This is a genomic window from Actinospineispora acaciae DSM 45401 (assembly GCF_000620785.1).
Classification (GTDB): Bacteria; Actinomycetota; Actinomycetes; order Mycobacteriales; family Pseudonocardiaceae; genus Pseudonocardia; species Pseudonocardia acaciae.
The window spans coordinates 336,341-392,949 of the sequence record NZ_JIAI01000004.1; the positions used below are offsets into that span (position 1 = coordinate 336,341).

Here is a 56,609-nt window from a genome sequence, read left to right on the forward strand (position 1 = left end):
CGTGGATGTCTCGACGAACTCCGCCCGCCGATGCCGGTCGGGCACCAGCCCCTGCGGCCGCATCCTCATGATCAGGATCAGCGCGATGCCGAACAGCAGCAGCCGGTAGTCGGAGAACTCCCGCAGCTTCTCGGGCAGCACGAACAGGATCGACGCGCCGAGCACCGCGCCCGGGATCGTGCCCATGCCGCCGAGGATCACCGCCGCCAGCAACGTCACCGACTCCAGGAACCGAAAGCTCTCGTAGGACACGGTCGCGGTCTTGTGCGCGAAGAACGCGCCGGCGAACCCCGCGAGCATGGCGCCCAGCAGGAAGGCCAGGATCTTGATCGGTCCGGTCCGGATGCCCATGGCCCTGGCGGCGTCCTCGTCCTCCCTGATCGCGATCCAGGCGCGCCCCAGCTTCGAGTTCTTCACATTGCCGAACACCAGCATCACCAGCGCGGTGATCATCACGATCAGCAGGTAGTACAGCACGCCGGGCGGCAGCTCCAGCCCGCCCAGGGTGACCGGTCCGTCGAACGACGTCCCCAGCACCTCGACCGGCGGGATGCCCGGGATCGCGTTGGAGCCGCCGGTCAGCCCGCCGATGTCGTTCTGCGCGCTGCGCACGAAGATCTCGCCGAACGCCAGCGTCACGATCGCCAGGTAGTCGCCGCGCACCCGCAGCGTCGGCGACCCGACGACCGCGCCGAACAGCCCGGCCACCACCGCCGCGACCACCATGACCACCGGGAACGGCACCGACAGCCCGACCTTCGAGGCCGCCGCGCCGGACAGGTTGGCCGCCACGAACGCGCCGATGCCCAGGAACGCGACGTAGCCGAGGTCGAGCAGCCCGGCCAGGCCGACCACGATGTTCAGCCCGATCGCGGTGACCGCGTAGACCCCGATGTTGGCCGCGACGGTCATCCAGTACTCGGTGCCCGCGCCGGTCAGCGGCAGCGCCAGCGCGCACACCAGCAGCACCGCCACGCTGAACACGTGGTGCCGCTCGGACACCGCCGCCACCCAGCTCAGCAGCCCGGACGCGTTCAACGCCCCCGCCGCGCCACCCACCGCCGCGAGGAACGACAGGAAGACCGCGCCGGAGTAGACGTTCGCCGCCCCGCCCTGGCCACCGCTGGTGAGCAGCGCCGAGACCAGCAGGAGCAGCAGCACGAACACCACCAGCAGCAGCCCGCACTCGGCCACCGGATGCAGCCGCCAGCCGTAACGAGGCGCACCCGCGCCCGCACCGCCGCCCAGGACCGACCCCGCGACCACCAGCGCACCGCCGGCCAACGTCACGAGAGCGCCGAACGCAACGTCACCGTCCGAGGCCGTGACCGCCCCGAACCCGCCGCCGAGCGCCACCAGGTACCCGAGGTTCACCCCGGTGACCGCGACGATGCCGACGCCCAGCGCGCGCAGCATCCGTCCGCGCCCCGGCACCGCCACCAGCGACAGCACGATCGCCGCCGCGCCCAGTGCCAGCAGGTGCAGCCGGAAACCCGTCACGCCGAACGGCTCGGTGAAGAACTCCAGCGTCGCCTTGGCCGGGTACGCACCGTCGTTGAGCACGAACGTCGCCCACGGCAGGTACGCGCCGACCAGCGTGAGCACGCCGCCGGCGACGCGCAGCGCGGAGGTGAGCGGCGCCGGCCCGTGCTCGCCCCCGGGGCTCCCCTGGGTCGAGGACGAGGCCGCATGGGCCGGCGCCGTTCTGTGGGTGGTGGTCATGCGCGGACCCGTTCCGTCTCGCCGAAGAAGCCCTCCGGCCGGAACACCAACACCACGATCAACACGACGAAGATCCAGACGTAGTCGTAGGCGGAACCGCCGGGCAGGTACTGCCCGCCGAGGGACTTGACCAGGCCGATCGCCAGGCCGCCGACCACGGCGCCCCGGATGTTGCCGATGCCGCCGAGCACCGCCGCGGTGAACGCGAAGATCCCGTTCTGGAACCCCATGTCGATGTTGATGTTGTTCAGGAACCCGCCGTAGAGCACCCCCGCGACCCCGGCCAGCGCCCCGCCCACCGCGAAGGTGAGCATGATGACCCGGTCCGGGCTGATGCCCATCAGCCGCGCCACGTCGGGGTCCTGGGCCGTCGCCCGCATCGCCCTGCCCATCCGGGACCGCTCGATGAACAGGTGCAACCCCACCGCGAGCACCAGCGACACCACGATGAGCAGCACGCCCGAGTACTTGACAGGCACGCCGCCGCCCACCGGGATGACCAGCGCCCCCGGCACGAAGATCTCCGGGAACGGGATCGCCGCCGTCGCACCCGGGTAGAACACCCGCACCATCTCCTGCAGGGCCACCGACACCCCCAGCGCCGTGATCAGGGGAGCCAGCCGGGGAGCGCCCCGCAGCGGGCGGTAGGCGAAGCGTTCCATGGCCAGCGCCACGGCCGCCGCGACCACCGCCCCCGCGACCAGCAACAGCGGCAGGGCGAGGTACCAGCGATGCTGCACGAAGGTGGGGAGCAGGTAGCTGAACATCGCCAGGCCGCCGTACGCACCGATCATGAAGATCTCGCCGTGCGCGAAGTTGATCAACTGGATGATGCCGTAGACCATCGTGTAGCCCAGCGCGATCAGGCCGACCAGCGACCCGAGCACCAGTCCGTTGACGATCTGCGACAGCAGGGTGGACAGCAAGAGGGGCAATCCTTACCGGGACGGGGTGTATGCCCCGGTCTGCAACGGCGCGAAGTCGTCGCCCTTGACCGAGTAGATGGTCAGCACCTTGTTCGTGGTGTCGCCGAACTGGTCGAACGCGACCTCGCCGCTGGCGCCCTTCATCCGGGTCTTCTGCACGCGCTCGACCAGCTTCTTGCGGCTGGAGGTCTCGAACTTCCCGGTGCCCACCACGTCGGCCAGGCCCTGGATGATCACGTTCGCCGCGTCGTAGGTCATCGCGCCGTAGGCGCTGGACGGCTCGGAGTACCGCGCCGCCTTGTACGCGTCGACAAAGCCCTTCGCGCTGGGCAGGCTCTCCGCCGGCGCGCCGACGCCGGTGGCCAGGTCGCCCTCACGCCCGCCGAGCGAGACGTACTTCTGGTCGGCGATGCCGTCCCCGCCCATCAGCGGAATGTTCAGGCCGTTGTCCGCGAGCTGCTTGGACAGCGGGCCGGCCGCCGGGTACTCGCCGCCGTAGTAGAGGGCGTCCGGCTTCTTCGGCCGGATCTTGGCGACCACGCTGGAGAAGTCGGTGTCCTTCTCGCCCACCTTCTCCTGGGCGACGATCTCCGCGCCGAGCCGCTTGGCCTCGGTCATGAACTGCTGGGTCAGCCCGACGCCGTAGGTCTTGCCGTCGTTGACCACCGCGATCTTCTTCTTGCCGGCCTTCTTCACCAGGTACTGGGCGCCGAACGGGCCCTGCACCAGGTCGTTGGTGTTCACCCGGAAGTACGTGGGGAACTGGCGCTTCGGCGCCGTCGCCGCCGCGTCACCCATGGTGAGCGAGGGACCGGTGTTGCCCGAGGAGATCTGCACGATGTCGCGCTGGGCCAGGATCGGCGCCGCCGACTGGGCGGTCGAGGAGTTGTAGGTGCCGATCACCGCCGCCACGTTCGGGTCGGACGCCAGCTTCGTCGCGGCCTGCGCGGCCACCTGCGGCGTCGACTGGTCGTCCTCGGGCTGGAAGGCCAGCCGGTAGCCGGGCACCGCGCAGGACTGGTTGGCCTCCTTGATCGCGAGGTCGGCCGAGTTCCGCATGCCGAGGCCGATCGCCGAGAGCCCGCCGGACATCGGCGCGATCAGCCCGACCACCACCGTGCCCTTGCTGGTGTCACACGACGACCCGCCCCCGCCACCCCCCTCCGAGCGGTTCGTGCCGCACGCCGAGAGCGCCACCGCCCCGGCGAGTACCAGCCCGGTCACCGCCACCGACCGTTTCCGACTCATCCCTGTTCCTCCCTGACCACCAGGTAATTTGCGATAGAGACCGCGCGAGGTCTGTGAATCCAGGCAGAAGCACAACCGTGGGCTCTGCTCGAAATATCGAATAATCACGTGCCCGAGGCGCCGTTGCATCGACGTTCAAGCGCTCAGCAAGCTCCCGCCTACCCCCAGACACACAAGACCTGTGCGCGCCGCGTAGTCCGGCTGCGCGACAGCCATCTCACCGATGGCGGGGCGTCTCCGGAAGGACCAGTCCGGCATAGGCCGATGCCGCCCGGGCATCGCGCCAGGTTCGCGCCGCTACCCGTGTTCCGCCGACACCACGGACGGCATTCGCCGCAGCCGCGCCAGCAACATCTCGATCTCGCCGGAGGTCAGCAGCGCGGTGCAGCCCACCCTGCTCTCGACCACGCCCTCGCGGACCTCGACCTCCAGGTCGCGGACGCGGTACACCCGCCCCCGCAGCAGGGTCACCACGCGCAGCACGCCGTCGAGGCCGCCGGTGACGTGCGCGACGACGGCGCGGTAGGTGGGAAACTCGGCGGCGTCGTTCACGCGCGCCTGGGCCGTACTGTTCATCACGGATCTCCTCGGTCGAACCAGCGAAGATCCGGGCCAGGCCCCGGAGGCGGACACGGCGCGAGCGGGCGCGCCGGCGACCTGGCTCAGCCGGCGCGCCGGGTAATGATGCCGCCGAAGGGGGCGATCACGGGCCGCACGGGGACGGACAGTAGCAAGAAACGCCGCCGATCGTGACGAACCGAGGACGAGCGCCCCAACCGATCGCCGCCAAGTCGTGTCGTCAGGCGTAACACGGAACGTTTCGCGCGCGGTTTCTAGCCTAAGTTGATCGTGTTCGGTACGTTCACAGAATCGGTAGCTCCACGGAGGTCAGCGAAATGCGCCCGTTCTGGTTCTCCCCCGCTCTGGTCGTCGCGGGCGGTGTGGCCGTCGCGTTGTTGGCCGGCGGCTCGGCGGCGGCCCCGCCGCTGGTTCCGTCGGCCGCGCCGCCGGTCGCCCTGGCGTCCGTGTCTGACGTATCGGTCCCGGCGTCCGGCGGTCACGGTCGTGCCCCGCAGCCGCCCGCGCCCGCCCCGGTCCCGAAGTCGACGCCGGTGGAGGGGCACGACCTCGGCGGCATCAACCTCAAGGGCTACTGCAACTACACCGGCTACGACGACGTCAAGCTGATCGCGAACAACCCGTACGGCTGGGTCTGCTTCAACAACGGCGACGACCACATGACCTCACTGACCGTGAACGACGCGTGCCAGTGGCAGGGCGAGTGGGGCGACGTCGGCGTCCCGCCGGCCAACGGCGACCCGAACCTGTGGCGGTGCTGGTCGGTGGGCTAGACCGCCCCCGGCACCCGGTCTTTCACAGCCGCCGCCGCCCAGCCCGTACCCCCGGGCAGGGCGGCGGCGGTTTGCTGTGCGTGATGATCTGTGACAGCGACCACTGCTATGACTACAAGTGTGACAAACACCCGTATTTTGTCTACGGGAGCGACACCGCCCGCCTTGTTGTGTAACTTGCGGTGGGTGAGTCAAGGGCGCGGGTTCTACTCGGAGATGCGTGCGGTCGTGCGCGAGCGGTTGCTGGACGTGACCGCCGAGTTGATCTGCGCCGAGGGCTGGGCGGCGGTCACCATGAGCCGGGTCGCCGACCAGGTCGGGGTCAGCCGCCAGCTGGTGTACAAGCAGCTCGGCGGCAAGGGCGCGCTCGGTGAGGCCGTCGTCTCCCGCGAGGTCGAACGGATCCTGGGCAGCGTGGTGGAGAAGCTGCGCGAGCACGGCGGCGACCCGCTGGCCGGGATCCCGGCGGCCGTCGAGTTCGTGCTGCGCACCGGCGCGGAGAACCCGCTGATCAAGGCGGTCCTGCTGGGCAGGCACGGCGGCGACGACGGCCTGCTGCCGTTGCTGACCACCCGCCCCGAGCCCGTCCTGGGGCCGGCCACCGAGGTCGTGCTGGCCGAGGTTCGGGTCCGCTACGCCGACCTGGCGGTGGACGACGACGTGCTCGCCCGCGTCGTCGAGATCGTGGTCCGGCTGACCCTGAGCCACCTGCTGCAACCCAGCGGCCCGGTCGAAGAGGCCCTCGCCCAGATCCGCATCGTCATCGAAGGCGCCCTCGCCCGCTACACGCGGGCGAACTGACCGGCGGCCGCAGCAACACCACGAGACACCACATCCAGGGACCGTGGCACACCGCGCGATGCGGCCTGCCCCGCCTCGGCCCGCGAGCACGAAGGAGTGCCGCCATGGCGGCGAGCGACCCGATGCCTGTCACCGGCAGTGAGCAGCCCGCCCTGACCGCCGACCCCGGCGCGGGCAAGCTCGCGGCCAGGGTGGCGCTGCGGATCGAGCGCGACATCGCACGCGCCGGGTGGCCGATCGGGCACGTGCTCGGCTCCGAGCCCGCGCTGCAGGAGCGCTACCAGGTCAGCCGGCAGGTGCTGCGGGAGGCGATCCGGCTGGTGGAGCACCATCGGGTGGCCGCGATGCGCCGGGGCCCGTTCGGTGGGCTGGTGGTGTGCGCGCCGGACGCCCGCGCGGCGACCAGCGCGATGCTGATGTACCTGGAGTTCGCGAACACCACGCTGGAGCACGTGCTCGCCGTCCGGCTGGCGGTCGAGCCGCTCGCCGCCGCGCTGGCCGCCGAGCACATCACCGAGCCGGGCATCGCCGAGCTGCGCGGCCTGCTCGCCGACGAGGCCGCCACCTGCCCGCACCCCCGGTCGCTGAACCGATTACACCTGGCGCTGGCCCGGCTGTGCGGCAACCCCGCGCTGGAGCTGTTCGTCCAGGTGCTGTGCGCGCTGACCGCGCGCTACGACCGAGGCCCGAACGCGGCCTCGGACCGGGCGCTGGCCGACGCCCACCAGGCCCACCGGTCGATCGTGGCCGCCGTGGTGGCCGGCGAGACCTCGCCCGCCCAGTTCCGCGCCACCGAGCACCTCACCGCGCTGCGCCGGCACCTGCGCGAACGGCGGCCGCCGCTGGAGGCCACCGGCGCGGCCGAGACGCCCAACGGCGTCGCCGGCGACGTCAAGCTCGCCGAGCTGGTCGCCCAACAGATCATCGCCGAGATCCGGACCAACGACTGGGGCCCTGGCACCGTGATCGGCTCGGAGGCCGCCCTGCTGGACCGGCTGAACATCGGCCGCTCGGTGCTGCGCGAGGCCGTGCGGCTGCTGGAGTACCACTCCATCGCCTACATGCGCCGGGGCCCGGGCGGTGGCCTGATCATCAACAGGCCCGACCCGACCGCGAGCGTGCAGGCCATCGCCCGCCACCTGCGCTACCGGGGCACCAGCCCGGGCCACCTGTGCGTGCTGCGCGGGGCGCTGGAGCTGGAGTCGGTGAACCACGTCTCCGCCCTCACCCACGACCCGCCGCTGGACGCCGAGCTGGCCGGCCTGGCGTGCGACGACTGGCACCTTCGGCTCGCGCAGCTGTCCGGCAACCCCGTGCTCTGGCTGTTCCTGCGCATCCTGATCACCCTGCGGTCGCTGCCGGCCGACCCGCCGCCGACCGACGCCGAGCACGACGGCATCACCACCGCCCTGCTCGGCGAGGACCGCGCGCTGGCCCGGTACCGGATGCGCCACCACCTGCGGCGGCTCGACCCCGTCATAGTCGGTCGGCCATCCGCTCCCCGACCATGATCGCCGCCAGGTTGGTGTTCGCTCTGGTCACGGACGGGAAGATGGACGCGTCGATCACCCGCAGGCCGTCCACGCCGAGCACCCGGCAGTCCGGGTCGACCACCGTGTCCGGGTCGTCCGGCGAGCCCATCCGGCAGGTGCTGGTGCCGTGCTGGGTGTCCACGGCGGTGGCGCGCAGGAGCCGGTCAAGCTCGTGCTCGGAGCCGTCCAGCGCGGCGCGCAGCGGCTGGTTGGCCCGCCACGGGTCGCCGTCGCCGATCGCGCGGACGGCGTCGGAGTCGACCAGCCCGGCGAGCAGCCGGACGCCGTCGCGCAGCCGCGAGAGGTCGCGCTCGTCGGAGAGCATGTTCTCCCTGATCACCGGCGGGGTGGCCGGGTCCAGGCCGGCGAGCTGGACCCGGCCCCGGGAGAACACCTGGTTCACCCACACGCCGATGCCGCCGGCCCCCGCGCTGACGTCCGCGGAGCTCATGGCCAGCACGTTCTGGTTCAGCGAGACCAGCATCATGTCGTGCGGCAGCTCACTGTCGTAGCGCACGCAGCAGTTGGTGTGCCGGTCGTCGGGTCCCGCCGAGTGCTCGGCGGTGAGCGGCACGCCGATCAGGATCATCGGGTGGTCCTGCATGCCGCGCCCGACCGGCAGGTCCAGCAGCGGCTCGACGCCGAGGCCGGCCAGCTCGTCGGCCGGTCCGATCCCGGAGCGGAGCAGGATCGCCGGCGAGGCGACGACGCCGGCGCTGAGCACGACCTGGTCGGCTCGGAGCACATCACCGCCGGCCAGCCGGACCCCGACCGCCCGGCCGCCCTCGACGACCACGGTGTCGACCACCGAGCCGCCCCGGATCTCCAGCGTGGCGAGCCCGCGCGCCGGCTCCAGGTAGGCGTCGTTGACGCTGACCCGCCGGCCGTCGCGGGAGTTGATCGGGTACGGCGAGACACCGCTCGCGCCGGGGGCGTTGACGTCCTCGGCCCATCCGAAGCCGTGCGCGAGCGCGGCCGCGCGCAGCGCCTCGTCGACGGCGCCCCAGGCCGGCACCGGCGCCCGGTACACCGGGGTGGGGCCGCTGTTGCCGTGGTAGTCACGGTCACCGAAGTCCTGGTCGGACTCCAGCGCGGCGAAGTACGGCAGCACGTCCGAAGGCCCCCAGCCGGTGCATCCGGCCTTGACCCAGTCCTCGAAGTCCTCCATCGGCGGGCGGATCGCGATCTGCCCGTTGACCGTCGAGCTGCCGCCGACGCCCCGCCCGCGCCAGTACAGGTACGGCGGCTGGTCCTCGGTCCGGGCGGCGTCCAGCCCCGGCCACAGGTAGTCACCGAGCGTCGGGCTGCTCAGGCCGTTCATCGGGTTGGGCGAGCGCCACACCTCGGGCAGCGCCGCCGAGCGGTAGTCGATCCCCGCCTCCAGCAGCAGCACCCGGCGGCCCTGGCCCGCGCACCGCGCCGCCAGCGCCGCGCCGGACGACCCCGCGCCCACGACGATGATCTCCCACGACCCAGCCATCCGCGCGTCCTCCCGGTCCTGGGCTCTCGACAGACGCCCAGTTCCGGACATTAGTTCCCCGAGCGGTAGCGCGCCGCGTACCGGGCGGCGGCGGCCGCCTTCTCCTCGGCGTGCAGCGCGTCCCGGGCGGCCTGCGCCGCGCCCGGCGGGAAGCCGGCCCGACGGACCCGGCGCTCCACGGAGCCGTCCAAGAACCAGAACGCGTACTGCAACCCCACCAGGATGCCCAGCAGCGTTGCGGACCCTCTGATCCACAGCGGCCCGGGCACGAACAGCAGGATCGGCACCGCGACCACGCTCACCTGCACCATGGCCCGGATGAAGTGCCGGAGCACCCAGGTGTCGCAGGACGCGTCGTGCAGCACCCAGTCCCGGTACCGCTCGGGCAGGCGGCCGCCCAGCGCATACCACAGCCAGCGCAGCGGACCCGGCCGTCGAGGCGTCACCCCTCCACGATAAGCCGCTAGGCCGGGGCCGAGCCGTATCCGCCGCCGCCCGGGGTGTGGATCTCCAGGACGTCGCCGGGTTGCAGGTCGACGGAGTCGCAGCCCGCCAGCTCCTCGGTGGTGCCGTTGGTGCGGTGGACGTAGTTGTGGCCCAGGGCGCCGGGGTCGCCGCCGGCCATGCCGTAGGGCGGGACGCGGCGGTGGCCGGTCAGGGTGCTGGCGGTCATCGGCTCCAGGAACCGGATGCGGCGGATCGCGCCGTCGCCGCCGTGCCAGCGGCCCGCGCCGCCGCTGCCGGGGCGGACGGCGAACTCGTCGAGCAGGACGGGGAAGCGCCACTCCAGGACCTCGGGGTCGGTGAGGCGGGAGTTCGTCATGTGGGTCTGGACGACCGACGCGCCGTCGAAGCCGTCGCCGGCCCCCGAGCCGGAGCCGACGGTCTCGTAGTACTGGTGCCGTTCGTTGCCGAAGGTCACGTTGTTCATCGTGCCGACGCCCTCGGCCTGCACGCCCAGCGCGGCGAACAGCGCGCCGGTGATCGCCTGGGAGGTCTCCACGTTGCCGGCGACCACGGCGGCGGGGTAGGTGGGCGCGAGCATCGAGCCGTCCGGGATGACGAGCGTGATCGGTCGCAGGCAGCCGTCGTTGAGCGGGATGTCGTCGGCGACCAGGGTCCGGAACACGTACAGCACCGCGGCGGTGGCCACCGAGGACGGCGCGTTGAAGTTGGTGTCCAGCTGCGCGGACGTGCCGGTGAAGTCGATCACGGCGGTGCGCGCGTCGCGGTCGACGGTGACCTTGACGGCGATCACCGCGCCGGAGTCCATCTCGTAGCGGTACTCGCCCTCGCGCAGGGTGCCGATCACCCGGCGGACGGCCTGCTCGGCGTTGTCCTGCACGTGGCGCATGTACGCCTGCACCATGTCCAGTCCGAAGTGGTCGATCATCTTGCCGACCTCGTCGACGCCCTTGTTGTTCGCCGCGACCTGGGCGCGCAGGTCGGCCAGGTTGGTGTCCGGGTTGCGCGAGGGGTAGCGGGCGCCGGCGAGCAGCTCCCTGGTCTCCTGTTCGCGGAACCTCCCGGCTGTGTTGTCGCCTCCGGCGCCGGCGGGCGCGGCAACCAGCGACCAGTTGTCGAACAGCACGCCCTCCTCGTGCACGTCGCGGCTGTGCGCGGGCATGGAGCCGGGGGTGATGCCGCCGACCTCGGCGTGGTGTCCTCGTGAGGCGACGTAGAACAGGATCTCGTCCCGTTCCCTGGCGAACACCGGGGTGATCACCGTGATGTCCGGCAGGTGGGTGCCGCCGTGGTACGGGTCGTTGACCGCGTAGACGTCGCCGCGCTTCATCCGCCCGGCGCGGCGGCGCAGCACCTCCTTGACCGAGGTGCCCATCGAGCCGAGGTGCACCGGGATGTGCGGGGCGTTCGCCACCAGGTTGCCGTCCGGGTCGAACAGCGCGCAGGAGAAGTCCAGCCGCTCGCGGATGTTCACCGACTGCGACGTCGCCTCCAGGCGGGTGCCCATCTGCTCGGCGATCGACATGAACAGGTTGTTGAAGATCTCCAGCAGCACCGGGTCGGCGCGGGTGGTGCTGTCGGCCTCGGCCGCGGCGGCCACGCGGTGCAACAGCAGGTGGCCGTCCGGGCTCATCTCGGCGCGCCAGCCGTCGTCCACCACGGTGGTGGCGTTGGCCTCGGTGATGATCGCCGGGCCGGTCGCGGTGTCGCCGGGGCGCATCCGTTCGCGCCGGTACAGCGGGGCGTCGCGCCAGGCGTCGCGGGTGTAGAGCTGGACGGTGTCGACCTGTGCCGCACCCGGTGCGGACTCGGCGAGGCCGGACAGCTCGGGTGGTTCGGTCACGCCGGTCGCTTCGACGGCGACCGCCTCGGCGATCAGCGGGCGGTCCATGAGGAAGGAGTACGTGGTGCGGAAGCTGGCCTCGAACTCGGCGCGCATCTCGTCCGGCTCGGCCAGGGTCACCGGGACGACGGTGTCGGTGCCGTCGTAGCGCAGCTGGACGCGGCGGGTCACCTGGATCCGCTCGGCGGCGACGCCCTCGTCGAGCAGCTCGGCGCGGCCGGCCTGTTCCAGGTCGTCGGCCAGGTGGCGCAGCCGGGGCATCAGGCCCGGTTCCAGCCGCTCCACCACCGACTGCTCGCGCATCACCGTGGTGTCGGCCAGGCCGATGCCGAGCGCGGAGAGCACCCCGGCCATCGGCGGCACCAGCACCGTGCGGATGCCCAGCGAGTCGGCCACCGCGCAGGCGTGCTGGCCGCCCGCGCCGCCGAACGTGGTGAGCACGTACCGGGTGACGTCGTGCCCCTTCTGCACGGAGATCTTCTTGACCGCGTTGGCCATGTTCGCCACCGCGATCCGCAGGTAGCCCTCGGCGACCTGTTCCGGGGTGCGGTCGTCGCCGGCCTGTTCGCGGATCTTCCCGGCCAGCTCGGCGAACCGCTCGCGGACGGTGTCGGCGTCCAGGGTCTGATCGCCGTCCGGCCCGAACACCGCCGGGAAGTGCGCAGGCTGCACCCGCCCGAGCATCACGTTGGCGTCGGTGAGCGCCAGCGGGCCGCCGCCCCGGTAGCAGGCCGGCCCCGGCACCGCGCCCGCCGAGTCCGGGCCGACCCGGTAGCGGGTCCCGTCGAAGTGCAGGATCGAGCCGCCGCCGGCGGCCACCGTGTGGATGTCCAGCATCGGCGCCCGCAGCCGCACCCCGGCGACCAGCGTGGTGAACACCCGCTCGTACTCGCCGGCGTAGTGCGACACGTCGGTGGACGTACCGCCCATGTCGAAGCCGATCACGTGGTCGAACCCGGCCAGCGCGGACATCCGCACCATCCCGACGATGCCGCCGGCCGGCCCGGACAGGATCGCGTCCTTGCCCCGGAAGTGCCCCGCCTCGGCCAGCCCGCCGTTGGACTGCATGAACATCAGCCGCACCCCGCGCATCTGGTCGGCCACCTGGTCGACGTAGCGGCGCAGCACCGGCGACAGGTAGGCGTCCACCACGGTCGTGTCGCCCCGGGGCACCAGCTTCATCAGCGGGCTGACCTCGCTGGACAGCGAGATCTGGGTGAACCCGACCTGCTCGGCGAGCTTGCCGATCTCCCGTTCGTGCGCCGGGTGCAGGTGGCTGTGCAGGCAGGCCACCGCGACCGAGCCGATGCCGTCCTCGCGGGCCGCGCGCAGCTCACCGGCCAGCGCGTCCAGGTCCGGCGCCCGGAGGACCTCACCGTCGGCGGTGATCCGCTCGTCGACCTCGATCACCCGGTGGTACAGCGTCTCGGGCAGCACGATGTGCCTGTCGAAGATGCGCGGCCGGTTCTGGTAGGCGATGCGCAGCGCGTCCCGGAACCCCTTCGTGATCACCAGCAGGGTCCGCTCGCCGGTGCGTTCCAGCAGCGCGTTGGTGGCCACGGTGGTGCCCATCCGCACCGCCTCGACCCGCTCGGCCGGCACCGGCTCGCCCTCGGGGATGTCCAGGAACGCCCGCACCCCCGCGACGGCGGCGTCGCGGTAGCGCCCGGGGTTGTCCGAGAGCAGCTTGTGCGTCAGCAGCCGGCCGTCCGGGCGCCGGGCCACGATGTCGGTGAACGTGCCACCCCGGTCCACCCAGAACTGCCACCTGTCGTCAGCCACCGCCAGCCCTCCTCGCCGTGCCCCCGGCGACATCATCGCTCACCACCGCCGGCTGCCGCTGCGTCCTCACCTGCTCGGCGCGGCGCCCCACCGGCTGACCAGCGGTGATAGGGCTGTCAGCGGAGTGGTGATCCGCTCGCGTCACGTACCTCGTCGTCGGTGAGCAGGCTGTATCTCCCGCGTAGCTCCACTAGTTGGCGCGACCGGCGATGCCGATAAAGTCGCCCAATTCACGAATGTCCGCCCTAGTCGACGGGCGTTCGCGTCTCTGCATCGCCCGAATCATCGAATGGACTCGACCGGTGAATATGAGCTGTTCAGGTGCAGCGACGCGGGCAGACTTGAGCGCATCGAGTGCATCGCGGTCACGTCGGCGGAGGTAATGCGCCCAGGCTACCGTAATGAGGTGAGAGGCCTGCCGCTCCGAAAGTTCACGCGGAAGCCGATCGTGTGGCACATACTCTGCTTCCTCGATAGCACGACCTGGGTCGCTTTCTTCTAGCGAAAGCCAGACACGATGGATCGCAATGTTGGTAGGGCCGAAGGCAAACCAGTAGTCGTTCCGGTCGCCGATGAGTTCAGCAGAGCGCGCGGCTTCGGCAAAGTACTGTTCCGCTTCCCGGCGATCGCCAAGTGTGGCGGCGCCGACAGCGCCTTTCAGCATGAGCGATCCGTACACACTGTGTGCTTGTGGAGACGTGAGCGAGGATCGCAGCGCGTCGGCGGCGGCAATGGGGACATCTGTCGCCTCACGGAGCCTGCCGATGTGGCGGAGTACAACAGCGAGTCGCCAGGCACCGCCCGCGATCAGCAGTGGATCGCCGGTCTGCTCAGCCGTGAACATGGAACGCTCGGCGGCCACCCACGGTAGTTGCTTCTCTCCGAGTCGATCGAGCATTCCCGACGCCACTCGGTAGACAAGGGCCTGGAGTTCGTAAGCCTCGCGGCGCTGTTCTTCTGTCTCGGCGCCATGAACAAGGTTCCAGGCATCGGCGATCATGTCGGGCACAAGCGGCCCCATCTCGGACCAGCGCTCAGTTTGGGAGCAGAAGAAGGCGCGTGCGACTCGGTTACGTAGATCCCGCGGCGGCACGGGTTCCCAGGTAGGCACGCCGATCAAGCCGGCCATGCCGTCATACCGGAGCATGGCGGACTCGATGGGCGGCACGCTGTCGGGTGCCGTGCCGAGCGAGCTGCCAGGTCGCCGTGATCTCGTCCGGAACGGCCCAGGCAGCAACTCGATTGGCGGTAGCTGGAGAGCGTCCGCGATCGCAACGATGGTCGACAGTCGGTCGACCTCCGCGTAGTTGTTCTCGATCTGACGCAACCACTCGGTTGTGCGACCGCCGACGAGGCCGCACAGTACCTCCTGCGTCATCCCCTGCCGCTTGCGGTAATAGGCGATCCGATCGCCCGTCGTGGCCTGGTCGTCGAGCCGCATGCCACGACCCTACGCGCGGACTACCCCAAGTGTTTCTTGGGGCAACGTTGACCAGCGGGTTTACGGTCAATACATGATCGACGTGAGGCGAGCTGCACACCTCCGATACGCCAACATTCAGCCCGGCCTTGCCGTCGACTTGCAGTACTGGCTGGCGTGCTGGCGCACCCACCGAGCCAGAGCAGCGCAAGCGCGTGGGTGCCGCCGAGGCTGGACATCAACCCACGTCCGGATGGGTGGTTCGTCGGATATGGAGCGTTGCGGGCAACGCTCCGGATGGATGGCCGGCGGGAAGCTCCGCAGTCGAGAGATCACGCGGTGAAAAAGTCGCGCGAAGGCCGCCGTGGTAAGGCAGGTACGGCGCGTAGGCCAGCCAAGAACCGGCAACGTCGGCGAACCGGGAGGCTCAGTCATGGGGCCTGCTGCCTGGCCTGAACGACCACCGTGTTCACGCCGTGGCCGAGCCCACCAAGAAGCACGCGGTGTCGGCTTGCGGTGACGAAGCTTTCCGGCCCGGCACCTGGCTACCCGGTCGGGTCGTGTTCTGTCGGTGGTGCCTCATGATCGCAAACGATGCGGATCATGACGCCGAGCCGCGGCCGGCCGCAGTCAAACGACGCCGGGCCGTCCCACCTGAACCCGGCTTTGAAGAGGACGAATTTCTCAGGCTGTTTCGCTTGTTCATGGCCTGGCGACAAGACCGACGCATGCGCCGCGCTCTGGAACTGGAGCGGCGCCGTGGTTGATCGTGGCCGCTATGGCCGAGATGCAGACTCCCGCGTTGGCTGTGTCGAACACGGGTGGAACCGGACTCGCCCCCGGCAATGGTTCCCCGGTCCGGCCGGTGCGGGCATCCCCGGCCCCCGGAGGCAACGCCCTTTGATCTCGGGCCTCCGGGGGTCGGGTTCCAACATCATCGACAGGCGTTAGTTCTATCGGGTGGCTTCGGTCAGAACCAAGCAGTAGCGGTTAGCGATGGGGAAAGCTGCCAAGTTGTGGAATGACAATCGATGAGTGGAGGATTGAATGTCCGACCTGACTGAAGTCGACGGCCCGCTCGCGTCGGCGGGACTGCGTGTGATGGAGTTGCCCGGACGGCGATGAGACCGGGGGCGCGGGCGGTGCCGTGCGGCCATTCTTGTTGCGTGTCGTGGACACAGCGCCGGAGCGTGAGTTGCCAGAGTTCCGGTATGACCCGTTGTCACAGATGGCAGTGTCTCCAGATGGTCGACCCGTTGCCCCGGACATGAAGAAAGAATGGACATCGTACGAATCTACCCATACGGATGGAGATGGCGGAGATAACGAGACATGGGGCTGGGAAGAAGTGAAATGACGGTCCTTGTGTTGGCCCGGGAGTTCGACCCGACGGCAGACGCGGTGGTCAAAAAGCTGGTCGACCGACATGTCCCGGTGTTTCGCACCGATCTGGCGGAATTCCCGACTCGGCTGTGGCTTGACGGCCGGCTCGATCAGGCGGGGAGGGTGACCGGCCGACTGTGGAACAAGCATCGGTCGGTCAGGTTGGAAGACATCCGTTCGGTGTGGAACCGGAACCCTTCTACCTATGTTCTGGCGCCGGGGCTGATCGGGCCGGAACGAGAGTTCGCATATCGGGAAGCGAAACTCGCGCTCGGCGGCGTCCTCGCGTCGCTCGAGGTGCTATGGGCGAACCATCCGAACAGATGCGCGGACGCGATATGGAAACCGTATCAGTGGAAGATCGCCGCGTCTGCGTGCGGGTTGACGGTCGCAAAGACTGAAATCACGAATGATGCGGAGTCGGCCCGGCGGTTTCTGTCCGGAACCATCCAGGATGGCCAGGTCAAAGTCGCATACACTCGACGACTCACCGCTGACGATGTGGACGCCCTGGACACGGTGGCGGTGACGGCGACCACCCTGCAAGAGTTTGTGCCGAAAGCGTTCGAGGTTCGGCTGACCGTCATCGGCGATCGGTGGTTCCCGCTAGCGATCGATGCCGGCTCCGAGCGCGCCCGAGTCGATTGGCGGTCCGACCCGGACGCCCTGACCTACAGGTACGTGTCAGTCCCGGACACGGTGGTCGATGGTGTGAGCGCCTACATGAAACACACGGGCCTGAGCTACGCGGGTCTGGATTTCGTGGTCACGCCCGACGGTGAGTGGGTGCTGTTGGAGGCCAACACCGGACCGCAGTTCGGCTGGCTGGAGGCCGCTACCGGAGCGCCGATGACCGCGGCGATTCTCAATGAGGTTGTCAAGTTGACGGGGCCATTAGGCGGCGGCCGCGGTGGGCGGTGCCGGGGTGTAGCTGCGGTTGTCGCGCAGCAGCGCCCACAGGACGTTGACGCGGCGGCGTGCCAGGGCGAGAACGGCCTGGGTGTGATGTTTGCCTTCGGATCTCTTGCGGTCGTAGAAGGTTCGGGACTGGGGGTTGCAGCGGATGCTGACCAGGGCGGAGGTGTAGAGGGCTCGTTGCAGTCCTCGGTGGTAGCGGCGGGGGCGGTGCAGGTTGCCGCTGATGCGGCCGGAGTCGCGGGGTGCGGGGGCGAGGCCGGCGTAGCCGGCGAGGTGGTCGGCCGAGGCGAACGCGGTCATGTCGCCGCCGGTGGCGGCGAGGAACTCCGCGCCGAGCAGAATGCCGATGCCGGGCATGCTCAGCAGGACCTCGGCGGATCGGTGGCCGCGAAACCGGCCCTCGATGAGTTTGTCGGTGTGTTTGAGCTGCTCATCGAGGGACATCACTCCCTTCGCCATGTCCGCGACGAGCTGCGCGGCCAACCGCTCGCCGGGCAGCGTGGTGTGTTGGGTGTTGGCCGCCGTCACGGCTTTGGTGGCCAGTTCGGCGGCGCCGCGGACTTTCCGCGAGCGCAGCCAGTCCTCAAGCCGCTCGGCGCCGAGCCGGCGGATCGCGGCCGGTGTCTGCACGTGGGTGAGCAGCACCAGCGGTCCACGGTTGGTCAGCTCCAGCGCGTGTTCCAGCGCGGGGCTGATCCCCAGCAGCTGCTCATGCAGCCGGTTGACCAGGCGAACCCGATCACCGGCGAGGTCACGACGCCGGGCAACCAGCATGCGCAGCTCCACGATGAGCTCGTCATCGAGGCGCAACGGCGTCAGGTCACGGCGCATACGGGCCTGATCAGCGATGATCGCTGCATCCCGTGCATCGGTCTTGCCCTCGCCCCGGTACGCGCCGGCGACGCGGTTGACCTGGTTGCCGGAGATGTAGACCACCCGCTGGCCATGAGCGACCAGCAACGCCAGCAACAGCGCGGCGCCGCCGGTGGACATGTCCACGGCCCAGTCCACCTGACCGGCCAGGCCGCTGACCTGGGCAACCAGCTCCAACAGCGCCGTCTCCTCGTTGGCCACCCGCCGCGAGAGCAGGCGCACACCGTCCGGGTCGATCACCACCGCATGGTGATGTCCCTTGCCGATGTCCACCCCGGCCCATACCCGTCCCAACATCGCCTCCCCGCTCTGACCAGCATGTTGCCCCACAGACGACCTCGCCGGCTCATCCCTACACAGCGATCGGTTCGCAGTTCTCAATCAGCGGTCGAGTCGTCGAGGGGGTGCCGGGCGGCCAATCGCAGAAAGCCGCGCATCCGGCAGATGACTGAAAGCCACACCCGGCACCCCTGGGGCTCCAGACCCTACGGCTGGCCCGGATCACCCCGAGGAAGAAGGTAGGGATGGCTGACCTGTTGGCGGTGGCAAGGTGACCACCGTGGACTCTTGGCGGCAGCGGGCCCGGGCACTGCGAGACGAGCTGGTCACGGCCGGCAAGCTCAGCTCCCCGGCTTGGCAGCAAGCCGTGCTCGACGTGCCCCGGCATCACTTCGTTCCGGCCTACTACCAGCGACGCCCGGACGAGCCTGGCTGGCACCTGGTCACCGCCAGCGAGGACCGCGAGCGGTGGTGGGAGCAGGTGTACGCCAACCTGTCGCTGGTCACCGAGATCGGCGCAGTGCCCGACGGCGGCCGGGACGCCACCGGCCCGGTGTCGTCGTCCTCCGCGCCGGGCCTGATGACCCGCATGCTGGAAATGCTCGACGTCCAGCCGGGAATGCGGGTGCTGGAGATCGGCACCGGCACCGGCTACAACGCCGCACTGCTGGCGCATCGGCTCGGAGATTCGAACGTGTTCTCGCTCGATGTCGGCGCCGGGCTCGTCGAGTCGGCGCGGCAACGGCTGGCCGAGCTGGACTACCACCCGACGCTGGTCACCGCTGACGGCATCGCCGGGCTACCCGAGCACGCGCCCTATGACCGGATCATCGCCACATGCGCGGTGCCTCGCGTGCCGTGGGCATGGGCCGAACAAACCCGCTACGGCGGCCTGGTGCTCGTCGACGTGAAGGTGAGCGCGGTCGTCGGCAACCTCGTGTTGCTGCGCCGCGACGCCGACCAGCTCACCGGGCAGTTCGACGGCGGAGCAGCGACATTCATGCAGATGCGTACCCCGACGTTCGCACAGCACCCCGGCCAGAAGCCCGAGCGGGACCGGCGCCACGCACAGCGCCACGTCACCGGCCTGCGGCTGGAGCGCCCGTGGGAGCACGGCGTGTTGTGGTTCCTGCTGCATCTGACCGTGCCCGGGCGCATCGAGTTCGGCTACAGCCAAGACCCCGACACCGGGGGCATAGGCGCGATGTACCTCTACAGCCGCGACGGATCCTGGTGCGAGGTCACCACGAACGCGGACGGCACCGGCCAGGTGTGGGAAGCCGGACCGCGCCCGCTGTGGCAGACCCTCGAACAGGTGCAGCAGTTCTGGGCCGAGGCCGGACAACCAGGCTGGGAACGGTTTGGCCTCACCGTGACCGCCAACGATCAACACGTCTGGCTCGACAACCCCGACAGCCCGCACCGATGGCCGCTGCCCGCCTAGAGTGCAAGCGGGTAACTCCACGGGCCGAGATCGGCTTGGCGGGCCTACACGACACGAAGATGGCTCGTCCCAAGTCCAGGAAACCCCCCACGGCAGCGAACCGGCGGAAGAAGGCGACGTGAGCCAGCTACCCCAACACGTGGTTCTGGACGTTCACATCCTGCTGGTACGCGATGGTCAAATCCTGCTCAGCCGACGCCGAGGTGGCTACGGCGACGGCATGTGGCACCTCCCCTCCGGCAAGACCGACATGGGAGAACCGGCTGACCGCGCCGTCGTCCGAGAAGCCCACGAAGAAGTCGGCGTCATCATCGACCCCGACGACCTGCGATTCGTGCACGCCCTGCACGTCCAACACCCCGACGAGGAACCCCGACTAGGCGTCTTCTTCGAGGCCACCCGATGGCGCGGCGAACCCACCAACCGAGAACCAGACAAGTGCTCGGCCGTCCGTTGGTTTCCCCTCACAGCACTACCCGACTGGACCATCCCCTACCCCGCCGCAGGGATCTCCGCGTATCTGGCCGGCGTGCCCTTCGGCGTCTTCGGATGGGGCAACGAGATACCGAGGTACTACAACGGTGCTCCACGCCCGGAGCCCGCAAGGATCTTGCCGGCCGATTTGGGCTCACCCAGGTAGGCCGAGGACCGCGATCGCGTCGACCTCGATCAGGTACTCGGGGCGGGAGAGTGTCGGCACGCCGACCAGCGTGTCCGGCGGTTTGTGGTCGCCGAACAGCGTGGCCCGGGCGGCCTCGATGACGGGCGGACGACGTAGATCGTGATCTTGGCGACCTGCTCGGGGCGGGCGCCCGCCGAGGCCAGGGCGATGCCGAGGTTGGCGAACACCTGGCGGGCCTGCGCGGCCAGGTCGCCGGGGCCGACGAGGTTGCCGTCCGCGTCCTCGGGCTCCTGGCCGGCGACGAAGACGATCCGGCCGCCGGGCGCGACGGCGACGTGGCTGTAGGTCGGAGGCACCGGCAGCCCCGGCGGGTTGATCAGCTCCAGCGTCATCGGTTCTCCGTTCGCAGGTGTGAGTGCCGCAGTCCGTACCCGAAGTACACGACGAGCCCGAGCAGCATCCACAGCCCGAAGATGACCCACGTCTCGACGTCCAGGCTGAACATCAGGTAGACGCAGCAGCCGACGCCCAGCACTGGCAGCAGCGGGCTCCACGGCACCCGGAAGCCGCGCGGATGGTCGGGGCGGGTGCGGCGCAGCACCACCACGGCGATGTTGACCAGCCCGAACGCGAACAGGGCGCCGATGCTGGTGGCGTCGGCGAGCTTGCCCAGCGGGACGACGGCGGCGAGCACCGCCACGAACACCGAGACGATGAGCGTGTTCGCGCGCGGCACCCCGGTTCGCGGATGGACGCGCGCGAACACCGGCGGCACCAGGCCGTCGCGCGACATCGAGTAGAGGATCCGGGTCTGCCCGTAGAGCACGGTGAGCACCACGCTGGCGGTGGCCACCACGGCGCCGACGGCGATCAGCGCGCCCCACACCGGCTGCTGGAGCCGGGTGGTGACGATCTGGCTGAGCGCGGCGTCGGTGCCGGCGAACGCCGTCCACGGCATCGCGCCCACGGCGGCGAGCGCGACCAGGCAGTAGAGCACGGTGACGACCACCAGCGCGAGCATGATCGCGCGCGGCATGTCCCGCTGCGGGTGCCTGGCCTCCTGGCCGGCGGTGGAGGCGGCGTCGAAGCCGATGTAGGAGAAGAACAGGGTCGCGGACGCCGCGCTGACCCCGGCGATCCCGAGCGGCGCGAACGGCTCCAGGTTCTCCGCCCGCAGCGCGGTGAACGCCACCGCGCAGAAGAACACCAGGGTGACGACCTTGACCACCACCATGACCGAGGTCGCCCACGCCGTCTCCCGGGCGCCGCGCAGCAGGAACACCATGGCCAGCAGGACCACGACGACGGACGGCAGGTTGACGATCCCGCCGGCGTCGGGCGGTTGGCTCAGCGCGTCCGGCAGCCGCGAGCCGGTGGCCAGGGCCAGCAGCTCGTTGAGGTACTGGCCCCAGCCGACGGCGATGGCGCCGATCGAGATGCCGTACTCCAGGTGCAGGCACCACCCGCAGACCCAGGCGACCAGCTCGCCGAGGGTGGCGTAGGCGTAGGAGTACGCCGACCCGGCGACCGGGATCATGCCGGCCAGCTCGGCGTACGAGAGCGCCGACAACAGCGCGGTGACGCCGGCGAGCACGAACGAGAGCACCACCGCCGGGCCGGCCGCCGGGACCGCCTGACCGAGGATCACGAAGATGCCGGTGCCCAGCGTGGCGCCGATGCCGATCGAGGTGAGCGCGCCAAGGCCGAGGGTCCGGCGCAGCTCTCCGGCGTCCTGGGCGGTGACCGGCTTGAGGCGGAACAGGGCCGCCCCGCGTGTCGCGACGTCGCTGTCGCGTTCGGTGGTCATGGCGTGCGCTACCGCGTCGCCCGCATCGCCCGCATCGCGGCGAGGACGTCGGCGGTCGTGTTGAGCGCGGTGTCGATGTCGTCCTCGGTGTTGTAGAAGTGCGCGGAGTAGCGCGTTCCGCCGGCGCGCGGGCTGACGATCACGCCGCGCTCGATGATCTCGGCGGCGACCGCCTCACCGTTGTGGCCGGGGAAACGGGCGGTCACCGTACCGGCCCGCAGCTCGTCGCGGTCGGGGGTGATCAGTTCGGCGCCGAGGCCGGTCAGGCCGGTCATCAGGCGGCGGGTCAGCGCCAGGTTGTGCTTCCGGATGGTCTCGGGGTCGAGCGCGAGCACGTAGTCGACGGCGGCGCCGAGGGCCACGGTGGCCGTGTACGACATGGTGGAGAACTCCATGCGGCGCGCGTCCGGGGCCAGGCCCTGCCAGTGGGCGTGCAGCGCGTAGGCGTCCGGCGCGCTGCGCCAGCCGACCAGCGGCGGGTTGAACCGTTCCCACAGCTCCGGGCGCAGGTAGCACAGCGCGGCGCCGAACGTGGAGCACAGCCACTTGTACGAGCCGGTGATCAGGACGTCGACGTCGTCGGCGGCCACGTCGAGCGGCACCTGGCCGGCGGACTGGGTGGCGTCCACGATGAGCAGCGCGTCGTGGGCGTGCGCGAGGTCGGCCAGGGCGCGCAGGTCGAGGCGGTGCCCGGTGCCGAACTGGACGTGGCTGATGCTGATCGCGGCGGTGTTGTGGTCGACGTACCTCGCGACCCGGTCGACGTCGAAGCCCAGCGGGTCGTCCGCGACCGGGACCAGGCGGACGTCCAGGCCGGTCTCCTCGGCGATGCGGAACCAGGGGTAGGTGTTGCTCGGGAAGTCCACGTCGGTGGACACCACGTTGGCCGGCGCCGACGGTTTGAGCCACCAGGCGACCTGGCAGAGCGCCTCGGTCATGCTGCTGGCCAACGCGATCGTGTGCGCCGGAGCGTTGAGCAGGCGGGCGGCCGCGTTCCGCGCGGTGTCGTAAACCGCCAGCTCGGTGGCCTCGTCGAACCCGGTGGTCCCCCTGTCCGCGAGGTCGCGTTCGAACTCCTGGGCCGCCGCCAGCACCGGGCGCGGCACCAGGCCGACCGACGCGGTCGTCAGGTACGTCAGCTCCGAGAGCACCGGAAAGTCCCGCCGGGTGTCCTGCATGATCACCTTCCGTTCGCTTGGATACTGCTCAGTTGTTCTACAATCTAGGGCGGCACTGGTCCGGTGACAAGGGAGCGCGAATGTTGTTGTTGACCGAGGACGACGTGCGCGCGGCGATCGACGGGCCGGAGGCGGTGCGGGCGGTGCGCGACGGGTTCGTGGCGCTGGCGCGCGGCGAGGCCGTCTCACCGCCGAACTTCGACCTGGCGCTGCCCGACCGCAACGGCGAGCTGCACGTCAAAGGCGGTTACCTGACGGGACGGGAGCACTTCGCGGTCAAGCTGGCCACCGGGTTCTACGACAACCCGGGGCGCGGGCTGTCGGCGTCCGGGGGGATGAGCATCGCGCTGTCGTCGGTGACCGGCGAGATCGTCGCGCTGGTGGCCGACCGGGGGCTGCTCACCGAGCTGCGCACCGCGGCGGCGGGGGCGCTCGCGGCGGACCTGCTGGCGCGCGAACGGGTCGAGCGGGTGGCCGTGGTCGGGGCCGGCGGCCAGGCGCGCCACCAGCTCCGTGCGCTCCTGGGTGTGCGTACGCCGACCGAGGTCGTCGTGGCGGCCCGTCGTGCGGAGGCGGCCGTGGCGTACGCCGAGGAGATGACGGCGTCGCTCGGGGTGTCCGTACGGGCGGTCGCGGATGTCGCCGAGGCGGTCAGGGGCGCGGACGTCATCGTCACCACGACCCCGGCCCGGTCCCCCGTGCTGCGCGCCGACTGGGTCCGGGCGGGCGCGCACGTCACGGCGGTGGGCTCGGACATGCCGGACAAGCACGAGCTGGACCCGTCGCTGCTGGCCCGCGCGGACAGGCTCGTCGTCGACTCCCTGGACGCGGCGGCCCGCTCCGGCGAGCTGCACCACGCGCTCGACGCCGGGCTGCTCGCCCGCGACGACGTCCACGCCGAGCTGGGCGAGGTCGCGGCCGGCCTGCGCCCCGGGCGGACCGGACCCGACGAGGTCACCGTCTGCGACCTGACCGGGCTGGGCGTGCAGGATGTGGCCATCACGTCGCTGTTGGTGCGGCGCGCGGCCTCGCTGGGGCTGGGACAGAGACTGGACGTCTAGAACGGGGGACGCGATGGGCCGGTTCGGGGTGAGCTTCGAGCGCAGGAGCACGCACAACGCGGTGACCGATGCGCTGCGCGAGGCGATCCTGTCCGGCCGGATCCTGCCCGGCACGCCGCTGCGGGAGATCCCGCTGAGCGAGGAGCTGGGCGTCTCCCGCAACACCGTGCGCGAGGCCTCCCGGGTGCTGGCCGCCGAGGGCCTGGTCCGCCACCAGATGAACCACGGCGTGATCGTCACCGAGCTGTCCGACCACGAGATCGACGAGCTGTACGAGGCGCGCGGCGTGCTGGAGGCGGCCGGGGTGACCGCGCTGCTGGCTGCCGGCCCGGACGCACCCGCCTGGGCACGTCTCGCCTCGCTGGTCGAGCACATCGAGCGCGGCCTGGGGAGAGCAGACGTGGCCGCCGTGCTCGCCGGCGACCGGGACTTCCACGCGGTGCTGGTCGAGGCCACCGGCAACGCCCGCCTCACCGCCTGGCATGCCGCCGTGCAGCAGGAGCTGCGCCTGGCGCTCAACCTCGCCGAGCGCAGCACCCGCGAGCTGGGCCGCGCCGGCGACGACCACCGCGTCCTGCTCGACGCGCTGCGCGGCGGGGACCACGAGCACGCCCAGCGCGAGCTGCGCGAGCACCTCGGCGCCGGCGCCGCCGAGCTGCACCGGCTGCGCAAGCTAGTCCAGCAGCGACGCGACCAGTGACCGTGCCTGGGCGATCAGCTCGACCTGCCGGCGCCAGTCCCCGTCGACGGGGTCGATCGGGTTGAGCACCAGGTGCGTCACGCCGGCCCGCGCGTGCTCGGCCATCCGCTCGGCCGCCCACTCCGGGGTGCCGCTGATCGGGATCGACGCCGCCTCCTCGATCGGCACGCCGTAGTTCCCGCTCAGCGCGCGCACGATGCCCTCCACCCCGGCGCCGCCGGGATCGTCGCCGAGCACGCCCACCCCACCGACCGCGACCTCCGGCACCGCCCGCCCCTCGGCGGCCGCCACCTCGGCCAGCCGTTCCCGACCGGCGGCCACCGTGGCGGGCCCGACCATGGCCGGGAACCAGACGTCGGCGTGCCGCACGGTCCGGCGCAACGCGGCCGCCGTGGTCCCGGCCATCCAGACCGGCGGCGGGGTCGCACCCGGAGCCAAGGTGATCTCCGCGCCACCGACCATGGCCGGCTCGCCCGCCACCAGCCCCGGCAGCAGCTCCAACGCCCGGTCGGTGCGCGGGCCGCGCTCGGCGTAGGGCACCCCGACCGCCTCCCAGCCCGCCGTCCCGTGCACCGCGCCTCCGGCGCCGATCCCCAGCACCAGCCGACCGCCTGACACCTGCTGCAGCGCCGCCACCTGCTTGGCCGCCCAGGCCACCGGCCGCAGCGCGAGGATCATCACCCCGTACCCGACCTGGACCCTCCTGGTCGCGGCGGCGGCCGCCGCCAGCACGACCGTGCTGTCCAGCATCGGCTCCACCGGCGTGAGGTGATCGCCGACGAACACCGAGTCCAGCCCCACCTCCTCGGCGTGCGCGGCACAGGCCGCGACGTCGTCCACCGGCGCCGTCCCCACCCCGCTGATGAAGACCCCTACCCGCATGTCGTCGCCTCCTCTCGCGGACATCTCGACGGTAGGAACCAGCACTTTCTGCTAGGAAGTAGGTACCTGAAAGTTCCTTACCCACCCGGGGGGAATCCCGATGACCACCACGAGCGCAAGCCAACGCCGGGACCAGGCCAAACAGGCCTACGACGCCTTCATCGCCGCCTGCCCCACCCGCCAGCTGATGGAGTCGTTGAACGACAAGTGGGTGGGCCTGATCTTCTGCGCGCTGGGCGAGGGCGACATGCGGCACAGCGAGCTGGGCCGGCGCATCGCGGGCGTGAGCAGCAAGATGCTGACCCAGACGCTGCGCACGCTCGAACGCGACGGCCTGGTCACCCGCACCGTCACCCCGACCGTGCCGGTCCGCGTCGACTACGCGCTCAGCCCGCTCGGCCGCGACCTGCTGCCCCGGATGGTCGCCATCAAGGACTGGGCCGAGACCCATATCGAGCAGGTCGACGCCGCCCGCCGGGCCTACGACCGTCGCTAGCGACGTACCGGCCGGCGAGCAGGATCGCCGTCGTGCTGACCACCGCCAGCGCCATGATCCAGAAGGCGGGCGCGAGCTTGCTGCCGGTGGTGGCGATCAACCAGGTCACCACCAGCGGGGTGAGGCCGCCGAAGACGGCGATGCCGAGGTTGTAGCCGATGGACAGCCCGGTCGCCCGGGTCCGGACCGGGAAGATCTCGGCCATCAGCGCGCCGAGCGGCCCGCTGTACCAGACCTTGACCAGGCCCATCAGCGTCACCACCGCCGTGACCACGGCGAAGCTCGGAACGCTCTTGATCAGGAGGAAGAACGGCAGGCTGGTCACGAAGATCAGCACGGCCGCGGCGGCGAGCATCCGGGTGCGGCCGATCCTGTCCGAGAGGTGCCCGGCGAGCGGGGAGCACACGGTGAGCACCACGCCGGTGAGGATGGTCGCGGTGAAGCTGGTGGAGGTGGGCAGGCCCAGCTCGCGGATGGCGAACGTCGGCATGTAGGTGAGCAGGTAGTTCAGCCCGGTGGAGACGGCGAGGACGCCGATGGTGAGCAGGATGCGGGACTTCTGGGTTCTGATCGTCGCGCGCAGCGGGTGCTCCGGCTCGGCGCGAGCGCTCGTGAACTCCGGTGAGTCGCGCAGGTGGCGGCGGATGTAGAAGCCGACCGGTCCGAGCAGCAGGCCTATCGCGAACGGGATGCGCCAGCCCCAGGAGTCGAACTGTGCCGGGGTGAGCACTCCGGACAGGACGGCGAGGAGCACGGTGGCCAGCAGGGTCGACGCCGCCTGGCTGGCCCCCTGCCAGGCGCCCATGAACCCGCGCCGGTTGGCGTTCTGCTCGATCAGGTACGCGGTCGCGCTGCCGAACTCGCCGCCGGCCGAGAACCCCTGCAGCAGCACGGCGACCAGCATGCCGATCGGGGCGAGCACGCCGATCGTGTCGTAGCCAGGGATGAAGGTGATCAGGAAGGTGGCGGCCACCATGATCCGGATCGCGATCATCAGCGCCGGCATCCGGCCGACCCGGTCGGCGTAGGCGCCGAGCACGACCGCCCCGACCGGCCGGATGAAGTACGCCGCGCCGATGCTGGCCACCGCGAGCATCAGCGACAGCGCCTGGTCGGTGGCCGGGAAGAACCGGCGGGCGATCACGTCGGCGAGCAGCGCGTACGAGCTGAAGCTCATCCACTCCAGCCCGTTGCCGATCGACGCGGCGGCGACCGCCCGCGCCTGGGACGTCACCGCCCGGCCTTTCCGACGCTGAGCAGCGCGCTGGCCGCCGTCACGATGCCGTCGTGGAACCGGCGCAGCTCGAAGTTCTCGTTCGGCGCGTGGTTGCGCTCGTCGACGTTCGCCAGCGGGATGCCGTAGCACGGCAGGCCGAGGCCGTCGGTCAGCGCGGCGATCGGCAGGCTGCCGCCCTGCGCCGGGGCGAGCAGCGCGGGCTTGCCGGCCGCCTCGCCGACCCCGCGCGCCACCGCCTCGGCGAACGGCGCGTCCGGCAGCGTGCGGGACGGCTCCATGCCGACCTTGAACCGCACCTCGGCGTGCGGCAGCCGAGCCCGCGCGTGCGCGCGCACCGCGTCCTGAACCGTCCGAACCCGCTGCCCGCAGGCCAACCGCATGTCACAGCGCGCGACCGCGACCGAGGGGATCACCGTCCGATGGTCGTCGCCGTCCAGGCAGGACAGCGAGTTGATGCTGAACGTGGGCAGCGCCAGCCGCTCGTTGTACCCCGGCCCGTCCGGGTGGGCGTCCATCCGGTCCAGCCCGGCGCCGGCCAGCACAGCGGCCGCGTCCACCGGCAGCGCGCGCAACGCGTCCCGCTCCCCGTCGGTCAACGGCGTGACGCCGTCGTCGTGCCCGCGCACCCCGATCCGCCCGTCCGGCCCGCGCATGCCCGCGAGCAGCCACACCAGCTCCCAGGCCGGGTTCGGCGCGACGTTGCCCCAGTTCCCCGAGTGCAGCGCGGAGCTCGCGCCGCGCACGGTGATCTCGAAGCTCAGCGCGCCGCGCACGCCCAGCGACACCGTCGGCTCGTAGCTGTCGTGCACCGGCCCGTCGCTCCACAGCGCGACGTCGGCGTCGATCTCCTCGCGCATCGACGCCAGCGTGTCCGTCAGGTGCGGGCTGCCGATCTCCTCCTCGCCGTCGAGCACCACTGTCACCGAGCACGGCAGCCCGCCGCCCTCGTCGCGCAGTGCCCGCAGCGCGAGCAGCTGGGCCAGGTGCTGCCCCTTGTTGTCGCCGGTGCCCCGCCCGTACATCCGCCCGCCGCGCACGGTGGCCTGGAACGGCGGGCTGTCCCACTCCCCGAGCGGTCCCGGCGGCTGCACGTCGTAGTGGCCGTAGATCACCACGTGCGGGCTGCCGTCCGGCCCCTTCGCATGGCCCGTCACCAGCGGCCACCCGCCGGTCTCGACCACCCTCGGGGCCAGCCCGCTGCCCTCGACCAGGCGCCGCGCGTGCTCGGTGGCCTCGGGCATGCCCTCGCCGGTCGCGCTCACGCTCGGCACCGCCACCCAGTCCGCCAGCTCCCGCTCGTGCCGGGAGCGGTTGCGCTCGACGTACGTCCTGATCGCGTCCATGCGGTCTCCGATTTCATAAACTGATATCGATCGCAATCTCGCGAATCGGTTACGCTCCTGTCAATGCCCGAGCCGCGTCCCCCCACGACGCCCGCACAGCTCCGCGCGCTCACCCACCCGCTGAGCTGGCGCGTGCTACGCCTGTGCCTGGACGAACCCTGGACGAACCAACAGCTCGCCGAGCGCCTCGGCGTCGCCCCCGCCACCCTGCTGCGCCGGGTCCGGGCGCTCACCGAGGCCGGCTTCCTGGTCGCCGAGGCCCCCCGCCAGGGCCCGCACGGCGCCTGGGAACGCCCCTACCGCGCCACCGGCCGCACCTGGCGCCTCGAGTTCGGCCCCGACGACGAGGAGCACCTGCACGCCAAGGTCGAGCTCGCGGTGCTCGACGCGCACCGAGCCGAGCTCCGGGAGAACGACCCCACCGCCCCCCAACACGTCCGCCGCGCCGTACTCCGCCTCGACGACACCGCCCGCACCGAACTGACCGCCCGCCTCGACGCCCTGCTCGACGAGTTCATCGCCCGCTCCGCCCCCAACGGCACTCCCATCTCAGTCCTCTGGAGCGCCGCCGAACGCAAACCCACCGCCGCTTCACTGGACGTCGAACCCACATTCCCCTCGGACTAGCCTCCCTGTGCTCAGGGCGCGAGCGTCAAAGTTCGCCGGTCCGCGTGGGTTTGAGGGCATCTGACCCGGTCGCCTGGCCAGCGCGCACGTCGTCGAGGTATTAGGCCAGTCCTGCGAAACTTGCCGCGCGCAGGCGCTAACGCCGCGCGGGTGACTGACGGTGACCACAGGTCGTCGTTGGGCCGGGATAGTCTGCGACCTAACCGGACCGGCCTCGTCGTGAGCCATACGGCGGTCCCCGCGCGCCTGGCGGCTAGACTGCGCGGCCATGTCGAGCGAGGCACGCTCCGAGTCCGAGGAGCGCGAAGGGGAGCCTGCTCATACCCCGACGCCCGTAGACAAGACGATCATGACGCGCGCCGACCTTCCGGCTCCACCCCGCGAGACCGCCTTCCGCCGGCTTCGCAGGCGCTACAGATCAACCGGGAGGCACGCCGGTATTAGCTTGTGGATGCTGCGACGGGGCCTCCCCCTAAGCGCGCCACTCGCGATCTTGTTCGTAGCAGGCGGGCACTATCTAGGCTGGGCCACGGCATTTGACGTACTGATCCAGATCACCTCACCGAGCAGCACTTCAGTACCAGCTCTGGCCTACGTCCTCTCGATCACCGGTTGGCTGCTCGTACCGGGTCTTGTCGGCGCTGTCACCGGCTACTTCGTCAGCAACTCGGTTACGTCACGGCGGCAGACCCCTTTAGCTAAAGCCTTCCCACCCCCGGGGGACGCGAATGGGTAAGTGGATCCCACTACTGAGCGACTTCTGCTACCAAAACGAGTTCGGCATCGAGGGCAGCTTCACCATCGCTTTCGTGCGCCAGCATCACAATGACTGGGGAACGGCACAAGATCACTGGGAACGGATCGTAAGTCGCGTTCTCGATACCGAGGCAATCCCCACCGGCGCAAGCGGAACGGAGGCGATGTTTCACGCAGTCCGAGCCAGTACAGTGATCATCGATCGAGACCACAAAGGCAGATGTCCGCATTGCGCGAAAAGTTCATCTAAACGAAGAAGCGCCACCCTTCAATCCAAAACGGAGGGAGGGCAATAAAGATGGAAACTGAAAGCAGCCAGGATAAAAATAAGCTCTATGCCCTTTGCCTGGAGTTGCTCTCCAACGTTCATGGATCCGACGATCCGGCCTGGCTTCATCGCGCGGCATCTGAGACCGTCGCGGCTGTCGAACGCACTCGCAGTCGAAGTGAATACCTATATACGGCGCGCCGCAGACCAGACGACACGCCTTCGCTCAAGGCACAGCTCGAAATAGACAAAGCATCAGTCGGACTCCTACACAGCCGCGCCGCGCGCACAATCGCGCGTAGATATGAAGCAGGCAGATCCGTCCAAGACTTGGCGAATGAGTATTCAGTCGAGGAAGCCGATATCCGCAATGCCATCACAGGTGCCGGATTCAGACTAGAACCAACAGACCTGCACCCTGCAGCTTCTACCCACCCCGGGGCACAAGGTACTGGATCGGGCGGCAAGTTTGAAGTATACAAAGACCGCGCCGGCAAGTATCGATTTCGCTTGAGGGCGTTCAACGGGCAGATACTCGCCGCCGCAGGCGAGGCTTATGAAACAAGAGATGCCGCTATTATCGCGATCACGTCGGTTCGAGACGCCGTCAAAGATCCAAACATTCATATCCCGGAAGGCCCGTCGAAAGACAAGGGTACGCGAGTCAAAGTTGGTCGGTTCGAGATATATATAGATCGAGCCGATAGATATCGGTTTCGCCTGAAGGCGCCTGATGGACAGGTACTTGCCACTGGTGAGGCATTCGAGAGTCTTCGCATGATCCGACGTTGCATCGATTCCATCATCATGTCAGCAAACGATGCAGAACTTAAGGACGGCTAAGTCCGACACACGCGCGGTGGGGCCGTCGACCACAGACCGGCCCACCCGCAGATCTATCTACTCCCGATGCTTAGATAGCCACAGCGTCCCGCTTCACTCCAGGCGGCCACAGAGCCCATCTCTCCAACGCCCACGTTCCTCATCGACATTCAGCGGTACGACGGGCGCCCTCAACGCGGTCTGCAAGTGCGTGCCGCTATTCGGCTGTGAGAGCACCGAGTGCGGGCCACGGCGGACCCTGGCGGAGCAGGGACAGGATGTTCCGGCCATGCCGGTGACCATCCGGAAACTGATCGCTGATGTCCCAGCGCCATGCGGCGACCATCGCAAGCACCAGCCGCCGACACTCCGCCAGCAGAACCTGGTCGATGCCCGGATAGCGGGCGCCAACCTCCTCCGGCACGTGGGCGACATCAAACTCGACGGGTCCCCGGCAGCACGTCTCGAAGTCGATGAACAGCAGGCCATCACGGGTGCTCAGGAGGTTGCCAGGATGCGGTTCGCCGTGCAGTAGCTGCTCGGCGGCACCGCGACCGCGGATCCGTTCACGAGCGCTCCGCAGCGCGCCGAGGAGCAGATGCCGGTCGGCCTCGGCGAGCGCGGGGGTTTCCTCTCGGTGCGCGACCAGCCCTTCGGCCTCCGCGACCCGGTCCAGGAAGTGTGGGGTTGCGATCTCGACCCTTCGCATGCCGGCGTGCAGGCGTTGGAGCACGCCTGCGTATGCGCCCGGTACGTCCAGGTCAGGAGCCACCACCTCGTAGTAGGTCCACAAGGTCACCGCGAAGCCGTCGCGTTCGTAGACCCGCGGCTCAACCCGGGGCTCCAGCGCCGCGACGGGGCTCGCGGTCCCGGCGAGTCGCAGAGCAAGCTCGACCTCAAGCGCGGCTACCTCTTGCCCCACCGGTGCTACGCGGGCGAAGACGCCACACGGCACCAGGCGCAGGGCGAGCTTGTTCGAATTCTGAACCACGACCGCGTCGTCGACCCGCAGATGCAACTCGCCCGCCAGCGCTGTCGCCGCAGCCACCGCGCGCGACACGAGCTCCGCCTCCACACGCGGATCTTCGCACCTGCTCGCTCATCGATATGAGAGTGCAGGTGCCGGGACGCAGGTCGGCTTGCTTTCCACACATATCGAACTAATGTTCGGTTCCCGTACTAGCTGCCCGAGGCTTGGAGAACCTGATGCCCGTCCGCTTCCAGTTGGTCATCGACTGCGCCGACCCGGACCGGCTTGCCCGATTCTGGGCCGCCGCGCTGCGCTACGAGCTTGCGCCGCCCCCGACCGGTTTCGCCACCTGGGACGACTACTACCGCGACCTCGGAGTGCCCGAGGACGCCCTGGGCGCCGGCGTGGACAGGATCAGCGACCCGGAGGGCCACGGGCCGGCCATCTGGTTCCAGGTCGTCCCGGACGTCAAGGCCGTCAAGAACCGGCTGCATCTCGACATCCACGCGAGCGGCCAGCGGGCGGACCCGATCGAGGTTCGCCGGCAGCGAGTCGACGCCGAGGCGAAGCGGCTGGCCGATCTGGGCGCGACCGTGACCGGCGCCTTGCACCAGGAAGGGCTCGACCACTATGCGGTCGCGATGACGGACCCGGAGGGGAACGAGTTCGACATCAACTGAACTCGGCGGTCAGCGGCGTTCGAACACGGGGTGGCCGCCGACGAGGGTGAGGTCTGTGCGGACCCGGTGCAGGTCGGCGGGTGGTAGGGCGAACGGGTCGGTCTCGAGGACGGCGAGGTCGGCCAGGGCGCCGGGGCGGATGGTGCCGGCGGCGTCGAGGTGGTTGACGCGGGACGAGCCGGCGGTGTAGGCGGACAGGGCGGTGGTCAGGTCGAGGGCTTGGTCGGTGCCGAGCCGCTCGGCGTCGGGGCGGCCGGGTTCGCGGCGGTTGACGGCGACGTGGATGGCGGCGAACGGGTCCGGCGTGGTCACCGGCCAGTCCGAGCCCATGGCCAGGCGCGCGCCGGCCCGCGACAGGGAGCCGAACGGGAACTGGCGCTCGGTGCGCTCCGGACCCAGGACCGGCAGGCAGGTCTCGCGCATGTGCGAGCTGTGGCAGGCCCAGAACGCCTGCAGGTTCGCGGTGACGTCCAGGGCGGCGAACCTGTGGATGTCGGCGTCGTCGACCAGCTGGAGGTGGGCGATGTGGTGGCGGTGGCGGCTCGGTCCGGCGGCGGCGAAGGCGTCCAGCGCCTCCCGGACGGCGCGGTCGCCGATGGCGTGCACGTGGACCTGGAACTCCGCCGCGTCCAGGGCGGTGACCATGGCGTTGAGCAGGTCGGGGGCGAAGTAGGACAGGCCACTGCCGGAACAACGGCAACGGACGTAAGGCTCGAGCACAGCGGCGGTGGCCGTCTCCGCGACGCCGTCCTGCATGATCTTGACGGTGCCGGCGGCGAACCGGCCGGCCGGGGCCGCGTCGCGCTTGGCCGCCAGCGCGGCCACCGTCGCCGCCACGTCGTCAGCAACCGTCTCCCGGGGCCACCACAGCGCGCCGCGGACACGGGCGGTCAGCCGACCGTCCGAGGCCGCCCGCACGTACGCCCCGTACACGTCGGGAAACGCGGCGTAGCGGCCCACCAGCGCGTCCTGCCACCCGGTGATGCCGAACGAGTGCAGGTACGCCTGCGCGGTGTCCAGGCCGGCGTCCAGCTCGGACTCATCGGTCGGCGGCAGGACGGCCTGCACGAGCTTCATCGCGCCCTCGTGCAGCAGCCCGGAAGGCCGGCCCCCGGGGTCGCGCTCGATACGCCCGTCGGCGGGGTCGGGGGTGCCCGCGTCGATACCGGCAACAGCCAGCGCGCGGGAGTTCACCCAGGCCGTGTGGTGCGCGCTGTCCAGCAGGAAGGCCGGACGGTCGGGCAGCACGCCGTCCAATGCCGCCAGCGTCGGCCGGCCGCCCGCGAACGCGGTCATCTGCCAGCCGCCGCCGAGGACCCACGGCCGCGAGGCATGCGCGCCGGCGTACCGAGCGACGGCGGCCAACGCGGCCGGCTCGTCGGCGCACTCGTCCAGCGCACACTGCCCCAGCTCGACGCCGCCGAGCACGGCATGCACGTGCGCGTCCACGAACCCGGGGACGACCATCCGTCCACCCAGGTCGACGACCTCCCGCGCGGCGCCCACCGAGGCGCGGACCTCCGCCTCGGTCCCCACAGCGGCGACCAGCCCGTCCGCCACCGCCAGCGTGGTCGCGGTGGGATGCACGGCGTGCCCGTCGAACACCCGGCCCGAATGCATGATCAGATCGACGGTCACGGTCAGCTCGCTTCCTGTACGGGCATCGGCCTTGCGCACGCAACGGCCAGGTACGCGGCGGTGTTGACGATCAGGCCCGCGACTCCGGAGGTGAGCCCGCCCAGCCACGGCACCGACACGGGGTAAGCCATCTGGAGCACCCCGGCGACGGCGATACCCGAGGCCATCCCGCACAGCGCCGCCGCCGCGCCACCCCGCCGCCAGAACACACCGAGGAACAGCGCCGGCGCCAGTTGGACGATCACCTGGTACGACAGGATCGCCCAGCCGATCAGGCCCTCCACCGACGCCGTGGTGCTCGCCGCGCCGACGGCACCGACCGCGGTCATCACCACCGCCGCCAGCCTGGCCGTCCGCAGCTCGGCGGACCGCGAGCCGAGGATGTCGTTGGCCACCTGGGCGCTCACCGCCTGGATCGCCCCGTCGACGTTGCCCATGGTCGCCGCGATGACGATCACCCCGCCCAGCGCGAGCAGCACCGGCCCGCCGTGCGAGAGCAGCAGGAACCACACGTGGTCCGGCTTGGCGGCCACCTCAGGGAGCGAGGACGCGAGCAGTGCCAGCGTGGTGAGCGCGCCGGTGAACAGCAGCATCAGCGGCGCGGCCTGGACGGCGGAGCGCTTGATCGTCCACACCCCGCGAGCGGTGAACAGCCGCACGAAGATGTCCGGCCAGCACCAGGCGCCGAGGAACCCGGTGAGCAGCAGGGAGAACAGGTACCAGCCGCCCTCGGCGCTGCCCGGCAGCGGCAGCAGGAACTTCTCCGGCGCCACCGCGTCGAGCGAGTGCCCGCCGCGCACCAGCCAGACGATCATCGCGACGATCACCACGAGCCCGACGCCGTAGGCCACGATGCCCTGCACCATGTCGGAGATCACCACGCCGCGCATGCCCATCCGCACGGTCCAGACCTGGCGCAGCACCAGCACCCCGATGCCGACCAGGATCGCCCCGCCCGGCGAGACGTGCCCGAAGGACAGGTAGGAGAACACCATCCCCAGCGACTGCATGCCCAGCACCAGCCACGGGATCCCGGCCAGCACGCCGATCCCCGCCGCCAGCCGCCGCACCGCCATCGACCGGTACCGCGTGCCCAGCAGGTCGGACTGGGTGCGCAGGTCCAGCCGCCGGCCCCAGGTGCTCACCCGGTCCGCGAGGAAGAACATCATGACCACGCCGAGCAGCGAGTACAGCATCGAGTAGTACCCGATCACCCCGCCGGAGACCGCGAGCCCGGCGAACGAGATGAACCCGGTGCCCGCGATCCAGGTGTTCAGGAACGACATGGTCTGGAACCACGAGCCGAACGACCGCCCGGCCGTCGCGTAGTCGACGAACGTGACGTCCGGGCGCCTGGTCAGCTGCAGCACCCCGACGACCAGCGCCATGAACAGCGCCACCGCCCCGTAGCCGATCAAGATGTTCATTCTTGATCCATCCCGTCCGCCCGCTCCCGGCCGAGGAAGAACCACACCGACAGCACGACCAGCACACCGCCGCCCAGGAAGTAGCCGAGGCTCCACGCCGGGCCGGCCTGGCTGCCCACCCACCAGTGCACCGGCGGCGAGAGCACCAACAGCAGGTCGAACACCAACACCGCCCAGACCAGCGGCCGGCGGCGGCCGGGGGTGCCACGAGGGGTGAGCGTCATCGATCGTCCCCATTCCTGCCGGAACGTTCCGGCAGCGGGAGACACTAGCCGGAGCCGGAACGTTCCGGCAATGGTCGATCCGGTTGGGCTACTGTCGCCGGCGTGGGCACTCGGGCGGTCACCCTGCAGGACGTAGCCGACGCCGCCGGCTTCTCGATCACCACCACGTCCGACGCGCTGTCCGGCGGCGGGCGCGTCTCGGCGGCCACCGTCGAGCGCATCGAGCACGTCGCCAGCCGGCTCGGCTACCTGCCCAACGCCGCCGCCCGCCACCTGCGCAAGGCCCGCACCGGCTCGATCGGCGTCTACCTGCCGCCCCCGCTGGAGCTGACCCGCACGAACTACTACATGAACGTGGCCTTCGGGGCCGTCGAGCGAGCCGGCAAGGACGGCGTCGACGTGACGCTGCTGGCCGGCCACCACGTCCCCCGGCCGAGGGTGGACGGCATCGTGCTCGTCGACCCCGCCGCCGACGACCCGACGGCCGCCGCGCTCGCCCGCGCGGGCCTGCCCGTGGTCAGCGGCGAGCGCTACCCGGGCGCGCCGGCCCCGACCGCCTCGGTCCGCACCGACCACGCCGCCGCCCTGACCGAGCTGCTCGAACACCTGCGCGAGGGCGGATCCCGACGCCCGGCGCTGCTGGCGGTGCGGGGCTCGTTCGACTGGGCGCGCACCATCCGCACCACCTACCTGCGCTGGTGCCGCTCGCTCGACCTGGAGCCCAGGATGCGGACCATGGCCGGCGACTCCAGCGTCTCCTCGGTGCCAGGGCACGCCCGCGCGCTGCTGCGCCACTTCCCCGAGGCGGACGCCCTGGTCCTGGCGCCGGACGGGTCGGCCGTCGCCGCGCTGGAGGCGGCCCGCGAGGCCGGGAGGCGGGTCGGCGGCGGTGGGGACCTCATGATCGCGGCCTGCGTGGACGGCCCGGTCCTGGAGCTGTGCGACCCGGCGGTGACCGCGATCGACCTGCGCCCCAGGGAGTTCGGCCGGGCGTGCGCCGACGCCCTGCTCGGCCAGATCGACCGCGCCGACCCGGCCGAGGCCCGCATCCACGCCGTGGAGCTGCGCCGCCGCGCATCCACCCACCCGCTGAAACGGTGACGTCCGTATCGTGGTCCGGCGTGGGCGTCGAAATCGATGAGTTCCTGGCGCTGGTGAACGCCCTGCCGGGCGTCGAGCACAAACAGTCGGCGAACTACACGTCGTACAGCGTGCACGGGAAGAAGTTCGGCTACCTCTGGCCGAGGACCCGGACGGTGGGCCTGAAACAGACGCTGGCCGAACAGATCGCGCTGGTGTCCGAACGGCCCGAGGTCTTCGAGGTGCAGTTCACCGCGGGCGGGTTCGGCTGGGTCGTCACCTACCTGGAGAAGATCGACGCCGAGGAGCTCTCCGAGCTCGTCTTCGAGGCGTGGCGGCTGTCCGCCCCGGCCGCGCTGGCCGACACCCAGACGGTTCCTTCTTTGCCTTCACATCGACGTCAAGGTTGATGATGTCGTCATGACATTCGACCCGCGCGCGCTGCTCGCCCAGAGCCGCCTCGGCGTCCTGGCCACCCTCAAGTCGGACGGCCGCCCGCAGCTCTCCCCCGTCCAGCCGTTCTTCGACCCGAAGTCCGGCGTCATCCACGTGTCGATGACCGAGGGCAGGGCCAAGACCGCGAACCTGCGCCGCGACCCGAGGGCCACCCTGGAGGTCACCAGCCCCGACGGCGGTTCCTGGGCCACCGCCGAGGGCACCGCCACACTCACCGGCCCCGGCACCGACCCGAACGGCCCCGAGGTCCAGGCGCTGGTGGACTACTACCGCGCCGCCGCCGGCGAGCACCCGGACTGGGACGAGTACCGCTCGGTGATGGTCGCCGACCGCAGGATCCTCATGACCATGACGGTCGACCACGTCTACGGCCAGAGCATCCGCTGACGGTCATCCGGCGACGACGGCGGCCACCCCGCAGATGCAGATCAAGGCGCCGCCCTGCTGCACGCGCTGGAGCCTTTCGCGCAGGAAGAGGCGGCCGAGGGCGATGGTCATCAACGGGTGCAGCGAGCTGAGCGCCGCGACCACGCCGAGCGTGCCGTGTGTCGAGGCGACCGCGTAGGACGAGTCGGCGCCGATGATGAGCATTCCGAGCAGCACCAACACGGCGAGGTCGGCGGGCCGCGCGCTCAGCCGCGGCCTGGCGAGGCAGGCCACGGCGACGAGGAGCGCCACGGAGGTGAGCCGGGCGACCCAGAGCGTCCCGAGCACGTCCACATCGCTCGCGGCGTTGACCGCCACGTAGAAGCCCCCGAACCCGAGGGCCGCCGCGAGCCCGTACCCGGCGCTGGCGCCCAGCCGCGCCCGCCGTTCGGAGCCGTCCGTGCGCCGCTCGAACGCGGTGAGCACGATGCCCACGATGGCCAGCGCGATGCCGACGTACTGGACGGGCGTGGGCGGCTCCCCGCGCAGCGCGCCCACCACGACCGGCACCACCGGCGCGGCCGCCGCGATCGGCGCGACCACACCCATGGTGCCGACCGCGAGACCCCGGTAGAGCGCCGCGATGCCACAGATCTCGAAGGCCCCGGCCAGCGCGGCGGCGACCAGCGCCGCACCGCCCAACCGCCAGTCGCCGACGGTCATGACCAGCACGGTCAGCATGGCCAGCGCCGCCGCCTGGGACACCAACAGCACGGTGAGACCGGCCAGCGCGCGGCTCTTCACGCCGCCGAGGAAGTCCGAGACGCCGTACGCCACGCTGGCCAGCAACGCCAGCGACACCGCAACCACATGCGCCTCCCGTGCCCGACGCTACGTGAGCCAGCCGGCGCGCGGCGAGCACTTTCGCTCGCGGGACCCGGCCCTCAGGCCCACCGGCACAGCAGCGCGCCCAGCCCGGCCGCGCCCGCGGCGAGCAGGAACCCGGTGACGAACCCGCCGGCCCCCGGCAGCTGCACCGCGAGCACCGCCAACTGGCTGCCGGCCGCGCCGCCGAGCACCCGGGCCACGGTGTTGGCGCCGTTCGCGCTGCCGCTGTGCGCGGCCGGGCTGGCGTGGTTGACCAGCCGGGGCAGCCCGGCCATGGCCAGCCCGTAGCCCACGCTGCAGGCCAGGTACCCGAGCACCACCTGCCACGCCCGGCCGTGCCCGAGGGCCAGCGCCACCCCGGACCCGCCGGCCAGCAGCAGCCCGAGCGCCAGCGGCGCGGTCAGCCGGTACCGCCTGGCCAGTGGCTCGGCCGCCCAGCTCGCCGGGATCGTGACCAGCGTGCCCGGCAGCAGGATCAGCGCCGCGCCGGTCACCGTGGTCCCGAACCCGCCCGCCGACGCGGGCAGCTGCGCCAGCCTGGGCACCAGCACGTAGCAGAGGAACTGGTTCACCCCGAGCAGCAGCGCGCCGGCGTGCGCGACCACCAGCGGCCTGGACAGCAGCCCACCCGCGGGGATAGACGGCCCCCTGGGTCGGTCCGTCGGTACGAACAGCACGGTGAGCAGGAGCGCGAGCGCCACCAGCGCGCTGCCCAGCACGAAGATCCACCGCCAGGACAGCAGGTCCGCGAGCAGGCCACCGACGAGCAGCCCGGCGCCCGCCGACCCGGTGACCAGCCCGGCGGTCAGCGCCAGCCCGAACGGCACCCGCCCCGCCGGCAGCGTCGCCCTGACCAGCACGAACGACAACGGCACCAGCGCGAGCCCGATCCCCTGCACGGCCCGGAACCCGATCAGCACCTCGATGCCGGGGGCCAGCCCGGCGCCCACCGTGCCGACCAGGTACACCGCCAGGCTGGCCAGCAGCACCCGCCGCGCCCCGCACCGGTCGGCCAGCCGGCTCACCAGCGGGGTGAGCACCACGCTGGCCAGCAGCGGCGCGGTGAGCACCGCCCACGAGGCCGGCCCGACCCCCGTGCGCAACGCGCGCTGCAACACCCCCACGGTCGGCACCAGCATGGTCTGCAACAGCCCGTAGGAGAGCACCACGACCCCCAGCGCGGTGAGCACCGGCCCGGACCGAGCTACGATGCGAACATCGTTCGCAGAGCTAGACATGAAGGGCAGGCTAACCAACTGCGAACGCCGTTCGCAAGGAGTATGGCCATGGTGACAACCCGACGCCCCCGCCCCCACGGCGCGCTCAACCGAGGCGCGATCCTGGCCGTCGCCCGCCGGATCGCCGACGCGGAGGGCCTCGGCGAGCTGACCCTGCGCCGGGTGGCCGCCGAGCTGGACACCGGCCAGGCCTCGCTGTACCGACACATCGCCGACCGCGCCGAGCTGCTGGCGCTGCTGGTCGACGACCTGGCCGCCGGCTACCCCCTGATCGAGCAGGGCCACTCACCGACCGAGACGGTCACCGCGCAGTGGATGGCCATCTACGACTACCTGGCCGCCCACCCCTGGGGCGCCCAGGTGATCGCCGGCGGCGCCCACCACACCGCGGCCGCCACCCCCATCCGCGACCGCTGCCTGTCCCAACTCCGCGCCGCCGGAATGACCGCCCAGACCGCCACCCGCACCTACCGAGCCCTCTGGCCACTAGTGATCGGCCACCTGCTCAACAAGCACACCTTCAGCCCCACCCACGACCCCGCCGGCGCCCTCACCCCCGCCGAGTTCGAATGGGCCGTGCGCAACCTGCTCGCCGGCGCGCTCAAGCCCGCCCAAACCGCCCGCGAGTCGGGGCTCTCAGCACACTGAGTCGGGCGTTTCGGCACACGTCGGGGCGAGCGGCCGCGGACAGGTTGACCTTGACGCTAGCGTCCGGGTTTTAGCGTCCGCACATGGTTGATGTTGACGAACGGCCCGGACGGCTCGCCGCCGGGGCCGGGCTGCTGTGCCTGGCCCTGGTCGCCTTCGTGGTGGGCACCGACGACTTCGTGGTCGCCGGTGTGCTGCCGGGCCTGGCCGGCGGGTTCGCGGTGTCCGAGGCGGTTGCGGCGCAGTTGGTGTCGGTGTTCTCGGTGGTGTACGCGGTGGCGGCGCCGGTGCTGGCGGTGGCGACGGCCCGGCTGCCCCGGCGCGCGGTGCTGGGCGTGGGGTTGGCGGTGTTCGCGCTGGCCAACGCGGGGGCGGTGGTCGCTTCATCGTTCGGCGTCCTGATGGCGATGCGGGTGCTCGCGGCGCTGGCCGGTGCCTCGGTCACGCCGGTGGCGTTCGCGGTCGCCGCCGGCATGGCACCACCCGGGCGCGAGGGTCGCTACATCGGCACGGTGGCGGGCGGGTTGACCCTGGCGTTGGTGGCCGGCGTGCCGGCCGGCACCTGGCTGAGCGGCATGTGGGGGTGGCGCGCGACCTTCGGCTTCGTCGCCGTGCTTGCCGGCGTCGCGGCCCTGGTGGTGCCCGCGCTGCTTCCCAGGTTGCCCGGCGGGCCCCGGCTGCGGATGCGCAGGCGGCTGGCGCTGCTGACCAGGCCACCGATCGTGGCCGCCGTGCTCGGCACCGTCGTCGGGGCCAGCTACGGGCTGATGAGCTACACCTACATCGCGCCCATCGCGCGGGAGCTGTCCGGGGCCGACGTCGACGGTCTCGCGGTGTTGATCCTGGTGGTGGGGGCGGTGGGCGCCGCCGGGACGGTGGTCGGCGGGCGGCTCACCGACCGGCTCGGCGCGGACCGCGCGCTGGTCGGGAGCTGCGCGGTGCAGGTGGTCGCCACCGGCGGGCTGGCGGCGCTCGGGCTGGCCGGTCCGGGCGGGGTGCCGCTGGCCGCGGTGGCCGCCGTGTTCGCCGGCTGGGGCCTGGCCGGGTGGGCGTTCAACCCGCCGATGAACGCGCGGCTGCTCGCGCTGTCCGGCCCGGCCGGCACCGAGGCGGTGGCGTTGAACAGCAGCGCGCTCTATCTCGGCATCGCCATGGGCGGCGGGCTCGGTGGCGTGGCATTCTCGGGGTACGGGGTCTCCGGCGTCACCGTGACGGCGACGGCCCTCGGGCTGGTCACCGTCGTGCTGCTGGCGGCGTCGGTGGCGCGCTACCCGACACGGCGGGCCGGCGGATAGGGGAGGTCGGTCGTGCGCATTGGCGAGCTGGCGCGGCGGGCCGGCGTGACGACCAGGGCGGTGCGCTACTACGAGCAGCTCGGCCTGGTCAGCTCGAACCGGCTGCACAACGGCTACCGGGACTACGAGGACGCCGCCGTGCTGCGGGTGCGCAACATCAACCGGCTGCTGGGCACCGGCCTGAGCTCGCACGAGGTGCGCGAGCTGCGGGCCTGCCTGGACGCCGACCTGGACGGCGAACCGGCCTGCGCGGGCCTGGTCGAGCTCTACCAGCGGCGGCTGGACGGCCTGCAGGCGCGGATGGACACGCTGCGGGAGCACAGCGACGGCCTGCGCGCGCAGATCGAGCGGCTGCGCAGCGACAGCTAGCGCCCAGGTCAGGGAGCTGGAGACACCGAGGCCGGGAAGCACACCTCGCCGGCCGGGTGCACGCTCGGGTCCACGTAACCGACCGGGCGGGGCCTCGGCCGGGGGTACGGATCCGCGCTGGAGGTGGCGAAGGTGGCACACAGCTCGAAGGTGCGCGGGCCGGTGACGGCATAGCGCACGCCGGTGGTGTCCAGGCCGAGGCCGTCGAGGCTCGGCGGCGGCGCGCCGGTGGTCCGCGCGTGGTTCTCGACGCCGGCGGCGAGCGTGCGGATCCGGTCCTCGGTCGCGGCGTCCGCGCGGATCGACACGGCCAGCAGCGACTGCCCGACGACCGCCACCACGCAGCCGGCGGCGAGCAGGCCGGTCACCAGCGCGGTGCGCCGGAACCCGGTCGGCCTCGGCGCCGCTCGCCAGTACCAGAACACGGCCCCGGCCAGGCCGACGGTGATCGCGGTGTGCGTGAGGTTGCCCAGGTGGTTGCCGATGTTGCTGCCCAGGCCCGGTTCGCCGGAGCCGGCGTTGAGCACGCTGTAGACGTAACGGACCAGCCGGGACACCGCCCACAGAAACGCCACCACCAGCGTCACCTGCACCGCCAGCCTGCTGCCCCGGTCCAGCTCACCGGCCTCGCCGGCCTCAGCGGTCTCCGCGGCCTCCGCGCGGCGCAGCCAGAAGAACAGCCCCACGAAGATCGGCAGCGCGACGACCAGGGTGGACGCGGCCCAGGTGACCAGGCCGTCGGTGCCCCTGGTGTAGCCGAAGGCGATGTCCACCAGGTTGTGCAGCACGGCCCCCAGCGCGGTGACGGTGATGCCCATCGAGAGCAGCGTCAGTACGTATCCGAACGCCCGGGTGGTCGGGCGGATCGAGTCGGTGGACATGCCCGCCAGTCTGTGCCCGACCCCCGGCCCGACGGATCCGTAGAACTACCGAACCTCCCGGTCCAGGCTCTCCCGGGGGCCGCACGAGATCGCCGCCAGCGCGACCAGCGACACCGCCGACAGGTACGCCCCGACCGCCAGGCTGCTGTGTGTCTGCGCGTACAGGAACGCCGCGACGAAGGGCGCCGGCGCCGAGGCGATGATGCCGCTGAGCTGGTAGGCGAGGCCGGCGCCGGTGTAGCGCACCCGGGTCTCGAACAGCCCGGGGATGAAGCTGGTGATCACGGCGCTGGAGAACGCGTGGCCGACCGGCAGCGCGAGGAATGCGGCCAGGAAGATCCCCCACCCGCTGCCGGTCTGGAACGCGGCGAACATCGGCACCCCGGTCACGATCCCGATCACCGCGCCGAGCTGCAGCAGCCGCCTGCGCCCGATCCGGTCCGCGACCCTCGCCACCAGCGGCATGCTCACCACGTCCAGCGCGGCGGCCGCCGTGATCATGACCAGGATCAGGCCCCTGTCGAACCCGAGGTCGCCCGGCCCGTGCGCCAGGAAGTAGACGGTGGCGAGGTAGAACACCGTGTTCCCGCCCGCGATGGACAGCGCGCCGATCACCACCGACCGCTTGTGCGCACGCAGCACGTCGACGATCGGCACCCGCCGCTCCCGGGTGGCCTCCTCCTCGCGCATCTTGGTGAACTCGGGCGACTCGGTGATCTTCAACCGGATGTAGAGACCCACCAGGATCAGCACCGACGAGGCCAGGAACGGCAGCCGCCAGCCCCACGCCTGGAAGCTCGGCTCGGGCATCAGCTGGACCAGGTAGAACATGCCGGTGGCCAGCACCAGGCCGGCGGGCACCCCGGACTGCGCCCAGCTGGCGTAGAAGGCGCGCCCCCGGTCCGGCGCGTGCTCCAGCGCCATCAGCGCGGCGCCGCCCCACTCGCCGCCGACCGCGAAGCCCTGCACCAGCCGCAGCACGACCAGGATCACCGGCGCCGCGACGCCGATCACCGCGTAACCGGGCAGCAGCCCGATCAGCACGGTGGCCAGCCCCATGCCGAGCAGCGTGAACACCAGCATGGCCTTGCGGCTGACCCGGTCGCCGAAGTGGCCGAAGAAGACGCTGCCCAGCGGCCGCGCGACGAACGCCACCGAGAACGTGGCGAACGCGGCGAGGGTGCCGGCCACCGGGCTGAGCGTCGGGAAGAACTGCTTGTTGAGCACGAGCACCGCGGCCGTGCCGAAGATGAAGTAGTCGAACCACTCGACGGTGGTGCCGATGAAGCTCGCGAACGCGACGGTCATCGGCGAGACCGCCCGGACCCCTGTCGCCGTTGACATGGTTCCTCCCGGATACACGGTTTGGCGAACTGTAATCCGTCCGGCCGATGCCGGCTCGGGAGAACCGAAGGGCGGCCCACCACGTGGCGGGCCGCCCCGACGGGCTGGGCGATCAGCTGCGGCGGCCGGTGTAGTCGCCGTCGAGCATGAGCGCGCTGAACGTGAACGGGCGCTCGATGCGGCCGAAGCCGAGCGGGCAGTGCTTGGTCCCGGCCGGGATGTAGACCGAGCCGGTGGTGGTGATCCGGTGCTCCTCGCCCTCGATGGTCATGAAGATCTCGCCGCCGAGGTCGTGCGGGTTGTCCCGGTCGTTGCCCCGCCAGGACAGGATCTCGTCGTAGTCGTGCACGTGCTCGTGCACCCAGGTCTGGCGGGTGTCGTTCTCGTTGATCCACACGTGGGTCATGTAGATCCGGCTCTCCGGGACGTCCTTGGAGCGCATCATGGCGAACCCCTGCCCGATGTTCGGGAGGTTCTCCTCGCTGGTCTCCTCGCCCTCGTAGACCATGTCCTCGTCACAGCTCTTCATCTCGGTGACGAACAGGTGGTCGTACTTGCCTGCCATGTGCGCGCGTTCCTCTCCTTCGACGGGTTGGGTTGAGATCAGGTCGGAGTGGGCTGGGGCACCTCCAGGGTGTCGGCGAGCAGGGATCGGGTGTAGTCGTCGGCGGGCGCGGTGAGCACCCGGTCGGCGGTGCCGGCCTCCACCACCCGGCCGTTGCTGAGCACCACCACGCTGTCCGCGATGCTGCGCACCACCGCCAGGTTGTGCGTCACGAACACCATGGCCAGGCCGTCGGCGAGCAGCGAGCGGAGCAGCTCGACCACGGCGGCCTGCACCGAGACGTCCAGCGAGGAGGTGACCTCGTCGCAGATGAGCACCTCCGGGTCACAGACCAGCGCCCGCGCGATGGCCACCCGCTGGCGCTGGCCGCCGGACAGCTCGGCCGGGTACCTGCCCGCGATCGCGGCCGGCAGCTCCACCCGTTCCAGCGCCTCGGCGGCGCGGCTCCGGGTCTCCCGCGCGCCGAGGCCGAAGAAGTGCCGCACCGGCGCCTCGATGCTGGCGCCGACGGTGCGCCGGGGGTTGAGCGAGCCGTACGGGTTCTGGAAGACGTACTGCAGGCCGCGGCGGGCGGGGTCGGAGCGGTGGTCGGCGTGCAGCGGCAGCGGCTCGCCGTCGAACCGCAGCTCGCCGGAGACCTCCTCGTGCAGCCCGATCAGGCAGCGCGAGAGCGTGGTCTTGCCGCTACCGGACTCGCCGACCAGCGCGAGGCACTCGCCCTTGGCCAGGTCCAGGGAGGCGTCGAAGAGCACCTGCCGGCCGCCGTAGCCCGCGTTGAGCCGCACCGCGCGCAGCGACGACGACGCGCCGGCCATATCGGCGAGCCGCGCACCGCCGTCCCTGGCCGCGATCCGGGGCCTGGCCAGCACCTCCGAGGTGCGAAAACAGCGCGCCTGGTTGCCGGTGGGGACGGGCACCAGCTCGGGCTCGGACTCCCGGCAGGCCTGGACCACGAACCCGCAGCGCGGCGCGAACACGCAGCCGGGGCCGTGCTGGCCGACCGAGGGCGCGCGGCCGGGGATGGGCGCGAGCCGCAGCCGCTCGCGCACCGAGGGGACCGCGTCGAGCAGCGCGCGCGAGTACGGGTGCGCGGGGCTGCCCAGAACCTGGGCGCGGGTGCCGGACTCGACGGTGCGCCCGCCGTACATCACGGTGACCTGGTCGGCCACCTCGCCGACCACGGCCAGGTCGTGGGAGACGTAGACGGCGGCCATGTCCCGGGACGTGCACAGCCGCTTGACCAGCTCCAGCACCTTGGCCTGGGTGGAGTAGTCCAGGCCGGTGGTGGGCTCGTCGAGCACGATCAGGCGCGGGCCGGCGGCCACCGCCATCGCGATCGCCACCCGCTGCTGCTGGCCGCCGGAGAGCTGGCCGGGGTGGCGCTTGAGGAAGGCGTCGTCGGACGGCAGCCCGACGGTGTCCAGGATCTCCCGCACCCGGTTTGCCACCTCAGAGGGCTCGCCGGCCAGGCCCTCGGTGAGCAGGGTGCCGATCCGCAGGCCGGGGTTGAGCGCGGCCGCCGGGTCCTGCGGGACGTAGGCCACCAGCTCGCGGCGGGCCTGGCGCAGCCCGGCCGGGGACAGCGACAGCAGGTCGGTGCCGTCGATCGTGACCCGGCCGCCGGTGATCTTCGCGCCGGGACGGGAGTAGCCGAGCAGCGCCAGCGCGAGCGTGGTCTTGCCGGAGCCGGACTCGCCGACCACGCCCATCGCGTGGCCGTGCTCCAGGGACAGCGACACGTCGTTCACGATCGGGCTGCCGTCCGCCTCCAGGACGACCGTCAGCCCCTCGACCTCGACGACCGCCATCTCAGTCCGCCCCTTCGGTGCGGGCGATCACCCGCGCGGCGCCCTCGGCGATCAGGTTCCCGCCGACGGTGAACAGCACGATGAGCACGATCGGGCTGAGCACGGCCAGCGGCTGCACGGCCAGCCCGGTGCGGTTCTCGCTGACCATCAGGCCCCAGTCCGGCGTCGGCGGCTGGATGCCGTAGCCGATGAAGCTCATCGACGCGAGGATCCCGACCGCCCACATCAGCCGCACCCCCAGCTCGACCATGAGCGGGGACGTCACGTTCGGCAGCACCTCGCGCCACAGGATCTCCCGGCCGGGGATGCCCACCGCGCGCGCCCAGAGCACGTACTCCCGGGTGGTCAGCGGCACCGCCGCGCCGCGCACCACCCGCGCCACGCCGGGCAGCAGCGCGAGGGTGACCAGCGTGACCAGCAGCACCGGGTCCGGCCCGAGCATGGACACGAACAGCAGCGCGAACAACAGCCCCGGGAAGGCCAGCAGCACGTCCATGACCCGCATCAGCGCGGAGTCCGTCCGGCCGGGATAGAACGCGGCCAGCAGCCCGACCAGCGCGCCGAGCCCGACGCTGGCCACCGCCGAGGCCGGCGCCATCCAGGCCAGGTGCGCGCCGCCGGCCAGTACCCGGGACAGCACGTCGCGCCCGAGCTGGTCGGTGCCCAGCGGGCTGGCCCCGCCCGGCGGCGCGTACGGCAGGCCGATCGACCGGGTCGGGTCGTGCGGCGCCAGCCACGGCCCGGCGAACGCCGCGATCGTGGTGACCAGCAACAGCACCAGGCCCCAGCGCACCTGCCCGGAGCGCCAGTAGCGGCCGAGCTCGCGGCGGGCTCCCTCGGTGTCGCTCGGGGCGGGCTCGATCAGTTCGGCGGTGGTGGTGGTCGGTTGCATCTCGCCCCTATCGCCCGGACCCTCGGTTGCCCAGCACGTCCGCGACCAGGTTCAGCAGGAAGTAGGTGACCGCGATGATCAGGACGATGGCCTGCACGACCGGGACGTCCCGGTTGCCGACCGAGTCCACCAGCGCCGAGCCCACCCCGGGATAGGCGAACAGGTACTCCACCACGACCACCCCGCCGACGGTGAACGCGGCCACCAGGCTGGCCGCCGGGATCGCCGGGGCCAGCGCGTTGGGCAGCGTGTGCTTGAACAGGATCCGCGCGGTGGACAGCCCCTTGAGCCGGGCCGCCTGGATGTACTCGCTGCTCAGCACGTCGATGAAGGACACCCTGACCAGCCGGGACAGGTACATCACGCCGCCGATCACCAGCGTGGTCACCGGCAGCACCATCGCCCCCGGGTGCCACCACGGCATGTGCGACGGCGGGATGATCGACACCGGCGGGAAGATCTTGAACACGTTGGTGCCGAGCAGCGCCACCAGCACCGTGCCGAGCACGAACTCCGGCGTCGCGTTCGCGATCATCGACAGGCCCAGGAAGGACCTGTCCACCGCCCTGTCCTTGCGCTGCGCGGCGGCGATGCCCACCACCAGCGAGACCGGCAGCATGATCACGAGCGCGATGGCGCTCAGCGTGACCGAGTTGCGCAGCCGCACGCCCAGCAGCGCGCTCACCGGCTGGCCGTTGATCAGCGAGGTGCCGAAGTCACCGTGCAGCACGCCGGTGAACCACCGCCAGTACTGCACGTACAGCGGCTGGGTCAGGCCGAGCTGCTCGCGGACGGTGGCCAGCCGCTCGGGCGTGGCGTGCACGCCCAGGATCAGCCTGGCCACGTCGCCCGGCAGCGCCTGGGTGGCCGCGAAGATCAGGATCGAGACCACGAACAGGGTGGCGAGGCCCTGCACCAGCCGCAGCGCCAGCCACCGCCCGCGCCCGGTTCCGTTCCTTCCGGTCATGGCGTCAGGGACACCCCTCGGAACTCGAACGAGCCCCGGCCGTACAGGTCGGGCCGCAGGCCCTGCACCCGCTCGTTGTAGGCGATGAGCTGCTTGGGGTAGATGGGAACGATGTCGCCGCCGCGCTCGTGCTCGATGCGCTGCATCTGGGTGATCGCGTCGCACTGCTTGCGCTGGTCGCTGGTGGCGTAGAGCTGGGTGGAGAGGCGGTTGTACTCCGGGTCGTCGAAGTGCGTCGCGTTCTCCTCGCCGGCGGGGGCGAAGTGGCTGGTCGCGGTGATGAAGTAGGGCGAGGAGGAGTAGCCGACCAGGAACGGCCACTGCAGCCACTTGTTGAGGAAGGCCGCGCCGTCCATCTTGCGGACGGTCACCGTGACGCCGGCCTGGGCGGCCTGCTGGGCGAACAGCTGGGCGGCCTCCAGCATGCCGGGGAACGCGGCGTCGGTGGGCAGCTCCACCGAGATGTTGGTCTGGCCGGCCTCGGCGAGCAGTTGTTTGGCTCGGGCGATGTCCTGGGTGCGCTGCGGCACGGCCGGCGGCGGGCACGGGGTGTTGTTGCCCAGGTAGTCGTTGGCCGGCCTGGCGTAGCCGCCGAAGGCGTTCTTCGCGATCTGGTCGCGGTCCACGATCAGCCGGAACGCCTCGCGCACCCTGGGGTCGGTGAACGGCGGGACGTCCAGGCGCATCTCGAAGATCAGGTAACCGGCGCTCTCGCTCTCCAGGATCTTGATCCCCGGCGACGCGCGCAGCGTCGTGACGTCGGTGAACGGCACGGTGAACGCGATGTCGATCTGGCCGCCGCGCAGCGCGTTGGTGATCGCGGGCTGGTCCTGGAAGTACACCAGCCGCAGGTGCTTGAAGTTGGGCTTCTGGCCGTAGTAGCCGTCGAACTTGGTGAACGTGCCTTCCTGGCCGGGGGTGAAGGCGTCGACGGTGAACGGGCCGGTGCCGTCCGGGTTCTGCTCGGTCCAGTCCTTGCCGACCATGACCAGCCGGTCGGACGACCAGGCCGAGGGGAACGGCCCGTACGGGCGGGTCAGCTTCATCTGGACGATCAGGTCGTCGACCTTGGTGATGCCGTTCGGGTCGACCATGTTGATCTGGGTCGACGGGGTGTAGGCGCTCTTCGGGTCGAGCATCTTGGTGACGCTGTAGATGACGTCGTCCGCGCCGAAGGTCCGACCGCTGTGCAGCTTGACGCCCGGGCGCAGGTGGATCGTCCACACCGTGTCGTCGGCGTTGGGCGTCATGGACTCGGCCAGCGCCATCTGCACGCCGCCCTCGTTGTCCAGATAGGTCAGCCCGTCGTACATCTGCGCCCAGAGCGCGTTGTTCGACGGCGAGTTCTGGCTGGAGTACGGGTAGATCGTGTCCTTGGTGTTGCCGACCACGCCGAGCGTGACCGTGTCCCCGCCGGTCGTCTGGCCCGGCGGTGGCGCGCAGGCCGCCAGCGCCCCGACGATCAGCGCTGCGCTGATGACGGAGCCGGCGACCATCAAGCGGTCGCGAAGCGGTCTACGCACCGCGCACCTCCTTGTGCTGGGTCCCTGTGCGGTCAGGGCAGGTACTTGCCGTTGCCGCTGAGCGCGACGGCGATGAACCGGAACGGCCGGGAAACGGACTTGAAGCCGAGCGGGCAGTGCTTGGTGCCCCGGGGAATGAACAGCGAGCTGGTCGTGGTGAGAATGTGCTGTTCGCCCTCGACCGTCATGTAGACTTCGCCGCCGAGGTCGTTCACGTTGTTCGGGTCGTTGCCCAGGAACATGAGGATCTCGTCGTATTCGTGGTCGTGCTCCTCGACCCACTCGACGTCGTGGTCCACCTCATGCACCCAGCTCGTGGTGATGTACGCGGTCGCTCCGGGCACGTCCGAGGAGCGCATCGCGGCCCACGGATCGCTCAGGTTCGGCGGCAGCGGCTTTCCGGCCGCCTCCCCCTCGTTGACCATGTCGAGGCGGCATTCCTGCATTTCGGTGACGAAGAGGTGATCGTAGGTTCCAGCCATTCTTCCTCCGAAGGCTCGCCATTCCCCGGGTCGGTCTTGCTGACGGTAGCCACGGGACCGGCCAGCCGAACCGCCGTTGCGCGCAAACGAGCAGGCATTTTGCGAACCGCCGCGCGGAGGTAGCATGCGGCTGACATCGGACGTCGGACGAAGTCCTCCCGGCGCCGGGGATGGCCGCACGCGAGCACGAGGTGGTGCCGCCGCAACGATGAGCATCGACACTGCTACCGACCCGCTGCTCGCGCCCGGGCACCACCTGGTCGACGTGGACACCCGCGCGACGCGCGCCCAGGAGCGGGCCGACTCGTGGAACCGGGCGATCTCGCGCGCATCGGTCCCGATCAACGTCTTCTCTCGGGACGAGAACGGCTTCGTCGGCAAGATCTGCGCCGACGAGGTCGGCAGCCTGCGGGTGGTGACGATCAAGGCGGACGCCCAGACCGTGGTGCGCACCCCGCAGCTGGCGCGCTCGGGCGGCCACGCCGACTTCTACAAGCTGATCTTCCACCTGAGTGGGTCGTGCCGGATCTCGCAGGATGACCGGACGGCGAACCTGCAGCAGCGCGCGCTGGTCGTCTCCGACACCACCCGCCCGTACTCGCTGGACTTCCTCGGGCCGTACCGCCACCAGGTGCTGATGATCCCGCGCGACGTGCTCACCATCTCCAGCGACGCGGTCGCGACGATCACCGCGACGGCCACACCGGTGGACAGGGGTGCGGCGCGGGTGCTGTCCCGGCTCATGCGTGGGCTCAACTCGGATGTGTACGACCTCAGCGAGCGCAACCGGTTGGCGATCTCCGAGACGCTCATCGAGCTCAGCGAGGCGGTGCTGCGCGACGCGCTCGGATCCGCGCTGACCACCGCCGAGTCCGGCAGGTTCGCCGAGGTGCTCGCCTACATCGAGAACCATCTGAGCGAGCCTGGACTGACGCCGGGGGCGATCGCGTCCGCGCACTTCATGTCGTTGCGGTCGTTGCAGTTGTTGTTCCAGTCCAGGAACGAGTCGCCGAGCAGCTGGATCCGGAAACGGCGGCTGGAAAGCGCGCGCCGCGACCTGGTCCGCCCGGGTTCGCGCGAGCCGATCTCCCTGGTCGCGGCGCGCTGGGGTTTCCGCGAGGTCGAGACGTTCACCCGTGCGTTCAAGCGCGCGTTCGGCATGCCGCCGGTGGCCTACCGCAACCTCTACACCACGCCCACCCCGCTCGCCGGCAACTGACCGCCCGCACCGACCGCTCACGCCCACGCCCGCACCGACCGCTCACGCCCGCACCCGAGCCCGCACGAACGGAGCAGGGACAGACCGACCGTCGGTCTACCTTTACGGCGAACTGAGCCCCCGTCACCGCCCGCGCTTCAGACCGCCCGAGCCAGGCCGTTCACCATGATCATCAGGTCACCACGCACGTTTCTGACCCGCTATAACAACCGTGGTGACCTGATGATCACGAACCCCGCCGCGCCAGCTCACCACCGCACCCAAAACCGACCGACCGTCGGTCTACTCCGCGGTGAACGGCCCCCATCGCGGACAGCGCGCGAACGCACGGCCGCCCGCTCCCGGACACCCTCACGAATGGGGCAGCTCCGACCGACGGGTCGGTCGGACGAGCCCTCGGCGGGGGCGATCACGAGCGGTCACACAAGCTCCCGAGCTGCGCTATAGCGATCACTCAAGGACGCGCGCGAGGGATGCGTCCACTCCGGTGGACTCGGCCAACCGGACGCCCGCACTGCGCTACGATCGCTGCCCTCACCGACGGCATCTGGCCCCGGCGGTAACAGGTCGAGGGAGAGTCTTTGGATGGCGCCCAGCGCGCTCGAGCGCGGCGCCACAGCCATCCTGGAAGCACTCGGAAGACGGCTGTGGGGATTTCCGCCTCGCCTGATGGCGCCCATCGTGGCCCAGCTCGGCCCGGTGCGGGCGCTGGGCTGGTTCGTGCGGAACATGCCGAAGTACGAACGGACCCTCAAGGCGCTCGGTGAGACCCGCACCCACCTGCTGTGCGTGGGCATCTCGTTGATCAACGGCTGCCCCTACTGCACGTACGGGCACGCCTACGCGTTCGAGCTCGCGCACCTGGCGGAGTACGGCCGGCTGTTCCCGCTGGACGAGCAGGCCATCTCTGCCATGGTCGGCCTGCCGCCGGCCCAGGTCCGCCACCAGCTGGTCAAGGCCACCCAGGCCGCCGGGCTGCACCTCGACGCGCTCTGGCTGGACCGAACGATCACGCTCGCCACCTCCGCCGACCACCGCCCCGCCGAGCCCAACGAGGAGCGCATCGCCCACCTCGTCACGATGTTCGGCACCCTCAACAGGGTGGGCCGGACCAGTGGCGCGGAGCCCGACGAGGCGCATTCGCCGCTGAACAAGAACGTCGCGCTCAAGCTCCGGTACGCGGTGATGCGCGCCTCGGCTACGTCATGACAGCCACGCCGTGAACAGAACCGAGGTCAGCCGGGGTCGACGGCGTCGCGGAGCCGGGCGTAGCGCAGCTTCAGCGCGATGTCCTTGTTCAGCGGGGAGTGGGCGTCGCCGTCCGGCTCGGTCTTGCTGGCCATGCCCGCCGAGTTGAGCACCCGGAACATGCGGACCAGGTGCACGATGCGCACGTCGTCGCGGTCGGTCGGGCGCGGGTCGTCGGCGGTGGTCAGGATCGCGGCGCGCTCCAGCCAGCGCACCTCGCCGTGCAGGCCGGCGCTCTGCACGATGCCGACCATCCGGCGGCGCACCACCCCGGGCGAGAGCCCGCGCAACAGGTCGATGGCCTGCTCGCTGAGCGGGAACAGCCGCCCGTACTCGCGCAGGTAGGCCAACTCGAACGCGTAGGCGTGGCCGTGGCTGCAGTACCGGCAGCCGTTGATCAGGGAGATGGTGGTGCACAGCAGGTGGGTCCGCACCGGGCCGAACACCTTCAGGGTCCGCTGGTACCGGGGCATGTTCCAGACGAACCAGCCCAGCGCCCGCAGCGAGCCGAGCTGGGCCGCGATCGGCCCCATCAACCGGGGCGGGAAGCCCCACAGGTACGCGCAGACACGCTCCAGCACGGCGGTAATACCGCGCCTCAGTGCGCCCGACGACATCACAAATCTCCCCGCTTCAGCGGCGGAGATCATAGCGCACTACAACTTGTCAATGTTTGATGACACAATGACACATTGGCTCGCGGGCCGACCGAGCGAGGCGCCCGCCGACCAAATCCAGCCGGGCGCCACGGACTCGCCAGGACGCCGGCCGACGCCTCCGGACAACGCACCCTGCCTGCGTGTTCACTCTCATCGCCGGTCGTGGTGAAATCGAACATTGCGGACACCCCCGGTGCGGCGGGTACATTTCTCAGTGACCCTCGGCCGTCGATTTCGCCCCGAATTCCGCGCGACGTTTCCGGGAACCCGGCCGGGTCGGCATCGTTCCCGGTCGGGAATGTACCCAAAAGAGGGGCACACGTTTGTCGGTATGACTCGGGCATCACCGCTCGGCATCCGGCTGGTCAGGCGCGGTTCGTTGTTTTGTTATCAAATATCTAAGCGTCCGTGCATCCGCGCGCGTTGTTGTCGGCGGGTTCGGAGACAATCAGCGGGCGGATCCGCGTGAGCGGTGCGTACCGTCGCATGAGCCATGACGACGGTCCCGGCCGGTGGGCCACGAGGCGTGCGTGACGAAGGGGCGGTGAACCCGGTGGTCGACCATGTCGACGAAGGCCGGTAAGCGCGGACCCGGAGAGCTGGCCGGGTCGGCGGTGCGGCGGGTGCGCGCGACCCCGTTGACGGCGGCCGCGCTGGTGGTGCTGTGGGGTGTCGGGTGGGCCACCGGCAGCCTGGCGCACGGCCCGTCCGCCGAGCTGGCCGCAGGTGTCGGGCTGAGCATCGGGCGGCTGCGCGAGGGCCACTGGTGGGCGCCGCTGAGCTCGATGCTGTGGTGCCCGGGGTGGTCGGCGTACCTGTTCGCGAGCGCGTTGCTGCTGGTCGTGGTGCCGGTGGTGGAGCGGAGGCTGGGCGTTGCGCGGGCGCTGCTGCTGTGGGTGGTGGTACAGCTGCTCGGCACCGGCGCCGGGCTGGCCCTGGTCGGGCTGGTCGGGGCGAGCCCGGGGCGGTGGGCCCGGCTGGTCGGCACCGCCGTCACGGTCGGCCCGGTGCCGGCGTTGATCGGCCTCGCGCTGGCCGCCACCGCCTGGCAGGGCACCCTGTGGCGGCGCCGCCTGCGGCTGTTGATGCTGGTCAGCCTGGTGATGCTGGCGTTGTACTCCGGGACGCCCGGGGACGTGCTGCGGCTGGGCGCGGGGTTGGCCGGCGGGGCGGTCGGGGCGGTGGCGGCTAAGGGCAGAGCGGTGGGGGCGGCGTGCGTCCGGGCGAGGCTGGTGCGGCGCGGCGGCAGGGCGCGGGCGGGGTTCTCCACGCCCGAGCTTCGGGTGCTGGTCGCGCTGCTGGTGGCCGCCTCGGCGGTCGGCCCGCTGATCGCCGCGTTCGCGGACACCCACACCGGGCCGCTGTCGGTGCTGCGGTTCGTGTTCGCCACGCCGCCGCCGAGCCCGGCCGAGGTGGCCCAGATCTGCACCGACCCGGCGGCGCCGCCGAGGGAGTGCGCGCACCTGCGCGCGCGGCTGCGCCTCTACGGCTTCGGCCCGGCCACCATGTCGATCATGCCGATCCTGTTGCTGCTGGTCGCGGCCGAGGGCCTGCGGCGGGGGCGGCGGGCGGCGTGGCTGATCGCGGTCGGGCTGAACCTGGCGCTGTTCGTGCTCGGCGTGCTGTTCGCCGTGCTGACGGTGCGCAGCCCGGTGCGGGAACGGATCATCGCCGGTCCCGGTCACCACGTCCACGGCGCGCTGGCCTTCGCGCTCCCGGTCGCGCAGCCGCTGCTGGTCGTGCTGCTGCTCGCGGCCGCCTGGCGGCTGTTCGCGGTGCGCGCGCCGGCGGGGACGTACCGGCGCTGGATCACCGCCTCCGCGCGCACCGGCGTCGCGGTGTCGGCGGCCTACCTGGTCGCGGGCCTGGCGCTGCCGGGCGGGTTCGAGCCCGCGCCGACGCCGGCCGCCCTACTCGCCGACCTGCCCACCCGGTTCCTGCCGCCGGACTACCTCGGCGCGATACAGGCGGACTTCTTCCCGGTCTGGCCGGTGACCACGCTGGTCTTCGAGTGGACGGGGGTGGTGTTCTGGGCGGTGGTGCTGGCCGGCGCGGTCGCGGCGTTCACCAGGGTTCGGCTGGCGCCGGCCACGGACGTCTCCGCGCGGGTGCGCGCGCTGCTGGCCGGCGGCGGCGCGGCCACCCAGTCCTACCCGGCGACCTGGCCGGGCAACTCCTACTGGTTCACCCCCGACGGGTCCGCGGTGGTGGCCTACCGGGTCATCGCCGGCGTGGCGATCACCACCGGCGGCCCGATCGGCAAGAAACGCCACCACCGGGGCGCGATCGCCGGGTTCGTCGAGTACTGCCACCGCAACAGCTGGCGGCCGTGCCTGTACGGGGTCGGCGCGGACGCCGCCACCCACGCCGCCGCGCTGGGCTGGCACATCGCGCAGGTCGGCGAGGAGGCCATCCTGCCGCTGGCGAACCTGAAGTTCACCGGCAAGAAGTGGCAGAGCGTGCGCACCGCGATCA

The 56,609-nt window shown here is 71.0% G+C and carries 54 protein-coding genes and 1 pseudogene (2 of these 55 running past the window's edge); 25 read left to right on the forward strand and 30 right to left on the reverse strand.

The features are described from left to right. The 4 genes from N912_RS53690 to N912_RS0121765 all read right to left on the reverse strand — a co-directional run. On the reverse strand, nt 1-1,722 hold the 5' portion of the coding sequence (locus N912_RS53690) for a branched-chain amino acid ABC transporter permease (RefSeq protein ID WP_051580575.1). It extends 21 nt beyond the left edge of the window; the window shows 1,722 of its 1,743 coding nt (coding positions 1-1,722); it begins with the start codon at nt 1,720-1,722; its stop codon lies beyond the left edge, outside the window. Continuing rightward, nucleotides 1,719-2,648 carry a branched-chain amino acid ABC transporter permease gene (locus N912_RS0121755; RefSeq protein WP_245645372.1) on the reverse strand — a complete coding sequence of 310 codons (930 nt, stop codon included), beginning with the start codon at nt 2,646-2,648 and terminating at the stop codon, nt 1,719-1,721. Before N912_RS0121755 ends, N912_RS53690 begins: the two co-directional genes overlap by 4 nt. 12 nt (nt 2,649-2,660) lie before the next feature. Beyond that, nucleotides 2,661-3,896 (reverse strand): branched-chain amino acid ABC transporter substrate-binding protein, encoded by a 1,236-nt coding sequence (locus tag N912_RS0121760; protein WP_028924061.1) that lies wholly within the window; start codon nt 3,894-3,896, stop codon nt 2,661-2,663. 297 nt (nt 3,897-4,193) lie between these two features. Further along, entirely contained in the window at nt 4,194-4,472 is a 279-nt protein-coding gene (locus N912_RS0121765; RefSeq protein ID WP_051580576.1) for a hypothetical protein, read from the reverse strand. A 320-nt stretch (nt 4,473-4,792) separates the two neighbouring features. Between N912_RS0121765 and N912_RS0121770 the strand changes: the two genes are divergently transcribed. The 3 genes from N912_RS0121770 to N912_RS53695 all read left to right on the forward strand — a co-directional run bounded on the left by N912_RS0121770 (nt 4,793) and on the right by N912_RS53695 (nt 7,560). After that, nucleotides 4,793-5,248, forward strand: coding sequence for a hypothetical protein (locus tag N912_RS0121770; RefSeq protein WP_028924063.1), 456 nt, complete (start codon nt 4,793-4,795; stop codon nt 5,246-5,248). A gap of 186 nt (nt 5,249-5,434) precedes the next feature. Then, complete coding sequence (locus N912_RS0121775; RefSeq protein ID WP_028924064.1) at nt 5,435-6,049, forward strand: TetR/AcrR family transcriptional regulator; 615 nt, start codon at nt 5,435-5,437, stop codon at nt 6,047-6,049. A gap of 104 nt (nt 6,050-6,153) precedes the next feature. Next, entirely contained in the window at nt 6,154-7,560 is a 1,407-nt protein-coding gene (locus N912_RS53695; protein WP_051580577.1) for a FadR/GntR family transcriptional regulator, read from the forward strand. On the opposite strand, the gene N912_RS0121785 is transcribed toward N912_RS53695, so the two are convergent. The 4 genes from N912_RS0121785 to N912_RS0121805 form a co-directional block, all read right to left on the reverse strand. Then, the gene (locus tag N912_RS0121785) at nt 7,526-9,061 is read right to left on the reverse strand and encodes a GMC family oxidoreductase (protein ID WP_028924065.1); all 1,536 of its coding nucleotides are present in this window, start codon (nt 9,059-9,061) and stop codon (nt 7,526-7,528) included. The genes N912_RS53695 and N912_RS0121785 overlap by 35 nt on opposite strands. A 50-nt stretch (nt 9,062-9,111) precedes the next feature. Further along, on the reverse strand, nt 9,112-9,507 hold the full coding sequence (locus N912_RS0121790) for a DUF5313 family protein (RefSeq protein ID WP_028924066.1): 396 nt from the start codon (nt 9,505-9,507) through the stop codon (nt 9,112-9,114). A gap of 17 nt (nt 9,508-9,524) precedes the next feature. After that, entirely contained in the window at nt 9,525-13,151 is a 3,627-nt protein-coding gene (locus N912_RS0121795) for a hydantoinase B/oxoprolinase family protein (RefSeq protein ID WP_211261333.1), read from the reverse strand. A 190-nt stretch (nt 13,152-13,341) separates the two neighbouring features. Further along, nucleotides 13,342-14,592, reverse strand: a complete 1,251-nt coding sequence (locus tag N912_RS0121805; RefSeq protein WP_028924068.1) for a helix-turn-helix domain-containing protein — start codon at nt 14,590-14,592, stop codon at nt 13,342-13,344. 455 nt (nt 14,593-15,047) lie between these two features. Between N912_RS0121805 and N912_RS63625 the strand changes: the two genes are divergently transcribed. From N912_RS63625 to N912_RS66790, 3 genes and pseudogenes are all read left to right on the forward strand, one after another. Then, entirely contained in the window at nt 15,048-15,338 is a 291-nt protein-coding gene (locus tag N912_RS63625) for a hypothetical protein (protein WP_156993849.1), read from the forward strand. A gap of 380 nt (nt 15,339-15,718) precedes the next feature. Further along, nucleotides 15,719-15,928 carry a putative ATP-grasp-modified RiPP gene (gene tgmA / locus N912_RS67045; RefSeq protein ID WP_084211082.1) on the forward strand — a complete coding sequence of 70 codons (210 nt, stop codon included), beginning with the start codon at nt 15,719-15,721 and terminating at the stop codon, nt 15,926-15,928. Further along, nucleotides 15,925-16,257: pseudogene (locus N912_RS66790) on the forward strand (MvdC/MvdD family ATP grasp protein); the annotation flags it as partial. The gene tgmA and the pseudogene N912_RS66790, both read left to right, overlap by 4 nt. Nucleotides 16,258-16,848: 591 nt before the next feature. On the opposite strand, the gene N912_RS0121810 reads toward N912_RS66790, so the two are convergent. Beyond that, nucleotides 16,849-18,042: an IS110 family RNA-guided transposase gene (locus N912_RS0121810; RefSeq protein ID WP_037065832.1), complete on the reverse strand. Its 1,194-nt coding sequence runs from the start codon at nt 18,040-18,042 to the stop codon at nt 16,849-16,851. Between the two features lie 262 nt (nt 18,043-18,304). Here N912_RS0121810 and N912_RS0121815 point away from each other — a divergent pair, with 262 nt between their 5' ends. Both N912_RS0121815 and N912_RS62185 read left to right on the forward strand, forming a co-directional pair. Then, entirely contained in the window at nt 18,305-19,468 is a 1,164-nt protein-coding gene (locus N912_RS0121815; RefSeq protein ID WP_245645373.1) for a methyltransferase domain-containing protein, read from the forward strand. Nucleotides 19,469-19,607: 139 nt separating this feature from the next. Then, nucleotides 19,608-20,108 carry an NUDIX hydrolase gene (locus N912_RS62185; protein WP_342670873.1) on the forward strand — a complete coding sequence of 167 codons (501 nt, stop codon included), beginning with the start codon at nt 19,608-19,610 and terminating at the stop codon, nt 20,106-20,108. Nucleotides 20,109-20,137: 29 nt separating this feature from the next. Here N912_RS62185 and N912_RS53705 read toward each other — a convergent pair whose 3' ends face one another. The 3 genes from N912_RS53705 to N912_RS0121835 are packed head-to-tail and all read right to left on the reverse strand — an operon-like array spanning nt 20,138 to nt 23,075. Next, entirely contained in the window at nt 20,138-20,482 is a 345-nt protein-coding gene (locus tag N912_RS53705) for a RidA family protein (protein ID WP_245645374.1), read from the reverse strand. Next, entirely contained in the window at nt 20,479-21,897 is a 1,419-nt protein-coding gene (locus N912_RS0121830; protein ID WP_051580578.1) for an amino acid permease, read from the reverse strand. The genes N912_RS53705 and N912_RS0121830 overlap by 4 nt, the downstream gene beginning before the upstream one ends. 8 nt (nt 21,898-21,905) lie before the next feature. Continuing rightward, the gene (locus N912_RS0121835) at nt 21,906-23,075 is read right to left on the reverse strand and encodes an aminotransferase class V-fold PLP-dependent enzyme (protein WP_156993851.1); all 1,170 of its coding nucleotides are present in this window, start codon (nt 23,073-23,075) and stop codon (nt 21,906-21,908) included. 80 nt (nt 23,076-23,155) lie between these two features. Between N912_RS0121835 and N912_RS0121840 the strand changes: the two genes are divergently transcribed. Together N912_RS0121840 and N912_RS53710 are read left to right on the forward strand one after the other, a co-directional pair. Continuing rightward, nucleotides 23,156-24,136, forward strand: coding sequence for an NAD(P)-binding domain-containing protein (locus tag N912_RS0121840; protein WP_028924074.1), 981 nt, complete (start codon nt 23,156-23,158; stop codon nt 24,134-24,136). Between the two features lie 13 nt (nt 24,137-24,149). Then, nucleotides 24,150-24,836, forward strand: coding sequence for a GntR family transcriptional regulator (locus N912_RS53710; protein ID WP_051580579.1), 687 nt, complete (start codon nt 24,150-24,152; stop codon nt 24,834-24,836). On the opposite strand, the gene N912_RS0121850 is transcribed toward N912_RS53710, so the two are convergent. Next, nucleotides 24,810-25,718, reverse strand: a complete 909-nt coding sequence (locus N912_RS0121850; RefSeq protein ID WP_037065833.1) for an LLM class flavin-dependent oxidoreductase — start codon at nt 25,716-25,718, stop codon at nt 24,810-24,812. The two genes, N912_RS53710 and N912_RS0121850, sit on opposite strands and share 27 nt — an antisense overlap. A 100-nt stretch (nt 25,719-25,818) precedes the next feature. On the opposite strand from N912_RS0121850, the gene N912_RS0121855 reads away from it, so the two are divergent. Next, nucleotides 25,819-26,214: a winged helix-turn-helix transcriptional regulator gene (locus tag N912_RS0121855; protein WP_028924076.1), complete on the forward strand. Its 396-nt coding sequence runs from the start codon at nt 25,819-25,821 to the stop codon at nt 26,212-26,214. Here the strand turns inward: N912_RS0121855 and N912_RS53715 are convergent. Further along, complete coding sequence (locus N912_RS53715; RefSeq protein ID WP_064745340.1) at nt 26,147-27,448, reverse strand: MFS transporter; 1,302 nt, start codon at nt 27,446-27,448, stop codon at nt 26,147-26,149. The genes N912_RS0121855 and N912_RS53715 overlap by 68 nt on opposite strands. Next, nucleotides 27,445-28,794 carry a M20/M25/M40 family metallo-hydrolase gene (locus N912_RS0121865; protein ID WP_037065835.1) on the reverse strand — a complete coding sequence of 450 codons (1,350 nt, stop codon included), beginning with the start codon at nt 28,792-28,794 and terminating at the stop codon, nt 27,445-27,447. The genes N912_RS53715 and N912_RS0121865 overlap by 4 nt, the downstream gene beginning before the upstream one ends. A 63-nt stretch (nt 28,795-28,857) precedes the next feature. On the opposite strand from N912_RS0121865, the gene N912_RS53720 reads away from it, so the two are divergent. The 4 genes from N912_RS53720 to N912_RS62190 all read left to right on the forward strand — a co-directional run bounded on the left by N912_RS53720 (nt 28,858) and on the right by N912_RS62190 (nt 31,288). Then, a complete protein-coding gene (locus tag N912_RS53720) occupies nt 28,858-29,421 on the forward strand; it encodes a winged helix-turn-helix transcriptional regulator (RefSeq protein ID WP_051580581.1) in 564 nt (187 codons plus the stop codon). A gap of 451 nt (nt 29,422-29,872) precedes the next feature. Further along, nucleotides 29,873-30,157, forward strand: a complete 285-nt coding sequence (locus tag N912_RS67050) for a DUF6313 family protein (protein WP_425415309.1) — start codon at nt 29,873-29,875, stop codon at nt 30,155-30,157. Next, entirely contained in the window at nt 30,150-30,473 is a 324-nt protein-coding gene (locus N912_RS67055) for a DUF6313 family protein (RefSeq protein WP_425415306.1), read from the forward strand. The genes N912_RS67050 and N912_RS67055 overlap by 8 nt, the downstream gene beginning before the upstream one ends. 2 nt (nt 30,474-30,475) lie before the next feature. Next, nucleotides 30,476-31,288 carry a YegP family protein gene (locus N912_RS62190; protein WP_084211085.1) on the forward strand — a complete coding sequence of 271 codons (813 nt, stop codon included), beginning with the start codon at nt 30,476-30,478 and terminating at the stop codon, nt 31,286-31,288. Between the two features lie 196 nt (nt 31,289-31,484). Here the strand turns inward: N912_RS62190 and N912_RS0121875 are convergent, their stop codons facing one another. Further along, nucleotides 31,485-32,342 (reverse strand): phosphotransferase family protein, encoded by an 858-nt coding sequence (locus N912_RS0121875; protein ID WP_028924078.1) that lies wholly within the window; start codon nt 32,340-32,342, stop codon nt 31,485-31,487. A gap of 131 nt (nt 32,343-32,473) precedes the next feature. On the opposite strand from N912_RS0121875, the gene N912_RS0121880 reads away from it, so the two are divergent. Further along, nucleotides 32,474-32,917: a VOC family protein gene (locus tag N912_RS0121880; RefSeq protein WP_028924079.1), complete on the forward strand. Its 444-nt coding sequence runs from the start codon at nt 32,474-32,476 to the stop codon at nt 32,915-32,917. 9 nt (nt 32,918-32,926) lie between these two features. Here N912_RS0121880 and N912_RS0121885 read toward each other — a convergent pair whose 3' ends face one another. From N912_RS0121885 to N912_RS0121895, 3 genes are read right to left on the reverse strand one after another with little or no spacing between them, the layout of a single operon-like run. Next, the gene (locus N912_RS0121885; protein WP_028924080.1) at nt 32,927-34,555 is read right to left on the reverse strand and encodes an amidohydrolase; all 1,629 of its coding nucleotides are present in this window, start codon (nt 34,553-34,555) and stop codon (nt 32,927-32,929) included. A gap of 2 nt (nt 34,556-34,557) precedes the next feature. Then, a complete protein-coding gene (locus N912_RS53725; protein WP_051580582.1) occupies nt 34,558-35,982 on the reverse strand; it encodes a sodium:solute symporter family protein in 1,425 nt (474 codons plus the stop codon). After that, nucleotides 35,979-36,206: a hypothetical protein gene (locus tag N912_RS0121895; protein WP_028924081.1), complete on the reverse strand. Its 228-nt coding sequence runs from the start codon at nt 36,204-36,206 to the stop codon at nt 35,979-35,981. The genes N912_RS53725 and N912_RS0121895 overlap by 4 nt, the downstream gene beginning before the upstream one ends. A gap of 102 nt (nt 36,207-36,308) precedes the next feature. Here N912_RS0121895 and N912_RS0121900 point away from each other — a divergent pair, with 102 nt between their 5' ends. From N912_RS0121900 to N912_RS0121910, 3 genes are read left to right on the forward strand one after another with little or no spacing between them, the layout of a single operon-like run. Beyond that, complete coding sequence (locus N912_RS0121900; RefSeq protein WP_028924082.1) at nt 36,309-37,307, forward strand: LacI family DNA-binding transcriptional regulator; 999 nt, start codon at nt 36,309-36,311, stop codon at nt 37,305-37,307. Nucleotides 37,308-37,327: 20 nt separating this feature from the next. Beyond that, complete coding sequence (locus N912_RS0121905) at nt 37,328-37,696, forward strand: MmcQ/YjbR family DNA-binding protein (protein WP_028924083.1); 369 nt, start codon at nt 37,328-37,330, stop codon at nt 37,694-37,696. A gap of 10 nt (nt 37,697-37,706) precedes the next feature. Next, entirely contained in the window at nt 37,707-38,129 is a 423-nt protein-coding gene (locus N912_RS0121910) for a PPOX class F420-dependent oxidoreductase (protein WP_028924084.1), read from the forward strand. A gap of 3 nt (nt 38,130-38,132) precedes the next feature. On the opposite strand, the gene N912_RS0121915 is transcribed toward N912_RS0121910, so the two are convergent. Together N912_RS0121915 and N912_RS53730 are read right to left on the reverse strand one after the other, a co-directional pair. Beyond that, nucleotides 38,133-38,978, reverse strand: a complete 846-nt coding sequence (locus tag N912_RS0121915; RefSeq protein ID WP_028924085.1) for a DMT family transporter — start codon at nt 38,976-38,978, stop codon at nt 38,133-38,135. A 74-nt stretch (nt 38,979-39,052) separates the two neighbouring features. After that, on the reverse strand, nt 39,053-40,234 hold the full coding sequence (locus tag N912_RS53730) for an MFS transporter (RefSeq protein ID WP_084211086.1): 1,182 nt from the start codon (nt 40,232-40,234) through the stop codon (nt 39,053-39,055). A gap of 48 nt (nt 40,235-40,282) precedes the next feature. Here N912_RS53730 and N912_RS53735 point away from each other — a divergent pair, with 48 nt between their 5' ends. The 3 genes from N912_RS53735 (at nt 40,283) to N912_RS53740 (ending at nt 42,546) form a co-directional block, all read left to right on the forward strand. Continuing rightward, nucleotides 40,283-40,882: a TetR/AcrR family transcriptional regulator gene (locus N912_RS53735; RefSeq protein ID WP_064745357.1), complete on the forward strand. Its 600-nt coding sequence runs from the start codon at nt 40,283-40,285 to the stop codon at nt 40,880-40,882. An 83-nt stretch (nt 40,883-40,965) separates the two neighbouring features. Then, nucleotides 40,966-42,177 (forward strand): MFS transporter, encoded by a 1,212-nt coding sequence (locus tag N912_RS0121930; RefSeq protein WP_028924086.1) that lies wholly within the window; start codon nt 40,966-40,968, stop codon nt 42,175-42,177. A gap of 12 nt (nt 42,178-42,189) precedes the next feature. Then, on the forward strand, nt 42,190-42,546 hold the full coding sequence (locus N912_RS53740; RefSeq protein ID WP_037065838.1) for a MerR family transcriptional regulator: 357 nt from the start codon (nt 42,190-42,192) through the stop codon (nt 42,544-42,546). An 8-nt stretch (nt 42,547-42,554) separates the two neighbouring features. On the opposite strand, the gene N912_RS0121940 is transcribed toward N912_RS53740, so the two are convergent. From N912_RS0121940 to N912_RS0121975, 8 genes are all read right to left on the reverse strand, one after another. Next, complete coding sequence (locus tag N912_RS0121940) at nt 42,555-43,427, reverse strand: DUF5671 domain-containing protein (RefSeq protein ID WP_028924087.1); 873 nt, start codon at nt 43,425-43,427, stop codon at nt 42,555-42,557. 45 nt (nt 43,428-43,472) lie between these two features. Continuing rightward, nucleotides 43,473-44,771, reverse strand: a complete 1,299-nt coding sequence (locus N912_RS53745) for an MFS transporter (protein ID WP_051580585.1) — start codon at nt 44,769-44,771, stop codon at nt 43,473-43,475. Nucleotides 44,772-44,883: 112 nt separating this feature from the next. Beyond that, a complete protein-coding gene (locus N912_RS0121950) occupies nt 44,884-45,336 on the reverse strand; it encodes a cupin domain-containing protein (protein WP_028924088.1) in 453 nt (150 codons plus the stop codon). Between the two features lie 38 nt (nt 45,337-45,374). After that, entirely contained in the window at nt 45,375-47,144 is a 1,770-nt protein-coding gene (locus N912_RS0121955; protein ID WP_028924089.1) for a dipeptide ABC transporter ATP-binding protein, read from the reverse strand. A gap of 1 nt (nt 47,145) precedes the next feature. After that, on the reverse strand, nt 47,146-48,036 hold the full coding sequence (locus N912_RS0121960; RefSeq protein ID WP_084211087.1) for an ABC transporter permease: 891 nt from the start codon (nt 48,034-48,036) through the stop codon (nt 47,146-47,148). Between the two features lie 7 nt (nt 48,037-48,043). Further along, a complete protein-coding gene (locus tag N912_RS0121965) occupies nt 48,044-49,003 on the reverse strand; it encodes an ABC transporter permease (RefSeq protein ID WP_028924091.1) in 960 nt (319 codons plus the stop codon). Next, nucleotides 49,000-50,526, reverse strand: coding sequence for an ABC transporter substrate-binding protein (locus N912_RS53750; RefSeq protein ID WP_156993853.1), 1,527 nt, complete (start codon nt 50,524-50,526; stop codon nt 49,000-49,002). Before N912_RS53750 ends, N912_RS0121965 begins: the two co-directional genes overlap by 4 nt. Before the next feature lie 32 nt (nt 50,527-50,558). Continuing rightward, entirely contained in the window at nt 50,559-51,008 is a 450-nt protein-coding gene (locus N912_RS0121975) for a cupin domain-containing protein (protein WP_028924092.1), read from the reverse strand. A gap of 208 nt (nt 51,009-51,216) precedes the next feature. Here N912_RS0121975 and N912_RS0121980 point away from each other — a divergent pair, with 208 nt between their 5' ends. Further along, nucleotides 51,217-52,227 (forward strand): AraC-like ligand-binding domain-containing protein, encoded by a 1,011-nt coding sequence (locus tag N912_RS0121980; protein ID WP_028924093.1) that lies wholly within the window; start codon nt 51,217-51,219, stop codon nt 52,225-52,227. A gap of 669 nt (nt 52,228-52,896) precedes the next feature. Continuing rightward, entirely contained in the window at nt 52,897-53,436 is a 540-nt protein-coding gene (locus tag N912_RS0121985; protein WP_028924094.1) for a hypothetical protein, read from the forward strand. A gap of 26 nt (nt 53,437-53,462) precedes the next feature. Here N912_RS0121985 and N912_RS0121990 read toward each other — a convergent pair whose 3' ends face one another. Beyond that, nucleotides 53,463-54,092: a hypothetical protein gene (locus N912_RS0121990; RefSeq protein WP_156993855.1), complete on the reverse strand. Its 630-nt coding sequence runs from the start codon at nt 54,090-54,092 to the stop codon at nt 53,463-53,465. A gap of 605 nt (nt 54,093-54,697) precedes the next feature. On the opposite strand from N912_RS0121990, the gene N912_RS53755 reads away from it, so the two are divergent. Beyond that, nucleotides 54,698-56,609, forward strand: the 5' portion of a protein-coding gene (locus N912_RS53755; RefSeq protein ID WP_051580587.1) for a bifunctional lysylphosphatidylglycerol flippase/synthetase MprF. The gene runs 719 nt beyond the window's last position; 1,912 of the gene's 2,631 nt are visible here — the first part of the coding sequence; it begins with the start codon at nt 54,698-54,700; the stop codon falls past the right edge of the window.

Coding starts and splice junctions, on each gene's coding strand:
- N912_RS0121760 (WP_028924061.1), bottom strand. CDS start 3,896: ATGAGTCGGAAACGGTCGGTGGCGGTGACCGGGCTGGTACTCGCCGGG.
- N912_RS0121765 (WP_051580576.1), bottom strand. CDS start 4,472: ATGAACAGTACGGCCCAGGCGCGCGTGAACGACGCCGCCGAGTTTCCC.
- N912_RS0121770 (WP_028924063.1), top strand. CDS start 4,793: ATGCGCCCGTTCTGGTTCTCCCCCGCTCTGGTCGTCGCGGGCGGTGTG.
- N912_RS53695 (WP_051580577.1), top strand. CDS start 6,154: ATGGCGGCGAGCGACCCGATGCCTGTCACCGGCAGTGAGCAGCCCGCC.
- N912_RS0121785 (WP_028924065.1), bottom strand. CDS start 9,061: ATGGCTGGGTCGTGGGAGATCATCGTCGTGGGCGCGGGGTCGTCCGGC.
- N912_RS0121805 (WP_028924068.1), bottom strand. CDS start 14,592: ATGCGGCTCGACGACCAGGCCACGACGGGCGATCGGATCGCCTATTAC.
- N912_RS0121810 (WP_037065832.1), bottom strand. CDS start 18,042: ATGTTGGGACGGGTATGGGCCGGGGTGGACATCGGCAAGGGACATCAC.
- N912_RS53705 (WP_245645374.1), bottom strand. CDS start 20,482: ATGACGCTGGAGCTGATCAACCCGCCGGGGCTGCCGGTGCCTCCGACC.
- N912_RS0121830 (WP_051580578.1), bottom strand. CDS start 21,897: ATGACCACCGAACGCGACAGCGACGTCGCGACACGCGGGGCGGCCCTG.
- N912_RS0121835 (WP_156993851.1), bottom strand. CDS start 23,075: ATGCAGGACACCCGGCGGGACTTTCCGGTGCTCTCGGAGCTGACGTAC.
- N912_RS0121840 (WP_028924074.1), top strand. CDS start 23,156: ATGTTGTTGTTGACCGAGGACGACGTGCGCGCGGCGATCGACGGGCCG.
- N912_RS53710 (WP_051580579.1), top strand. CDS start 24,150: ATGGGCCGGTTCGGGGTGAGCTTCGAGCGCAGGAGCACGCACAACGCG.
- N912_RS0121850 (WP_037065833.1), bottom strand. CDS start 25,718: ATGCGGGTAGGGGTCTTCATCAGCGGGGTGGGGACGGCGCCGGTGGAC.
- N912_RS0121855 (WP_028924076.1), top strand. CDS start 25,819: ATGACCACCACGAGCGCAAGCCAACGCCGGGACCAGGCCAAACAGGCC.
- N912_RS0121865 (WP_037065835.1), bottom strand. CDS start 28,794: ATGGACGCGATCAGGACGTACGTCGAGCGCAACCGCTCCCGGCACGAG.
- N912_RS53720 (WP_051580581.1), top strand. CDS start 28,858: ATGCCCGAGCCGCGTCCCCCCACGACGCCCGCACAGCTCCGCGCGCTC.
- N912_RS67050 (WP_425415309.1), top strand. CDS start 29,873: ATGCTGCGACGGGGCCTCCCCCTAAGCGCGCCACTCGCGATCTTGTTC.
- N912_RS67055 (WP_425415306.1), top strand. CDS start 30,150: ATGGGTAAGTGGATCCCACTACTGAGCGACTTCTGCTACCAAAACGAG.
- N912_RS62190 (WP_084211085.1), top strand. CDS start 30,476: ATGGAAACTGAAAGCAGCCAGGATAAAAATAAGCTCTATGCCCTTTGC.
- N912_RS0121880 (WP_028924079.1), top strand. CDS start 32,474: ATGCCCGTCCGCTTCCAGTTGGTCATCGACTGCGCCGACCCGGACCGG.
- N912_RS53725 (WP_051580582.1), bottom strand. CDS start 35,982: ATGAACATCTTGATCGGCTACGGGGCGGTGGCGCTGTTCATGGCGCTG.
- N912_RS0121895 (WP_028924081.1), bottom strand. CDS start 36,206: ATGACGCTCACCCCTCGTGGCACCCCCGGCCGCCGCCGGCCGCTGGTC.
- N912_RS0121910 (WP_028924084.1), top strand. CDS start 37,707: ATGACATTCGACCCGCGCGCGCTGCTCGCCCAGAGCCGCCTCGGCGTC.
- N912_RS53730 (WP_084211086.1), bottom strand. CDS start 40,234: ATGTCTAGCTCTGCGAACGATGTTCGCATCGTAGCTCGGTCCGGGCCG.
- N912_RS53735 (WP_064745357.1), top strand. CDS start 40,283: ATGGTGACAACCCGACGCCCCCGCCCCCACGGCGCGCTCAACCGAGGC.
- N912_RS0121930 (WP_028924086.1), top strand. CDS start 40,966: ATGGTTGATGTTGACGAACGGCCCGGACGGCTCGCCGCCGGGGCCGGG.
- N912_RS0121940 (WP_028924087.1), bottom strand. CDS start 43,427: ATGTCCACCGACTCGATCCGCCCGACCACCCGGGCGTTCGGATACGTA.
- N912_RS53745 (WP_051580585.1), bottom strand. CDS start 44,771: ATGTCAACGGCGACAGGGGTCCGGGCGGTCTCGCCGATGACCGTCGCG.
- N912_RS0121950 (WP_028924088.1), bottom strand. CDS start 45,336: ATGGCAGGCAAGTACGACCACCTGTTCGTCACCGAGATGAAGAGCTGT.
- N912_RS0121955 (WP_028924089.1), bottom strand. CDS start 47,144: ATGGCGGTCGTCGAGGTCGAGGGGCTGACGGTCGTCCTGGAGGCGGAC.
- N912_RS0121960 (WP_084211087.1), bottom strand. CDS start 48,036: ATGCAACCGACCACCACCACCGCCGAACTGATCGAGCCCGCCCCGAGC.
- N912_RS0121965 (WP_028924091.1), bottom strand. CDS start 49,003: ATGACCGGAAGGAACGGAACCGGGCGCGGGCGGTGGCTGGCGCTGCGG.
- N912_RS0121975 (WP_028924092.1), bottom strand. CDS start 51,008: ATGGCTGGAACCTACGATCACCTCTTCGTCACCGAAATGCAGGAATGC.
- N912_RS0121980 (WP_028924093.1), top strand. CDS start 51,217: ATGAGCATCGACACTGCTACCGACCCGCTGCTCGCGCCCGGGCACCAC.
- N912_RS0121985 (WP_028924094.1), top strand. CDS start 52,897: ATGGCGCCCATCGTGGCCCAGCTCGGCCCGGTGCGGGCGCTGGGCTGG.
- N912_RS0121990 (WP_156993855.1), bottom strand. CDS start 54,092: ATGTCGTCGGGCGCACTGAGGCGCGGTATTACCGCCGTGCTGGAGCGT.